Consider the following 55,057-nt stretch of genomic DNA (forward strand, 5'->3'; position numbering starts at 1 on the left):
CGGCCACAATTTCATCTAAATGATTGATGGCTTGGGGTTTTTCAATTTTGGCAATGACCGGCAGGTCAGGATAGTTGCGTTCTGCCAGAAAGCGTTTTAAGGCCAGAATGTCATCGGCCTTGCGAACAAAACTGAGGGAAACCCAGTCAATGCCCTGGCCTAGGCCAAACTCCAGATCCTGTTGATCCTTGGGAGTCATCGACGGCAATTTCAGATCCAGGCCGGGAATATTCACCCCTTTGCGACTTTTGAGCAGGCCACCGGTGACCACTTCGCAGACGACGGCGGGGTCTTGTAGGGCCACCACGCGCAATTCCATTAACCCATCATCGAGCAGAATGCGTTCCCCCAGGCTGGCCTCCTCCGCCAAATAGGGATAGTCCAGGCCAACGGCATCGGGAAAGTCGGCCCAGCGGGCTAAGGGAACCAGGGTCAGGGAGTCACCCTCCTTGAGGGCCAGTCCTTCTCCTGGCAGTTGCCCGACCCGGATTTTAGGCCCCTGCAAGTCCTGGAGCAGGGTGATGGGACTATCTAATTCCGCTTCTACCGAGCGGAGGAGTTGCACAATCCGGGCGTGGTCGTCGTAACTCCCGTGGGAAAAATTGAGACGGGCCACGTTCATGCCGGCATTGACCATCTCCCGCAGGGTTTCGACGGAACTACTGGCAGGGCCAATGGTGGCCACAATTTTTGTCCGATGGGTCAGGGGTTTCATGGGTCAGACTCTTCTAACGCGACGTGGCCCCTTTAGTCTAGGGCCAGTTTGGCGAGATAGAGGTCAAGAAGATATCAAGAAGTGACTAACAAATGAGACAGACTCACCCCCAACGCTTTAGGCTTTGGTAAATCCCAGGCCGTTTTCTTCACCGTAGCGTTCCATAAACCGCACAAACCGATCCCACTCAGTTTGGGAGTTCAAAATCAGGGTTGCTTCAATGGAAGTCGGGCGGCCGTTGACAAATTTTCCTTTAACTTCTCGGGTGACAATTTCTCCTTCCTCATCCACCAGGTACATCCCAGTAATCTCATCACTGCTTTCCTTATTCAGGATGGTGGGCGCATCGAAGTAGAATCGCGCCGTTCCGCTGACTCCCGTTTTGGAACGGGTGACCCGCACATCGGGAATCACCGTTTCCTTGACACCCCGAGAGAATTGAATTTCGGCCATGCTTGTTATCCTTAAAAGTTATAAACCGTAGTTTTTTATCATCTCACAAATTCTCAAGACCCGAAAAGCACACTCTCCATGGCACTGCTAGAGGCTCAAATCCACGACGTCATCAAACAATGGCTCAGGCAAGCCACGTCCCCTCCCTGGCCCCATGCCCTGACCCTCGGTCGTTTGATTTCTCGGGCCCTCCGCCTTAAACGCTCAGCGCTACTCCAAACCGGCAGTTTACCCCACCGTTATAGTTGCAGTTATCTCCTACCTTGTTTGCTCAATCCTGAAGCCATTCATCTCGTCGTTACGCCGGCCCGTCGAGAGCTGCTACAAACCAAAGAACTGCCGCAACTCCAGGCCTGGTTAGCGGAGCACACCTCTTTTTCTTCCCCCTATCATTTGCCCACCCTGCTCACGCCTGCTGAATGGTTCGCCCAGGCGGCCCAGTGGACGGGCCAGAATAATCAATTAACCTTGATTGAACAGGCCGATGACCTTGAAGATTGGGCCAGAGACTATTTCACTGTCGAGATACGACCGGAGGATTGGCAGAAATGGCAAGGCCAATTCCCCCACCTGGAGAGTGCGCTAATAACCTGCTATGAAGCTCTTAAACAATCCCTGCTGGCGCGGCCCGACAATCCCCATAACTGTTATTTTCTAACCCCAGAAGATCTAGCCTGCCTCCGTCAGAGTCTAGCACTCCTTTTGTCCCAACCTGTCTCCCTACCAAAAGTCCAGGCCTTAGCCCCGTTTTGGCAGGAAAATCCAGAGCAATCTTTGTTGTGGGCCAGCCTCGACCGTTCCCAGGGCCAGGTCACTTTGCACCTCAGCCCCCTGGAATTGGCGTCCTATCTCCGCCCCTACTGGCCGCCCCGCCAGGCCCCCTTGATTCTACTGGGGAGTTTCCTGGATCCTGAGCGTTCCGCCACAACCTACCGTCAGACCCTCGGCCTCCCCGACCTCCTCTGCCTGAAATTTTCACCCCAGCGTCAAACCGAATCGATCCGCGTTTATCTGCCCGACGCTTTGCCTCTGCCCAATACACCAGAATTTCAACCCAGGGTGTTTGGCCAAATCCAGGACCTACTCCACCAGGCTGCACCCTCCCAACCAACGGTAATTTTGTTAGATGATGTCCCCCTTAAGGCCCAACTAGCCAGTCAGTTAGCAGCGGAGTTTGGCTCTCGGGTGAAGGTTGAGAACTTCCCCTTCCCAGCCAACGGTATTTTGATCAGTAGTTGGTCGGCTTGGCTAGTCGCCCAAGACCAACGTCAGCCCCAGCTATTGATTTTGGCGACCCTCCCCCTGCCGTCCCCCGAGCATCCTCTCGTGGCCCATCGCATTAGCTACTGTAAGCGTCATCACCAAGATTGGTTTCGGGGCTATCTTCTCCCGACGGCCCTGCGGGCTTTACAACAAGCGGTCTTACCCTTGCGAGAGGGGCAGGGAACCCTGGCAATTTTGGATCATCGGGTTAATTCCCGGAGCTATGGCCGGGAAATTCTGAGGGCCTTAGAACCCTATGGCCGCTGTAGTTATCTCGATCCAACGGATTTAGGAGAATTCCCCTCGTTGGGTTAGGCTCTAAAGTCGAAGTCGGAACCTTGGTCAGAGGCATTGATTGGGCCGTCATACGGGCGTTTTCCCACTGCGGCCCTAGGATCGAGAGGGCCAGACTGAGGAGTATGAGTTCTAGGCGTGTTGACCAATGGCTCATTGGTGTAGCCTCCAAAATACTGGCAAGGATGTCTCCCAGTAAATCAGAGGCATTTAGTAATTAGGGGGCAGAACGGGCCAGTTTTGAGATTGCCCCGCTAACCCCCATGGCCACGAGGATCGGCCACCGGACTGGGACGAAAGCCCGCTTCTAGGGCCGAGACTTGACCCGTTGCCCGGGCGTAGGGCAATGCCAGGCCCTGTAATAGGGCCGCTAGATTAGCCTCTAGGATCGTGCGGGGTTGCTCACCAATCGCCTGAGCAATGGCCTCCCCGGCTTCATTTAAAAACACAAAATGGGGAATACCATCGACCCGATAGCGCAAAACTTCGGGCAACCATTTGCTGTTGTCTACATTCAGCATGGCGAAGTTCACCTGGTCAGCATATTTTCGTTTAATTACGGCTAAGTCCTTGGCCATGGTCTGACAGCTAGTACACCAGTCTGCATAAAATTCCGTCAGCGTCGGTTTACCATTACTTAACGCAACCTCTAGGGGAATGGCCTGCTGGGACTGTGCCTCTAGGGAGGTGGCACTGCCCTGGGTTTGAAAACCGAAATAGATAGCGCCACTCAAGATAACTGCCATCAGGGCCAGCACTAGGTTTCTAACTCGATTCATAAACACTCCTTAGACTTTGGTTCTATCCGTCAAAATTTCATAGCCCGTCGCCGTTACCAAAACCGTATGTTCAAACTGAGCCGACAGGGCATTATCTACAGTTACCACCGTCCAACGGTCTCGCAGGGTACGGGTGTAGCGGGAACCTGCATTAATAATCGGTTCAATGGCCAGGGTCATGCCCGCCTTAAGTTGTACATTGGGTAAATCCCGAGTGCGGACATTGAAAACGTGGGGGTCTTCATGGAGATTACGCCCGACCCCATGGCCGGTAAATTCCTCTACCACGCTATAGCCGTGCTTTTTCACATAGTCTTCGATGGCTCCGGCCAGGGCCATCAAATCTTTACCTGCTTTCACCTGTTGAATTCCTTCAAACAGGGCTTCCTCTGCCACTCGGATTAAGCGTTCGGCCTTGGCGGAGACCTTACCCACGGGAATGGTAATACAGGAGTCGCCATGATAACCCTGGAAACAGGCCCCAGTATCTACTTTTAGAACATCCCCCGCCCGGATTTTTTTGCGGTGACTGGGAATGCCATGAACCACCTCTGCGTTAATACAGGTGCAGATGGAACCAGGAAAACCATGATACCCCTTAAAACTTGGCGTTGCTCCCATTTCCCGGATCCGCCTCTCGGCGTAAACATCCAAGTCTCCCGTGCTCATGCCCGGCTCGACCATGGCCTCAATTTCCTTCAGGACGGTGGCAACAATGGCCGCAGATCGACGCATAATCGCAATCTCCTCCGCTGACTTGATCACCACTCCCCGACGGCTTTTGTTCCGTTGGGAGGGTTTAGGACTGGGGGCTGTCCTTGGAGAAACCGGGGGGGCAAACAACTGAGAGAGAATATTCATGGAGCAAAGGTACTGGTTCTGGGCAACACCCTTTGAGATCAAGCAGACAGTAGTGTTGATTGTACCAAACTCATCCTTAAAACGGGCTTTAGGCCCCCAAGGCTATCGTCAAGGGGAAAACCATTACGGCATGTAACGATTCGTCCCACAGCCTAACGGCTTGAGTTTTTTATTGTTACATTTTAAATAATCTTTTCTTAACTTCTAGTTAATCTTGCAGGGGCCGGGATGAACCGCCGTAGTTTGGCCTTGCTGGTCATTAGCGTTGTGCTAATGGTTGATACATCCAGTGCGTCAGCAACCCGTTGGGGGGTGGGAGAAAGTCCGTCCGACGGTGCCGGTGCAACGGAACATCGTTGCGTTGCGGTTTTAGAGGTTCAGGCAGGAGAGGCCCAGGAGCGTCGTTTTAGTCCTCCTAACCTTGATCTGAAATTGGCGGCCTTGGCCCTGGGAGAGTCGGAAGAGGGCCTGAACGGAGTACCGTTATACGTTGAAACGCTGATTTATAACGAAGGCCGGGTGGAGGTGATTCGTTCCTGGCTTCATCATCACGTTTGTCAGTAGGACTGGAAAATAATCCAGCCCTGAGCTGAGTGCGAGAGAAAATTCGGTATTTAAACCCCGCCTAAGTTGAAGCCCGGAGTTTTTCTTCTTTGGGGTCGAGGTGGGATTTGACCCACAAGCAATCAGCGAGGGCAATTGAGTTGGCGTTAATACGGGACTTGAAACGTTCGGCCTGAGCGATTAAGTCGGCCTTGTGGTTATAGCAAAAGCAAAACCTTTGCAATAAATTAAACACATCTTGGTATTAGTCCCCTGGAGTTATAAGGTTCGGAGATCGCCCCCTAGGCCAAGGGGAAGCAGTCTGGAAAAAGGTGCCAAAATTAAAGAATACGTTTTCTATTCAAACGCCTAGCGTATTGGAGACTGTTTTTATGAGTAATACCAGTAACTTCCGGCAGGCCATGCGGGAAGCCCAAACCCAGTCCCTGGTGGGCCCTAATGTGATTTCCAATGCCCTCCCCTTCCTGGGCGGTGGCCTGGTTTTGACCGCTGTTGGCACTTACGGTGGCCTGGGAATGCTGGCCAGTAACCCCGGTCTGTTCATGATGACCTTTTGGGGGGCTCTAATCGGGAATTTCATCCTTTTCTTTGTTGCCCGCAACGTTGCGGAGAACGGCAATAATAGCGTGGCTTTACCGCTCCTCGCCGTTTACAGCCTACTATCTGGCTATACCTTGAGCGGAATTGTTGCCGTAGCCCTGGGGACTTCTGGGGTCGGCATTCAAGGTATTGGCATTGCGGCCCTTGCCTGTGGGGTTACTTTTGTGGTGGCCCGGAGTGTCGGCTCTAATTTAGGCGATAAAGATGGCCTGGCCCTGGCCCAAACGGTTCAGTTGGGGATTATTGCCCTACTGGTGGTTTTGGTTCTGCAAATTGTCTTGCAATTCTTTGGGGTCTATACGCCTAGCTGGCTAGAAATCGGTATTTCTGGTGTGGGCGTATTCCTGTTTGCGGGGGCTTCGGTGGTGGATTTTTATATTCTGCCCCGTACCTACAATGACCGCCAATATTTACCGGCGGCCCTGTCCATGTACCTGACCTATATCAACCTCTTCATTTTCATTCTGCGCCTACTGATTGCTCTTAACGGCCGCGACTAGGGCCTTTGAGGAGATTACTTACCTAGCATTGGCCCGGAGGTTGGGACGTTCATCAGTCCCTCTTCTGGGCCAATCATTTGGGCTCTTTTTGATGTGACAATCCTAAAAAACAACCGCCCCGAAGGACGGCACAAGCGATTTTTCGTGTGTGAGGAAAAAATTTCGCTAAGTTCTGCTTATTTCTCACCTCACTATGGATAAGATTTTAAACGAAAAGCTCGGGCCATTGATTCCCCCAAGGGAGTGATGCCATACTGAACAGGTGTCATTGCGGGTTTGTGTTATAAGGAGAAGCTATGACCAGAGTCATGATTGTAGGAGCTGGGGGTGTCGGCAATGTTGTGGCCCACAAATGCGCCGCCCAGAACGACTTTAGCGAAATTTTGTTGGCGAGTCGTACCCAGGCCAAGTGCGACCAAATCGCCGCTCGTATCGGTTCTCCTAAACTTAAAACAGCGGCCCTTGACGCAGACCAAGTCAGTAATACCGTCAAATTACTGCGGGACTTTCAGCCAGAACTCTTAATTAATGTGGCCCTGCCTTACCAGGACTTGGCCTTGATGGATGCCTGTCTAGAAGCTGGGGTCCACTACCTCGACACCGCCAACTACGAACCCCCCGATGTGGCCAAGTTTGAATACCATTGGCAATGGGCCTACCAAGATAAATTTCAGCAAGCGGGCCTGACGGCTATACTGGGTTGTGGCTTTGACCCAGGCGTTACCGGCGTCTTTACGGCCCATGCCCTGAAGCACCATTTTGACGAAATTCACTACCTCGACATCGTGGATTGCAACGCGGGTAGCCATGGCCAGTCCTTTGCTACCAACTTCAACCCCGAAATCAATATCCGCGAAATTACCCAAAAGGGCCGCTACTACGAAAATGGCCAATGGGTTGAGATTGATCCCCTTTCCATTCATCGTCCCATTCCCTACCCTGAAATTGGGAACCGGGAATCCTACCTGCTTTACCACGAAGAACTGGAATCCCTAGCGAAAAATATCCCTGGTCTAAAACGGGCTCGTTTTTGGATGACCTTCTCCGAGGCCTACATTACCCATCTGCGCGTTCTTGAGGCCGTGGGCATGACCCGCATTGACGAAGTCGAATTCCAGGGCCAAAAAATCGTTCCCCTGCAATTCCTCAAAGCTGTTTTACCGGAACCGGCTTCTTTAGCTGAAAATTATTCTGGCCAGACTTCCATCGGTTGCCATATCCAAGGCCTCAAAGATGGCCAACCCAAGACCTACTACGTCTACAATAACTGCGACCATGCAGAATGTTACCGAGAAGTGGGTTCCCAGGCCATTTCCTACACCACTGGCGTACCGGCAGTGATTGGGGCCTTGATGGTAGTGCGGGGCCTGTGGAAAAAACCGGGAGTCTTTAATGTAGAAGAATGCGACCCGGATCCCTTCATGGCGTTGCTAGGCCCTCTAGGGTTGCCCTGGCATGAGGTGATCAATCAGCCGTCTCCCTTTGAGTACCCTTAAGTTTTTCAAAATTGGCTTCCCCTCTGATGGCTTATTTATCGTCAGAGGGACTTTTATTTGTGCTAGACAAGGAGCGACACAAACGATAGGATGATAGCGCTTTGAGTTTCTCTGCTCCCCGCTGGCCATGACCTCTGACCGTATTATTGTTCCCCTAGATGTCCCCAATCTGGAAGCGGCCATTACTCTGCTCAATGCCTTGCCGGAGGTCAGCTTTTGGAAAGTTGGACTAGAGCTTTTTGTCAGTACCGGGCCACAGATTTTAGAAATTTTAAAAGAGCGAGACAAGCGGATTTTTTTAGACCTCAAATTCCACGATATTCCCAACACTGTGATGCGGGCCTGCCGGGCGGCCAGTCGTTACCAAGTGGATTTACTAACCATCCATGCCACGGTGGGCCGCAGTGCCCTCAAGTTAGCGGCAGAGGCCCTGGCTCAAAGCCAATCCTCCACCCAATTAATTGCCATCACCCTGCTCACTAGCCTAATTTCTCGGGATCTGGCCTTTGACTTAAAGATCCCCCTAGAACTTCCAGACTATATTCTCCAAATGGCCCTGATGGCCCAGGAATCCGGCCTGCAAGGCGCGGTGTGTTCTCCCCAGGAAGTGGGACAACTACGCCAGGCCTGTCGTCCCGACTTTCTTTTGGTTTGTCCTGGTGTACGGCCACTGGGTAGCCAAACGGGCGACCAAGCCCGGGTGATGACCCCTAGAAAGGCCCTGGCGGCCGGGGCCGATTACCTGGTGATTGGTCGTCCTATTACTGCGGCCCCTTCGCCCCAACAAGCATGGGAAATGATTTGCCAGGAACTCGGTTAAGCTGGTCTGGTCTTCTCGTTGGCCTTACCCTCCTAGGGGCAATGGAATCTGACGCTTTACGGGCTCAACCTGTGGCACAGGCCTGCTCCCAACCGTTGCCGATTCTCGTTAACCGATTATTGGCCGACCTGCCAAGTTATGCGAATCGAGTGGCGCAACGTGACCGTTCTGAGGCATCTCCCCTGCGCAGTTATCTGCTCTTAGCCGGCCGGCCCATTTTTGAGCCGCTACCCCTGAATCAACAGCAGTTGCAGCCCCAAGGCCCTGATACAACCCAGCAAGTTTTTTTTACGACTCTAGAGCGTCAGTACAATAATCGCCAGATTAATACCCAGCAGAACTTTTACTGGGCCTTTTTTGTCCCGACCCAACAGGGATGGCAATTGGCCCTGCTCTACGCTCAACTCGCAGCCCGGCCACCTCAAAATCGGCCCTTACCGCCCCAATCTGCGGAAAATAGCGCCGTTGGTCGGGCCATTCAACTCTGGCTCCGGGATTGTCAGGCCGGGGTGTTAAAAGAGTCGATAGATCAAGGAATTGATAAAGCCCAGCAGTAGGGCTCCCATCAAGGCACTCCAAAATCCCCAGCGAAGGGAGAAGCCATCCACCAGAAAGGCTGCCAGGCCAAAAATAGCGGCATTAATGACCACAGAAAAGAGGCCAAAGGTTAAAAAAGTGAGGGGAAAGGCAAAAAAGGCGAGAACGGGCCGTACAAAGGCATTGAGTAGACCAAAAACTAGCGCGGAGATCAGCGCTTTCTTGAAGCTACTAATTTCTACCCCCGTCGGTAGCTTGGAAATGATGAAAAGGCTAACGGAGGTCACAAGCCAGGCCACTAAAAGTCCTAAAGGATTCATAATTTTAAATGGTTTATCATGAACAAGTCTGCCTCAACTATGGCAAAGGACTCACGTTTTGCCAAGCGTTGGCGAGGAAGCTCGATAGGGATCTGGGGTAATCCGATAGCGGGTGAGCCAATGATCGATGCGGCGCAGGGTTTGCAGGTCTTCTTCTGGTAGGGGCCAAGGGTCTTGAACAAGGCGCTGTTTATCAACGGATAATTGCTGTTCGAGAAACGCAAAGGCCTGACGGATATCCGTCGGGGTTACTGCCAAAGGGGCCGCAAAATGACAGGGAATTAGACGCTCTACCGGCCATTGACTGATTTGTTCAACCCAGGCCAAGGTGGTTTGGGGATAGCGATTTAGAATTAACTCCCGTAAAATGGGGGCTACCCGTAACTGGCCCTCTCCCCGCAGGCGCTGAAAGGTTTCTGGCCAATGGGTTTTCCACTGAAAAGGATACAGGCCAAAATAATTTTTGGCTCGGCGTTCCGGGGCCTGTCCTGCTTCTTGGAACACCTGTCCCCAATGGGGTATCTGGAGCGTACTAGCTTGGAAATATAGAGCAAAGAGACAGATCCGTTGCCATCCCTTTTGGCGCTGACTCGGTGTATCTGTGATAGTAGCTGGCCCAGTATCCTTGGCATGGAACAACAGGGGATAGGGATCGAGCTGAAGTATAGCTGGGGGATCTTCAGGAATCGAAATCAGGCTATCGGTGACCAACAGCGTCTGAGTTGGCCGGTGAAAAAATGCCACTTCCCCAAATTGGCCAAGGCGTAAATCCAGCGGGCCGAGAATACGGTAGTCAAATTCCGCAAAAAAGGGGGCCTGGCTGGGATCGGCGGGCAGTGTTTGGGTGCGACGGGAGGGAAAGCCGAGCCAGGCCAGGGGTAAATTCAGGGGAAAGCTCCACTGGCCCGGTGCCGTGTAGACTAGAGCCTGGGGAAAATGCCGGGCAAAAGGGCCAACAAAAACCTTATGTTCTAGGCCCGAAATGGTCGGCAAGATAATGTACTTGATCTTACCGTAGCGGTCAATCAATTCCTGGAGTAAGCGTCGGCATTCGAGGGTCGGAGCCACGGGGGCATACACCAACAGGCCCCCATCTTCCAGACGTACCACTGTCATCCGAATCGGCACCACCACATAAAAAATGCCCTGGAGTTGCTCAAAGGTCCAGATCCAATCCGGCACTACTTCCTGCCGTAGGGTTCGCTTCTGACCGTAGGGATAAATGGGAACCAGATACCAAAAAGGCCATGACCAATCCTGTTGGGGTTGGGAGGAGGACGCTGGAGATAACGCAGAATTTCCCGCCATGTTGAGCAACAAGCACCACAGAACACTAGGATCTAATCTACGTTGTTTCGGGGCCACCAGAGAGCTTAGCGTGGTCGGTGGGTTTTTCGTTTTCGTCGGAATTGGCGGCGGTAACGACTGACTAAAACATCACTGAGAGTATGGCCCATGGCTCCAATTTCTAGCCCCAGCACCAGCGCAATGAGTTCTTCGGGGTGTTGCTGGAGGGCCACAAAAATTTTTGCCAAACCCTGCTGGAGTAACATTCCTAGAGAAGGCCAAGCCAAGGCAACAACGGCAAGGAGTGGGCCTAATCCCAGGCCTATAAACAAGCCCAGGTAAAGCAGACGGAGTCCCGTGCCCACCATCAGGCCATGGGACCACAAGGAGCGGTGGCGGAACAGTCGACGGTAGGGAAGCCAAAGCCAGCGGAGATAACCCCAACGTCTATACTGCACCGAATGAATATCCAGATCTGGCCCAAACATCAGTCCGGCAAATAAGGTACTAATACCAGCAAGGCCCCCTAGGTGCCAACGCTGAGTCAGGACGTAACCACCAGTAACAACGGCAGGAAATAAGGCCCAGGTAATTCGGTCATGGGTTTTTCCCGACGGCATAAAATACTTGGCCTTTCTAAATTAAGGATGCTATTATAGCTAAGCACCGATGGGGGCGGTTAGCTCAGTTGGTAGAGCGCCTGCCTTACAAGCAGGATGTCACTGGTTCGAGTCCAGTACCGCCCATCTACAAGTTCTGGAACTAGCGGTGGTTAACCCCGGCCCACTCAATAGCGTAGTCTCGATAGAGATGATTGGCTTGCCCTACGTTAAGTTCCTGAATTCCCAGGGAAGAAAAAATCAAGCTGGCTCCCATCAGGGCCATGATGGCATTTTCAGAAAAGCTGACTAAGCCTAGGGGAGCCTTGGAATTACCACCAACGCAGGCACAATTTAAAGCCAGTTTATCCATATAGACCGCCTTAAACACTGATACGGTACCGCTGAGGCCCACGAGTAAGGAAGCAATCCCTGTGGCCAAGGGAACAATTCCCGATAGATAGCCTAAACCCAATAGCAATTCAAGGAAAGGATAGGCCTTGCCGTAGGGCTTGCATTGCTGGGTAATCAGATCATATTTCTCAAAGCTCTTGGCAAAGGCCTCAATATCCATCAACTTTAAGGATGCCAGCATCGAAAGGGAAATCCCCATGAAACCCGTCACCCCCAAAGATGTGGACAGGGCCATGAGCCCCGCCGTTGAAAAGAGGGCAATAACTGGCGTATAGGAATACTCTGCTTTTTCGGGATTGACCTGTAATAGTTGGGCCAGGTCGGCATAGCCTCCAATTCTGGTCTCGCCGAAGAAGATTTGCGGCGTGGTGACTACCTGATATTGGGCCTTAAATTGCACAACTTCTTCCTGGGAGGTTAGCTTAATATCCTCAAAGGGAATTCCCTGTTCTTGTAATAAATTAACTGCTTTCAGGCCCCAAGGACAGTCGTGGCCGGGCAGGGCCATGCGGTATACCTTGGCCGAGACAGCACTATCGGTTAAATGTTGACGAATTGCTTCCATTACCGTCACCTCTCTAGTAGAAGCTGAATGAATCTACTCTAGACTCTCTAGCTGACTGTAGAGTCAAGCAGCATCAGAACTAATTTTCAGAAAAATTTCTCCGATCCAAAGACTTGACTCTCTAGCAGACTGTATGGTTTACAGTAGGCTTATCTATCTATCTGGCTTGGGAAGAGAAAGACATGGTTACGCTCTTAAAAATTGGAGAGATCGCTAAAAAAACCGGTGTTTCCGTCGGCACCCTGCGCTACTACGAATCGTTGCAACTGTTGTCCCCCCTGGAGCGTGGGGAGAATAACTACCGCTACTATGGCCCTGAAACAATCCAACAAGTGGAATTTATTAAAAAAGCGCAATCCCTCGGCTTTTCTCTAGAGGAGGCCCGACAAATCCTAGCAGTGAAACAAAGTGGAGAACCGCCCTGTGAATTGGTTAAACAGTTATTGGCTCAGAAGATTACAGAGCTTGATCTCAAAATCCATCAGATGACTGTCTTTAAAGCTGAGTTGGAAAACTACGCAACTGAATGGCTGGCTATTGCAAGTCAGAACTCAGACGTCCAAAATGCCGTCTGTCCTTTAATCGCCTCCGTACTTGGATAGGTTTATTGAGTCGGAGAGGATAGCTTACGGATTTCCGAATAAAACGCACTATAGCTAAATTGGCCCCCTTGTTGAATCAAACAGGTGCGGAGCCGGAGATTCGGGCTCGCAAACCACAACCGTTCTTCAATACGAGTCTCTTGATCCTGGAGCCAGAGGGATAAACTTTCATCGGGGGCCAAAACATATTTTCCCTGCAGGGCCTGGCCCTTAACTGGCCCAAGGGCCAGGCGTAGGAGCGTTCCTTGGCCCGATTGTTCTGTAGGCACAAAAACATAGACGAGGCCTCCCGTTTGCTTTGGTTTTCCCCAATCGACTGAGGTATCCCAGTTCACTTTAACGGCCAATGGGGCTTCTGTCACCGGGATCTGATGTTGTTCTAGGGCCGCTTGGAAGTCAGGTTCAAGCTCAGTTAGAACCTCAATGGCCAATTCGGATTTATGATTTTCTGCCTGCTGTTGCTGAAAATTGTAGTGGGTGCGTTGGGAGAACCATTTGCCTTGCCAGGATGCTAGGTATGCTTGGAGTTCCATGAAAAATAGAGACCGAATTGACCAGATTCGACCTATTTTAGGGCATTTCGAGGCGTTCCAGGGAAAGGGTCGCCGCTTGGCTAACTTGGGGATGTTCATCCTTGGCGAGAAAGCGGAGGGCGGAGCGGCTTTGGTCAGTGGGGAGGTTACCCAGGGCCTCCGCCAGACGTTGACGAATCAACCAATCGTCAGAACTAGCAAATTTTAAAATGGCTTCTACGGTATCAACAGCCCGAATTTCCCCTAGGGCAGCAATGGCCGCTTGCTGGAGAACGGTTTCTTCGCTTTCCAGGGCCGCTAGGAGTACCTCTTTAGCTCGGATATCCTGGAGATTGCCTAGGGAAACGGCGGCACTAAAGCGTACCAGCCATTCCGTATCTTCATAGAAAGCTCGGCTGAGGGGTTCGAGGGCCCGATTGTCAGCGAGGTAACCCAAGGCCCCAGCCGCATCGGCCCGGATGCCGTAGTCAGGATCGGTTTCGAGTAGTTGAACCAAGATGGGATAGCACTCTTCCGTTTGCTTAATCCCTAGGGCAAAAACCGCCATGGAACGGACTTGTAGAATTTCATCGTTGAGGACTTTTTTAATTAGGGGCACAGCTTCTTCGCCAGAATAGGGCCGGAGCGAGGCCAGGGCAATCATCCGGTCTTTGGAATTGGGACTATCTAGCTGAGTGGCAATTTGCTCTAGGGTCAGGGGATTCATGAGAATGCTCAACATTTCTTTACATAAATCCTATTCTAACGATTTTCTTTCCTGGACTGGGTCGCTTTCCCTTCTCGAGGATAGGGGTCGGCTAAGATACGAATAAGGCTCCTGGTAGCGAGCTATTCTGTCCTGACCTGGCCATTCCTATGAGTAAATCCACCCACGCCCACCTGACCTTTTCCCTCTCCAAGGGTTTATCCTTTTCTGAAAAGGAACAAACGAAACGCCAGAAAGAATACTACATGGGCGCAAAACTCTTGGAAATTGGGGTTCAACCCCAGGCGGCTGTCTATCGCTGGTCTTTAGAAACCAATCCCCAGGAAGAAATTTGGACCTACAGTGCCTTTTGGGGAGAGTCGAAGGAACGCTTGCTATCAGGTCAGTATCCCCTAGAGGGCTCTGAACTGCTCGACTGTGCTCGAGCCAATGCCAACCAAGGCCTGGCTGTAACTGCTCAACTCTGTGGTTATGGTGAACACATTACACAGTTTGAAACTGCTTTACAGGAAGCGGCCCAACGGGCCGGCCTATCCCTTCAGTCTTTGACGGATTTACTACCTAAATCTGGCCAAGGACTGACCCTGGCCCCGGAAACGGATGCCTCGTTGTAGGGTTAGCCAATCACCCACAGGCCTTGGCGTCGCCATTGCTGTTCTCGGAGTGCTTCCTCGAGTTGGGTCGGGGCAATATAGCCGCAGCGTACCAATAGTTCCCCCAGTTTGAGGCGATAGGAATGCTGGAGTTCCACAGCTTCCAGAAGCTGGTATTCAGAAATTAACTTTTTTCTAATCAGGATTTGGCCAAGGCTATGGCAGGAGAGGGCTTGAGGATTTTGGGCTAAGGGAGAGCGGGTACAAAGAGCGCTAGTCATAGTGCTAAATCTCCTCAGTCGTTAACCAAGGTTATTAAGTCAATGGTCTAGAGAATTCAAAAAGTATCCGCTATCGTAAGGGCTGACTCTAATCTTTGAGAAGAGGCCAAGCCACTATTTACAAAAATTTATATTTCCTGCGTCGGGCGCAACGTCGTTCCCAGCGTATCAAGAGTAGTTCACTGTCGATATGCTTCCACGCTAAGCTAACCATTGGTTCACCGTATTTTGAAACAAGTGCATGGCTGGTCATAGTAAATGGGCAAATATCAAACGACAAAAGGCCCGGGTCGATGCTAAAAAGGGCAAGACCTTTACTCAACTCTCACGGGCCATCATTGTCGCGGCTCGTAACGGGCTACCGGATCCCGCTGGCAATTTTCAATTGAGAACGGCCATTGAAAAGGCCAAGGCTGCGGGGATTCCCAACGAGAATATCGAACGGGCCATCGCCAAGGGGGCCGGCACCTACGACAGTGGCGAAGCCAATTTTGAGGCTATTCGTTACGAAGGTTATGGCCCGGGGGGCATCGCCATCCTGGTCGAGGCTCTGACGGATAATCGCAACCGTACCGCTGCCGATCTCCGAGCCGCTTTTAGTAAAAAGGGCGGCAACCTCGGGGAAACGGGCTGTGTCAGCTGGATGTTTACTCAGAAAGGTGTGGTGCGTTTGAGTGGGACAGTCAGTGAAGAATCCCTGTTGGAGGCGGCCCTGGCCGGAGAAGCCGAAACCTACGAATGGCTAGATGAAGCGGAAGGGGGCGGCGTAGAATTATTTACCAATGTGGCGAATACGGAAAACCTAGTTCAGAGTCTCAAAAATGCTGGCTTGACGGTGGCCGAGAGTGAACTGCGCTGGATTCCCGAAAATATAGTAGAAGTGACAGATGAAGAGCAGGCCCAGGCCCTCTTAAAATTGGTTGATGTGTTAGAAAACCTGGATGATGTACAGTCTGTGACTACGAATTTTGAACTGGTGGAGGCCCTGCTCGGATTGGCTGAATAGCCATCAATGATTGCCAGTAAGCTTCGGTCCATGGTCGATAATAGAAAAATGTTGACCGAGGTAGTCACCCTGGACAACACCGATATCGTCATAGGAATTAAGTGTGCATGGGACTGCTAACCAAGGGCCTCGAAATTGAAATCTATACCGGCACCCCCCAAGGCCAGATCATCGGTTTATCCGACCGAATTGTGCAAGACCTAACGGGCTTTGTACGAGAACCCGATAGTCGCAACGTGGAATACACGACGGCCCCGTTTCAGAGCTATGACCGCTTACTCTGTGCTATTTTGCGTCCACGCCGTCAATTGCGTCAGTACCTAGCAAGCCTGGGTGACTATACTCTTATTCCCGGCAGTTGCCTTTCCCTCGGCGGTGGGCAAGTATTTTACCGCTCCGATCCACAAAATCCCTACCATAGCTACATTGAGCAGACCTACGGCCCGACGGTGGTGACGGCCAGTGTCCATATCAACATCGGTATTGCCGACCCAGAACACCTACTCCAGGCCTGTCGTCTAGTTCGTCTAGAAGCGCCGCTGTATCTGGCCCTGAGTGCCTCCTCTCCCTTCTTTGATGGCCGGGTGACGGGGGCCCATTCCAGTCGTTGGCAAGTCTTTCCCAAAACGCCGCCCCAAGTTCCCCTTTTTACCAGTCATGGCCACTTTATTGAGTGGACGGAACAACAATTGCAGTTGGGTACCATGCAGAATGTCCGTCATCTCTGGGCCTCGGTGCGGCCCAATGGCGATAACCGCCCCTATAATCTCAATCGGTTAGAACTCCGCATCTGTGATTTAGTTACTAATCCCCTCCATCTGCTGGCCATTGTGGCCCTCCTGGAAGCGCGTTTAATGCAACTGGCCCTTGACCCGAGCCTCGATCCTCTCCAGGCTAGTTCCTTAGCCCCGGACAGGTTGCTGGAATTAACGGATAAGAATGAGACCCTTGCCGCCCAATCCAGTTTGGACGCGACCTTATTCCATTGGCAGGATGGGCGTCCGATCCAGGCCCGAGACTGGATAGAAGAGCTGTATACATCGGTGTATCCTCTTGCCAAGGCCCAGGGCTTTAGTTGTTTTCTCTCTCCAGTACAGACTATCCTGCGTCAGGGCAACATGGCCCAGCAGTGGCTCCAGCAGTACCAGAAGGGGATTTCATTATCGGTTATTCTGCAACAGGCCATTTTCGATACAGAACAAGAAGAACAGCGCCTCGCCGAAGACCTCTGTCTCCCCGCCCTGGTGGCCTAAAATTGGCGGTCTATTTCAATAAAAATTCATAAATCCTGTCAGCTTGGAAAGCTGAATAAGTATTTTTTATAAGTTAGGGGGTAAAGATAAGTATTTTTCGGTAGGATAATTAGCTGAATTAATCACTCTGCTTCGATTGTCGCCATGGTACAGGTCGTTTTGGTTCATCCTCAAATTCCCCCCAATACAGGCAATATTGCCCGTACATGCGCTGCCACAGCCACCTCGTTACATTTAGTTGGCCCGCTAGGATTTGAGTTAAGTGACCGTTATCTGAAGCGAGCTGGCCTAGACTACTGGCCCCATGTCGATCTTCACTACTATCCTGACGTGGCAGCTTTTCTGGCTCATTGGCAAACGGTCGGAGGCAACCTGGTTGGCTTCAGTGTGAGGGGAACAGATAGTTATCTAGACTACGAATTCCAGGCAACGGATTGGCTGCTCTTTGGCAGTGAAAGTGATGGCCTGCCAGCAGAACTCCGGGCCCAATGCACTCATCTCCTCTACATTCCCATGCCTGCTGGTGCAGTGCGGAGTTTGAACTTGTCGGCGAGTGCCGCTATTGCTCTCTTTGAGGCCTATCGCCAGTTAAAGTACTTTGATTCATGAGTACAAAATCGGCTCATTGATAAGAAATTTCTATATTTCTGGTGCTTAATTTCGGTAGAGGCCTGATTATTATCTCTAATAGGCTTGAACTGGCTCTTGGCAGACGCCTTGCTTTCCTGGGAAATCGGTCAAATCTTTGGAGGCGGGGAAATTAGCCTGTTTCATAGAAACATTATTCTGTCAACTCCGTCTATTGCACAAGTTTGATTGGACACTGTCTAGATTGAGGTGACTCAGGGAGGCAAGGCCTAGACCCAGACTTGTCTAAATTGGGAAAGCAAGTTAATCTTTGCAGAGCAATTAATCCTGAGTATACCGACCAAATTAGTGCTCTTGTTCATTGGTTGCTTCCCTTTACTCTAGAACTGACCGTCGTGATCAACATCGGTCATTAGCGTGTTCAACGCTCGTTCACACACCAGGAGGTTCTTCTTGAAAGACATATTCAAACAGAAGGTCACACTGACTCCCTCATGCTTATCCGGATCAGCCGACAATTTATTGATGCCATTCGTGAAGGCCTCGGAAAGCTTGTTGACTGAAAGTGAGGGATATCGTCGAGTCCGCCGCTCCGCGGCTCTCCTCGGACTAGCTATCTCCATGAGTGCCTCTAGTCTCGTTCTTTCTCATCGAGCCAACGCAACGACAAGTACTGAAACCGAGACTGCAACTACTACCCTGGCCAAGCTATCGCTTTCCTCAACCCCTGAAGTCCCGAGTCTAGAACCGAAGCCCCCAGAAACCATAGCTGCTTCCAACTTGGCGCCACCTAGCCTCAAGTACCAAGTCCGAGCAGGAGAGACCATCTGGCAAATTAGCCAAGACTTCCATCTGAGCCCCGAACTCATTGCCGCCACGAATCAAATCACGACCGATACTCCACTAGTAGAAGGGCAGACGCTCAAAATTCCCTCCACAACCTCCCGCGTCCCTCTGCTTCCCCTTGCTTCAATCCCCCCTCTCCGTCCGACGCTGGTTAGTGCTTCGCCTCAATCACTTCCTGAGCCCCAACGATCCGAACCACAACCCCGCCAAGTTTCCAGTCATTCCCCCGTAGCTTTAGCTAGCCCGGCACCCGAAATTCAAGCCGAGGTAGCTGATGTCAGTCAGCCCATCCAAGTCATTCCGGCAGAAGCCCCCGTTTTGTCGGAAAAACTCCAGGCAGCAGCCCAGGAAGCCGGTATTTCTGTTCCTCCGGCCCCGGCCCCCATCTCGGAATTGAATCGGCCCGTGCCCATTTTTGTCCCTACTCCCGACGCTGCTATTCTACCGCCGAAGCAACCTAGGGCGGAGGTGACTCGTCTACCGGCACAATCTACTCCGCTACCTCCAGTGCTAGCCACTCCTCCTATACCTCGTAAGCCGGAATCCGAGTTGATCCCACGAACCCAAGAGCCCCCAGTAGCCTCCATTCCTCAACGACCCACTGTAACAGCCTTTAATCAGCCGATTAATATTCCCGTTATTCCCCCAGAAACCTCAACTGTCCGCTCCCAAGCAATGGCATCTCCTCAACTGGTGCCCCAGGGGAGTTCGGCCCCCGCAGCGACCTTAACCTATCAGGTCAAACCGGGAGATACGATTAATTACATTGCCCGTCAGCACGGACTCAAACCAGAGGCAATCCTACGGGCTAACAGCATTGATAACCCTAATTTAATTCAAGTTAACCAGACTCTGGTGATCCCTCAGCACCAAGTCGCAGTCGCTCCAGCTCCTGCCCTGCCTCGTCTGGTCACACCTACAGCGACGTCCCAGTCCAGGACTCCCCGCACCACGGTGGGTTTACTGCCGGATGTTGCTGTCCAACCGACAGTGACGACAACCGAGAATCCTTTAGCCCAGGAAACCCAACGGCTGAAAGCTGAGGTGGCCCAACTCCCATCCTCCAGCCAACACCAGGCAGCTACTCCAGGGGCGATTCCATTGACGGTGGAGCCAGCTAGTCAAGAATCTTTAGATGCCTATGATATCAATCCCCAGTGGAATGCTCAGCGTCAACCGTCCCAGAGCAACCGCTCCCTGCCCAGGGGCTTTACGGCACCCCGCACAGCCCTAGAGCAAATTCAACGCAACTATGGCGCCCGTTCCAATGCTCGAAATCTTGAGGACTCCCAAATTGTTGGCGCTGCACCGGTTTCACCAGAAGAATACAATGATGAACTCCAATTGCCTGTCGGCATTGAAGTTAGCCCTGAATTTCCAGAGTCACCAAAGGAATTTACGGGTTATATCTGGCCCGCTAAGGGAGTGTTGACCTCTGGTTTTGGCCGTCGTTGGGGCCGTCCCCACCGAGGTATTGATATCGCAGCCCCCATTGGCACACCAATTATGGCCGCCGCCCCCGGCGAAGTTATTTTTGCTGGCTGGAATTCTGGTGGGTTTGGAAACTTAGTTAAAATTCGCCATGCTGATGGTAGTGTGACCTACTACGGTCATACCAATCGCGTTTTGGTTCGCACCGGCGAGCTTGTTCAACAGGGCCAACAAGTCGCAGAGATGGGAAGTACGGGACGAAGCACCGGCCCCCACCTCCACTTCGAGATTCGTCCCGATGGAAAAACAGCGGTCAATCCAATAGCCATGCTTCCCCAGAGACGCTGATTAATTTCTAATTTCTGGGGGGCGATGACCCTGTCAAAGATGGGCTGCACGTCCCTCTCTGTAGCAAGAAGACGCTTGTGGCCTTGTCAATCCCTCGTCCATGATCCCTAGCTATTTGAGCTGAATGAGCTGGATAGGATAGGGGGCTAGGGATTTTAGCCCAACGGAGGTTAATAATTCCTGCCATTCCTGGGGTTGGGTGGACTGCAAAGGAGCTAGGGCCTGCAGAGTATCCTGCCAGATTTGCTGGTTAGCATAGAATTGGGCCTGATCTAGGGGGGTTTTTGCCTGGGCCAATTGGCTTTTGAGGGTTGGTGCTATTTCTACCCGTCTTAGATTAGCTTCAACATAATCAGTTTTGCCCTGACAGCTAATGGAAAACTGCCAAGTATAGGATTGATTAAAATCTAGGGAGACAGACGTTGGCAGAGCAAGGTTCAAAATACTCGCTTGACTAGGGAGCTTGACCGTACTTTCATAGACTTCCCGACCTTGGGCATCAACGAGGAGCACTTGTCCTTCCTCTAAAGTGGTTGTGGGGACATAGACAAAGAGATGGGGATTACTGGTCGTTGTTAACGATTCCACTTCTGGGGCTATGACCTGGAGTTGCGTTGGCCCCAAACAACTACTGCCTCGGGTTCCGGCTCCACTAGTTGCGGTGGGGGCGCCCCGTTCTGCGGAAGTAGGAAATTTCAGACTCAGCCATACTTCATTTGTACCCGGGGAAGCCAGAAGCATTGGCGTCCAAATTCCCCAGGCGGCCAGGGCCAAGCCGATAGATTTTGTCAACATACAAACTTTGACCTATGGTTGAGAGAATGTCTGCTCTGCTTCAATCTTAGCGACTTCATTCCGCAATTGTGACTCCGGGGGGGGCGACTCTAAAATTGGCATAACTAGAGGCCGAAACTGTTCCAGCAGAGCTGGTTGGCTAGCGGTCAGACAGGGAACCGGATAATGGCCGTAGTCCCGGCCGACCTGAAGGGGAAAGATAGAACCTGAACCGAGGAAGAGAAAACTGCCCCCGGCGGCCCGTAAAATGGGCCAGGCCCCGGCAATATCCCAAATTTTAGGCGTTTTTTCTGCTCCCCCCAGGGCCGTTCCTGCCGCCACCAGCAAGATATTGTAGCTAGCAACGCCCATCAAGCGAAATTTACAGGGAAAGGGCTTGACCATGATGGCCATACTCCGGGCACAGAGATTAAAGAGATGGTTGGAGCTGGGTTGATCAGTACTCACGTGGATCGGCTCTCCATTGAGATAGGCCCCCGTCGGCCCTGTCAGGCCACTGCCTTGGAACCAGTAGCCCCAAAACGATTGCTGAAGCAGGGGAAAATGAACAAAACCAAAGACGGGAGTACCACGGTAGAGCAGGCCCAGGGAAATGCCCCAAATGGGAATTCCCCTCGTAAAATTGGTGGTTCCATCAATGGGATCGATGACCCAACACCAATCGTTAGCCGGGAAAATATGACTGGTTTCTTCCGTCAATAGGCCATGGGTAGGGAAGCGTTGGCTCAAGCGGAGTCGGAGTTCCTGGTCTGTCCATTGGTCGGCCTCAGTGACCAAGCTTCCATCTTGCTTTCGGTCGGCGACGACCTTGGCAAATTTAGTGGCAAGAAAAAGGGCAAGCTCCGCCGTTGTGTGTTGACAAAACTCGAGAACCTCCGGCCAGTGCATCTCCATAGCGAATTCATTGGTATAGTAAAGGACAGCCCATCCCCCAGGATACCGCTATCGTCCCCCTTTAGGAATTTCCCGTGACCCAGGTTCGGTTCCCTCGGCTAGTACTTTCACCTCGTTTTATTGCTCAAGTCTTGGGGCAACTCGCCCGGGAAGGTAGTCTACTGGTGCAGCAGCCTAGCCTAAAAAAATGGGGACGCTGGAGTCTGGCATCCTTAGCCGCAACGTTAATGTGGGATGTGGATTGGCCGGTTACCCTTGCCACAGCCAGCGGTATGGTCAGTGTAGCGGTGATTTATCTTATCCTTAATTCCTCTTGGCGGTCTGACTGGCGACGCTGGTTAAATCTAGCTCACACCCATCAGGGGCAATTGGCCCTCGCGGCCGCTGGCGGTGGTCTGGTTGCCCTTGGTAGTTACGGGGCTGCGATGGTCTGGAGCCATAGCAGTGACCGTTGGTTGGCCACAGCCATTCTGCTGGAGGGAATGGCCACCTTAACAACCTTGGGTTTATTGGCCTGGCAGATCACGCAACAACGCTCCCAAAGGCATCACCAGCAATGGGAACAGTTACTTCTCCAATTGGCCCAGGGCGACCGTCTCCAACGTTTGATTATTATTCGCCAATTGGGCAAGCGGCTCCAGCAAGGGCAACTGAGTGAAACCGAACAAGCCGAACTGCAAGATTATTTTCAACTGCTATGGAGCCAGGAAACCGATCCCCGGATTCGTCAGGCCCTGTTGGATTATTTTCCTGTTTCTCCTGTTCCTGTCCCGATTCCCCGGATCTTAAACCGTCAACTAGCCGATAAAGTTATCCTAGGGGAGTAGTTGCAGGCCATTGAGAAAGGCCCGGCTGGCTCGTTCCTGTTGATCAGAACCGGTGAAGCGAATTCCTATCACGTAGGCCCGGTCTTGCACCAAATAGGCCCGGAAAATAATGGTTTCTTCAGCACTGCGAAAGGTTAACTCCCGGCCTGGATACTGATCGAGGTTAACCCGGCGATTGTTGGTAAGTTTAAATTGGTCGGAGGGCGCTACCTTTTGCTGGAGGGCATCCAGTAAAATTAGGGGATTTTTGACCTGTTGGGGAGTAAGGTTGGGCGCATAACCCGCTACATAGCGACGATCGGCTTGACTAGAATCTAAGGTTTGAAAATTCAGATCACCAAGGCTAGTCGTTAGGGCCACATCTTCCCGGCTAAGGACGCCAGGGGGCATCCAGAAGGATACTCCCCCTTGACGAAACACAACCAATTGCCAAGCATTGGAGCGTTCTCTTGTAGGAATAATCCCATCGGGAGGTGAACGGAACCACAGGGTATCGTCAGACCGCAAGCGGCCCGTTTCAAAGAAACTTTGTCTATTTTGGTTAACCGATTGGGCCTGGGAAGGGGAGGTCAGGCCCAAGATTCCAGACAGAAGAGCGAGAACCAGCAAAAATGTTTTCATTCCAGATTTTATATTGGCAATTGAGGCTACCCCAGCCGGGGATCAGAGGTTGTGGGGGCTAACAGACAGCAACAGGGGCCTGGCGACGGAAAAAAGTTTTCAGGACATCATCAGCCATTTGTGGTGGAGTCAGGCCCAGATCTGCCATGGATTCTGCCGGTGTCGCATGATCCACCAGGATGTCGGGAACCCCTAGGCGTTTGACTGGCACTAATACCTGATGATCCAGTAGGGCTTCGGCGACGGCCGAGCCAAACCCGCCCATCAGACAACCTTCTTCTAGGGTGACAACCTTGCCGATCCGCTCAGCGAGGGGAACAATCAAGTCCGTATCTAGGGGTTTGACAAAACGAGCATTGACAACAGTGGCCTGGATGCCGTGTTCACCGAGAATTTCCGCCACCTGCAGGGCCGGATAGACCATTGAGCCGTAGCCCAACAGGAGCACATCATCGCCGTGACGAAGAATTTCTCCCTTGCCAATCTCCAGACCTTCCCAACCCTCTTCCATCAAGGGCACTCCGATGCCATTGCCCCGAGGGTAGCGCATGGCAATGGGGCCAGCGGTATAGTTCACCCCCGTCACCAGCATTCGCTGGAGTTCGGCTTCATCTTTGGGGGCCATGATCGTTAGGTTGGGAATACAGCGTAGGTAGGCAATATCGTACATGCCCTGGTGGGTCGGCCCGTCGGCGCCGACAATGCCAGCCCGATCCATACAGATAAAGACCGGCAGGTTTTGAATACAGACATCGTGGATGACTTGGTCGTAGGCCCGTTGCAGAAAGGTCGAATAGATAGCGACGACTGGCCGAATCCCTTCACAGGCCAGGCCCGCCGCTAGGGTGACGGCGTGCTGTTCTGCAATGCCGACATCAATATATTGCTGAGGTAATTTGGCTTGAAGTTTATCCAGGCCCGTTCCGGTGGCCATGGCGGCGGTAATGCCCATAATGCGGGGATTTTCTTCCGCTAATTTCGTTAGGGTGTGGGCAAAAACCTTGGAATAACTGGGGGGCTTAGGCTTGCTGGAAGGGTAGGCCTTACCGGTAGACAGATTGAAAGGACTCTGGGCGTGATACCCCACTTGGTCTTTTTCCGCTAGGTCGTAACCCTTGCCCTTCACTGTTGCCACATGAACAAGAACCGGGCCATGGACTTTTTGGGCCTGCTTAAAGGTATCGATGAGCTCTTGGAGGTTATGGCCATCAATGGGGCCAAAGTAGGTAAAGCCCAATTCTTCAATCACGGCGCCCACCTTGGACACTGCCAGACGCTTCATGCCTTCCCGCAGGCGTTCCATTTCCGGGCTGAGGGAATCGCCGAAGAAAGGCAAATGTTTGAATTGCTCCTCCAGATTGTCGGCTAAATTTTGAACAGCGGGGTTGAGGCGGACTTTGTTCAAGTAGCGAGAAATGGCCCCCACGTTGGGAGAAATGGACATTTCGTTATCGTTCAATACCACCATTAGGTTGGTGTGGGGCAGATGGCCAGCATGGTTAATGGCTTCCAGGGCCATGCCCCCCGTCAGGGCACCATCACCAATAATCGAGACCACTTTAAAATCTTCCCCCTTGGCATCCCGCGCCAGGGCCATTCCCAGTCCAGCAGAAATACTGGTGGAGGCGTGGCCGGCTCCAAAATGGTCGAACTGACTTTCACATCGCTTGAGGTAGCCTGCAATGCCATCCTTTTGTCGGAGGGTATGGAAGCGATCATAGCGTCCCGTTAATAGCTTGTGGGGATAGGCCTGGTGGCCCACATCCCAGATGACCTTATCTTGATCGAGGTCTAGGGTGTAGTAGAGGGCAATGGTTAACTCCACCACGCCCAGACCAGGGCCTAAATGCCCCCCACTGGTAGCGACGGTTTGCAGATGTTTCTCGCGGATTTGACGAGCAATCTCCTCCAGTTGCCGGATTGACAGCCCATGTAACTGGTTAGGATGGGTCAGTTCGCTTATGTGCATAGGGAAATTACTATAGATGGATTTTGTGTGGGTTATTTCTCACTGTAGTCTATTTTTTCGCCCGGTTTCGACCCTGGAGGAATCGTTTAGGCTAGCAGTTTTCGGACATCGGTCACTCGCCCCGTCACTGCCGCCGCCACTACCATAGCGGGACTCATCAGTAGGGTGCGCCCTGTCGCAGAACCTTGACGACCCTTGAAGTTGCGGTTAGAAGACGAAGCGCTGATCTGATTCCCCTGGAGTTTATCGGGGTTCATGGCCAAGCACATAGAACAACCCGCCTCGCGCCATTCAAAGCCGGCTTGCTTAAAAATCTGGTCAAGGCCCTCGGCTTCAGCGGCCTGTTTAACCCGTTCTGAACCGGGCACAATAAATGCCTTGACGCCTGGTGCGACCTGACGGCCCTGGGCCAACTTGGCGGCTTCCTGGAGGTCACTCAGACGGCCGTTGGTACAACTACCCACAAAACAAACATCAATGGGGATTCCCTTCAGGGACTGGCCCGGTTGGAGTTGCATATACTGATAGGCCTCCTGAGCAATGGCCCGTTGCTCGGGGTCGAGACTCTCCGGGCTAGGAATGGGTTCACTAATACCAATGCCCTGGCCAGGGGTAATGCCCCAAGTGACCGTGGGTTCAATCTCGCTGGCTTCAAAGCGCACCACGTCGTCGTAAACCGCATCGACGTCACTGGCTAGGCCCTGCCACCAGGCCACCGCTTTATCCCAGTCCTGGCCACGAGGGGCAAAGTCTCGATCCTTGAGGTAGGCAAAGGTGATGGCGTCGGGATTGACGTAGCCACAACGGGCGCCCCCTTCAATGGACATATTACAAACCGTCATCCGTTCTTCCATGGTCATGGCCGCAAAAGTAGAGCCAGCGTATTCATAGGCGTACCCCACCCCGCCGTTTACCCCTAGTTTACGGATAATGTGCAAAATCACATCTTTGGCATAAACGCCGGGGGCCAGCGGGCCATTCACTTCAATTTTGCGTACCTTGAGCTTAGCCAAGGCCAGGGTCTGGGAAGCTAGCACATCCCGCACTTGAGACGTCCCAATGCCCAAAGCAATCGCTCCAAAGGCCCCGTGGGTGGAGGTATGGGAATCACCACAGGCAATGGTCATGCCGGGTTGGGTTAGGCCCTGTTCTGGGGCAATGACGTGGACAATGCCTTGGCTACCGGAACCGATGTTATAGAAGCGAATCCCCTGTTCTTGAACATTGCGCTCCAGGGCCTGGATCATTTCTTCCGCTAAACCGTCTTGGAAGGGCCGGGCCTGGTTCTCGGTGGGAACAATGTGGTCTACCGTGGCCACAGTCCGTTCTGGGTACAAAACTTTTAGGCCCCGCTCCCGGAGCATGGCAAAGGCCTGGGGACTGGTCACTTCATGGATCAGGTGTAGGCCAATGAACAGTTGGGTCTGGCCCGAGGGGAGGGTCTGGACGGTATGCAAATCCCAAACTTTATCAAACAAGGTTCTTTCACTCATCATCCCTCTCCCTAACACGGTGTGGCGATACTCGGCTTCTTATTTTAGCGGTTTCCGGGAACCTCCGGGCACGGTGACTGCCAAGCCCGGGCTTGGTTGAGGGAAAGGGGCTTAGCAAACAGATAACCCTGGCCATAGGCACAGCCCATCTCCGCCAAAAGACTGGCCTGAGCCAGGGTCTCGACCCCTTCCGCTACCACGGTCATACCCAGGGCCGCCGCTAAATTGATCACCGCTTGACAAATACTGCGGCTATTGCTGTGGTGTTCCAGACCTTGAACAAAGGATTTATCGATCTTGACTGTATCCAGTTTGTATTCATTGAGATATTGCAGGCTGGAGTAACCCGTGCCAAAGTCATCTAACGCCAACAAAAAGCCCTCCTGACGACAAGCTTGTACCCAATGCATGGCCATATCTCGATTGAAGAGGGCCCGTTCTAGAATTTCCAATTTGATCTGCTGGGGTTTAACACCTAATGTTTTTGCCGTCTCCAATAGGCCGGGGACAAAATCTCCTCCTTCAATTTGACGACTGGCAATATTGAAACTCATGAACAAGGGATGAGCATGCTGGGTCTGGAGTTGCTTTAGGTCGGTTAGGCCCTGTTGAATCACCCATTGCCCCAGGGGAATAATCAGCGAAGTGGCCTCGGCCAGGGGAATAAAAATATCGGGACGAATCAAGCCTCGCCGAGGACTCTGCCAACGGATCAGGGCCTCGAAGCCTTCCAGGCGGTTTGTCCGTAAATTAACAATGGGTTGGTAGGCCAAGCTAAATTGCCCTTGGTGGAGGGCCTCCCGTAACTCTCCTTCCATGCGAATCAGATCCACGGCTTCACCAATGCGGGCCGATAAACTCTGTTCTGCTTCAGCCGCGGGATAGAGGGTTAGAGATTGTTCCGGCTTGGCCCCGCGGAAATGGGTGGTTTCTGACCGAAAATAGCGTAAAACGACCAGAAGTAATAGACGGAGAATTGGATCTGCTTCCTGGATGCGTTGTTTAACTTGCTCGTTGGTGACCACCATGAGCAAACAATCCGTCTGGGCCGTTGCCGAGGCGGAACGCGGCTTTTGATCCACCAGGGCCAATTCCCCAAAGAGACTGCCCTTGCTCAGCACATTGAGCACTAGCCTTTGGCCCTGTACTGTTGTCCAGATCTCGACTTCTCCTTCTTCGATGATGTAGGCAAAGTCCCCCACTTCCCCTTCTCGGAAGATAGTATCCCCCGCTTTGAAAGGGCGGACGGGAAGGGACTGGAGTAATGAGTAGGGCATGGCAAACGGTTTTGAGCAGGATTCTAGAAAAGTGAGGTAAAAACGAGCGAGTCGGGCAGCTTCGATGAGTTTACGATAGCCTATCGACTGGAGGGATCAGTTAAGGTGAAAGATGTAGATCTCTAACGTTAGATCAAGTTTAGTGAGTGAATTTTTTAGCGAGACTGCAACCCCTCAAAATTATCTGGTAGTCGGGGCCTCTGGGGGAATTGGCCTGGGCTTTGTACGTTATCTGTTAGCCCAACCTCATTTCCTTCAAAGCTCGAACCAGTTGGTGGCCACCTATCGACGTTGGAGTCCGGCCCTGGCCGAACTCCAGGCCCAGTTTCCCCAGCATCTCCAATGTTGGCCCTTGGATATTACGCAGGAAACCCAGATCGCGGATTTAGCGGCAAACCTACATTCTCTACCGGCCTTGCATGGCGTTATTAATTGTGTGGGTCTGCTCCATGACGAGCACCTACAACCCGAAAAAAGCCTGCGTCACCTCAATGGGGAAAATTTGCAACGTTACTTTTCGGTCAATAGCATTGGCCCTGTCCTGCTAGCCAAGTACCTCCTGCCCCTTCTACGCCATGGGGAACCGAGCCTCTTTGCTACCCTTTCCGCCAAGGTCGGCAGTATTGGTGATAATGCCTTGGGGGGATGGTACGGCTACCGGGCCTCGAAGGCCGCCCTGAATATGTTTTTACGCACGACGGCCATTGAATACCAGCGGGTGGCCCCCCAGGTGGTAATCGTTCTGCTCCATCCCGGAACAACGGCAACGGCATTGTCCCGGCCCTTTCAAAAAAATGTGCCTCCTGAAAAGCTGTTTGCTGTGGAGCGCACCGTTGCTCAACTGATTCAGGTTCTGGCTCCGCTGACTCCGGCCGATAGTGGCTCGTTTCTGTCCTGGGATGGTTCCCGTCTGCCTTGGTAGCCTTTTCGGTTGAGACGAAGAGAGCTAGCGAACTGGCCCTGGGCGCGGGCAGAATAGATGTTATATCCAATCTCTCATACCTGACGACACCACTGACCCCACCCGTTCTCCCCTTCACAAGGGGAGGTGCCAGAGGCGGAGAGGGAAAGAGCGGGAAATCTAACTTGGAGGATTGGTATTATCGGCCCTCAATCCTTAACCCCCCTATGGAATTTCAAGAAAGTCTCAAAATGGCCGTCTCCATGCTGATGGCCAACAAACTACGGAGCACCCTGACCATGCTGGGGATTATCATCGGCAATGCCTCCGTCGTCGCCATGATCGGTATTGGTCAAGGGGCCCAACAGTTAGCGACGGATAAACTCTCCGACCTCGGCCCGAACGTCATGTTTGTGCTGCCTGGTTCTCGCCGGGCCCGAAATGCCACCTTTGACTTGCCCCGGACGCTAGTGTTGAGCGATGCCGAGGCCATTGCGGCCCAAGTGCCAACCGTCGATGGGGTGGCCCCGGAAATTAACCGCCGTTTGCTAGTGTCCTACCGCAACATCAATACCAATGCCATGGTGATCGGCACCACACCGGAGTATCAACGCATTCGGAGTTTTTATGTCGATCAGGGCCGGTTTATTAATCCTTTGGACCTAGAGCGGGCTAAGCGGGTGGCGGTGATTGGCACAGAAATTGCTGACCGCTTCTTTAAGACTCAACATCCCATTGGCCAACAAATTCGCATTAAAAACATCAGCTTTGAAATTATTGGCGTGATGGAAAGCAAGGGCTCGTTTCTGGGCAGTAATCAGGATGAATCGATCTTTATTCCCCTCGATACCATGGTCAGCCAGGTGATCGGCAAAACCTCGCCCTACGGCATCGAATTGAGTTGGATCAACGTTAAGGCAAAGGAACCAGAGAGTATTCAAGCGGCCCAATTCCAGATAGAAAATCTGCTCCGTCTGCGCCATAACATCCAAAATGGCGAAGATGATTTTGGGGTTTCAACAGCTAAGCAAATGCTGGAAATCGTCGGCACGATCACCGGGGGACTGACGGTCATGCTGGCTTTTATTGCCGGTATTTCCTTGATCGTTGGTGGGATTGGGGTGATGAATATCATGCTGGTGTCGGTGACGGAACGCACCCAAGAAATTGGCCTGCGCAAAGCCATCGGGGCCGGTAAAAATGATATTCTCAGTCAATTTTTAATTGAAGCGGTGATTGTCTCCGCCGCGGGTGGCATTATTGGTGTGGTGATTGGTTCCGGTATTGTCTGGATTGTTGGCCTGGTATCTCCCTTGACTGCTGTGGTGGCCCCCGGGGCCATTTTCATTTCCCTGGGGATTTCCGGGGGCATTGGTCTCTTTTTTGGTGTTTTTCCTGCCCACCGGGCCGCGACCCTCGACCCGATTGTAGCCCTGCGTACCGCCTAGACGGGGGTCTTTTCTAGGATCAACTTGGCCCGTTTCAGATGGTCGGGAACGGCAATTGGATAATGGCCATTGAAGCAGGCCGAGCAGAAATGTTCGATATCTTCTCCGGTGGCCTTTAACATGCCGAGTTGGCTCAGGTAAGCCAAGGAATCCACTTCAATCTGAGCTGCAATTTCCTCCACAGTCATTTTGGCCGCGATCAACTGGCTCTGGTTATCGGTATCAATGCCGTAGAAGCAGGGATGGGTCACGGGCGGTGACGAAATGCGCATATGCACTTCTGTGGCCCCCGCCGTCCTCAGGGCCCGCACAATTTTACGGCTGGTGGTGCCCCGCACAATGGAATCATCGACAATAATCACCCGTTTGCCCTGGAGGACATCCCGGAGGGGATTGAGTTTCATGCGAATGCCCGATTCCCGCATGTGTTGGGTGGGTTGAATAAAGGTCCGGCCCACGTAGCGATTTTTAATTAGGCCCTCGGCGTAGGGAATACCCGACACCTGAGAGAAGCCGATGGCCGCCGGAATGCCCGAATCCGGAACCCCCATGACAATATCAGCATCTACCTTCGACTCTCGGGCCAATTGTTGCCCAATGCGCATCCGGTAACTATAAAGACTTTCACCGTGCATCACGCTATCGGGGCGGGCGAAGTAGATCATCTCAAAAACGCAGAGCTTTTTCGCCGGCTCCTCCGCCCAGCGTTGAGATTCCAGGCCACTTTCTGTAATCCACACCAGTTCCCCGGGAGCCACATCCCGCAGATAATTGGCCCCAATGATATCCAAAGCACAGGTTTCTGAGGCCAAAACGTAGCGCGTTGGTTCTCCGTCTTCTTCAAGTTCACCGATGACTAGCGGTCGGATGCCGTGGGGATCGCGCACGCCCATTAATCCGTCAGGGGTTCCAATCACTAAACTATAGGCCCCGGAACACAGTTGAAACGCACTGATGGCCGCCGCCCGCCAATCTTTTCCTTGATCAACTTCATTGGCAATGGCTACGGCAATCATTTCTGAATCCGTCGTGGTAACAAAATCATCACAGCCTCGACGCACCAGCTCTTCCCGTAACTGGACGGTGTTGACCAAGTTGCCATTGTGGGCCAGGGCCAGGGGCCCGAGGCGGGTGGAGAGTACCGCTGGCTGAGCATTGACGCGATGGCTAGAGCCGGTGGTGGAATAACGGGTATGGCCTACCGCCAGTTGGCCGACCAGATCCTGGAGAATTGATTCCTTAAATACCTGGGAAACCAGGCCCATATCCTTATGGCAGTGGATCTGTCCCTGATTAAAGGTGGCGATCCCGGCCGACTCTTGGCCCCGGTGTTGGAGGGCGTAGAGGCCGAAATAGGTTAACTTAGCGACCTCTTCCGCTGGGGCGTAAATCCCAAAGACCCCGCAGGCCTCCTCGGGTTTATCCAGGCTGGCAGACTCCAGCGATGGGTTTGTCAGGGACAGGGGCAGAGGGACAAACATTCCGGGGTAACTCCTTCAAGGAATAAATGCGCTAGAGGCAGAACGACAGCAGCCACGACCAGGATAAAATCGAGGGCGGGAGGAAAGCTAGGGAAATTTTTCTTAACATTTCTTTAACCAATCTTAGCAACAAACGCGAACGGCGCTGGAGAATTTTAGGGGGGAGCTTGCCAGGGGAAAGGGGACTCGGTAGATTAGTTAGGTAGGATATATTTTTTTAGGAAATTTATAAGTTATGGAAAGCGTTGCCTATATCTTGGTCGTTACCATGGCCCTGGCGGTACTCTTTTTTGCCATTGCCTTCCGGGAACCACCCCGCATTCAAAAGTAATTCTCCCCTTACTCATCAAACTCATTTTTGAGACCTGAGCTGGCTCCGATTCTAACTTGTTTGTTGCAAACCGGTTAAGATGGCGAGGATAGCTCTTTTTCGCTATCCGAGTGGTTCCGTTTCGCCATGCAATGCCCCTACTGCCAACATCACAACAGCCGCGTGCTAGAATCCCGCTCGAGTGAAGCGGGCCAGAGTATCCGCCGTCGTCGAGAATGCCTCATTTGCAAGCACCGGTTCACCACCTACGAACGAGTTGAATTTGTTCCCATCACCGTGATTAAACAGGATGGCAAGCGGGAGTCCTTCGACCGCTCTAAACTCCTGAGGGGGATTGTCCGGGCCTGTGAAAAAACTGGGGTATCATTGCAACGGATCGAAACCCTCGTTGAAGACATTGAAGCAGAAATTCAACAACAAACCAAACGAGAAGTCAGTAGTGAGGCCATTGGCCAACTAGTGCTTAAATATCTGCGCCAGGAAAATGAAGTGGCCTATATCCGTTTCGCTTCGGTCTATGGGCGTTTCCAGGGGATTACCGATTTTGTTGAAACGCTCCATGCCATGCAACGGGGCCTTGAACCCTCATCCCTACTGCCCCACGGCTAATTCTGGCCAAGGCCCTTGTCCGCAATGGGGACACTTGATTGCAGCCAGACCTGTTGCAGTATCAGGATTTTCTCGGGACAGCGGATGGCCGCAGGCCGGACACATTTGGTAATGGCCCTCGGCCAATCCCTCTTGTAGCGATACCCGCTGATCAAAGACAAAGCACTCGCCCTGCCAAAGACTCTCTTCTGGAGGAACTTCGGCGAGGTAATTGAGAATTCCGCCCTGGAGATGATAAACCTCGGAAAAACCTTGACTCAACAGCAACGCAGTGGCCTTCTCACAGCGAATGCCGCCCGTACAAAACATCGCGACCTTACGGTGTTGTTGAGGGTCTAGCTGGCCCTGAACATAGGCCGGAAATTCTCGAAAGGAACGGGTCTGGGGATTAATGGCCCCTTGAAAGGTGCCAATGGCCACTTCGTAGAAATTGCGGGTATCAATGACGGTCACATCGGGATCTTGCAGCAATTGATTCCAGTCCTGAGGAGGGACATATGTACCCACCTGATGAATCGGACTAATCTCGGGGTGACCCAGGGTAACAATTTCTTGTTTGAGTTTGATCTTAAAACGACCAAAGGGCCAGTCCTGACTCCAGGATTCCTTCACCACCAGGGAGCCGATTTCAACGTCTTGCTGAATCTCATCGATCAGGCCTCGCACCGCCTCGACCGAGCCGCTTAGGGTGGCATTGATTCCTTCTTTGGCTAGAAGAATGGTGCCACGCAACTGATGTTGATTTCCCAGGGAAAGCCAACGTGCTTGCCGTTCCTCTAGATGGGTGAGCGGTACAAATTTATAAAAGGTAGACACTAGGTAGGTCATCGTTGTCAAAAAACTTGCTCATTGTTTAGGCCTGTGGTTATAATACCTAAGGTCTGAATTCACTTGATAATTCCGACTACCTAAATAAGGGGGTATAGCTCAGTTGGTAGAGCGCCTGCTTTGCAAGCAGGATGTCAGCGGTTCGAGTCCGCTTACCTCCATCAAGTAAATACAAGTTTTCTAAAGCTTGATAGTCAGAAGCTCTGTACAGACATAGACTGTATCTCAGCCTTTCTGTCTGTGCCGTTGCCAGCTTGTGTCCTATATCAATTATCAATCTGTTGCTCGTTTCGCCGAGTCATGGCCAACCCGCAATGGTCTGATGTTTTTTATCAAGAGAGGCTAGCGCCCAGCGTCCATCTATAAAGTTGATAGAGTTCAAGCTATACAAAGTTTTTATGTATCTCCGTATTTTTAACTAAAATTCTTATCTCACAGGGGTTTCAAAGAATGTTGCCTATCGCCTCTAAAGTCTAAGTTAGGTGCTTTGTATGTCCCCCGCTACCTAGAAATAGGTACTAAGGAACCCAGAATTTGATCAAAGTTAAGAGATCTTCAACAAAGATAGATGCGGTTGCTCAATACGAATGCAAACTACATTCCTGATTGAGCAGATGAACATTCTAGCCGTTAAGATGAAAAATGGGCCTGAATAGTAAAGATGGTGGTAACAAAATAAGGCTAATTCAATGAAGCTTGACGAGGGTTGGTTTAGAGCGTCTCTCTAAGCGAGGCAAGAAAAGCTCTTGTCTATCGGCCGTATCAAAAATTTCTGTGGATATCCAGGCCTTATAGGAGTTTGCTTTATCCCTGTTCCCCCATCCTCTCTGGTGATCGAAGCATGTCACTAATAAAAAATAACTTATTGATAAAAAATAACTCATAGAATATAGTTAACTCTTGTTGAGACGACCCCTTGAAACTATCGTAAAACTTCAGTAATATTACGGACAGTACGTCCCCCCATAAATACCAATGGCACCTAATATCTCAGACAGTTCCTCAACTTCCCCCCGAGCAGCCGGCAAAAAAGCGGAGAAGCTCGTAAGCATCAACATCAAAATTCCCCAGAGCCAAAAGGAATGGCTGGGGAATACGGCCTACGAAGTTCGGAGTAATAACACAACCCCTGTTCCTCCGAGTGAGCGTGTTTTCCCCCAGCACCTCATCTCTGTGGCCATTGCGCTCCTCCAAGCAACCGACATTGATTGGAGTCAGATTAAGTCAGAGCAGGAGTTAAGACAGTATCTTGACCTGTAGAAAGCATATTCTCTTGATTCCTAACTCCGGCGATTTCTAAAAAAGTACCGTTTTCAAGCCCCCTAAATCCCTCAATCCTGGGGGACTGGCCGGTATAAACTTTGTGAGCAATCGCCTCAGAACCGAGCCGTAATCAATTACCTGAGTTCTAACTTAGATGCTTGATTACGGACAGTGCTGCATAAACTGGCTCTATACGCTCAGAGGGAGCTGATTGGTATTCCAATGACGGCTCAACACCTGCGAGTTACCGTCCAAGGCAAAGTGCAGGGCGTTGGATTCCGCCCTTTTGCCTATCGTCTGGCCAAGGGACTTGGCGTCAACGGTTGGGTTCAAAATTCATCGCGAGGAGCCGTCCTCAGCCTGGAAGCAGATGCTCTGATTTTGGCAGAATTTTTAGAGCGTTTGCGAACTCAATTGCCGCCCCCTGGCCAGATTGAAGACTGGGAAATTGAAACCTATCCTCTGGTTCACTTTACTCAATTCGAGATTCGGGCCAGTGTCCCTGGCCCTAAAACCGCGACGATCCTGCCGGACTTGGCAACTTGTCCAGCCTGTCTCGTCGATATTTTTGATCCCCAGAATCGCCGCTATCGCTATCCCTTCACCAATTGCACCCACTGTGGGCCCCGTTACAGCATCATTGAGGGCCTACCCTACGACCGGGGGGCCACCAGTATGCGAGCTTTTCCTCTCTGCCCGGCCTGTGAGCAAGAATACCGTGATCCGGGTAATCGTCGTTTCCATGCCCAACCCAATGCCTGTCCGGCCTGTGGCCCCCAGATTGAGCTTTGGGACACAACGGGCCAAGTCATCGCTCAGAAGCAGGAAGCTTTGACTAAAACCCTCGAGGCTCTCCAAGCAGGCAAAATTGTTGCCATTAAAGGCTTGGGTGGTTTTCAACTCTGGGTTGATGCCCATCAAGAAGGAGCCGTACAGCGTCTGCGACAACGGAAACATCGGCCCGCTAAACCTTTGGCGGTCATGTATCCTCAACTCAACCAAATTGCTGAGGACTGTGATGTCGGCCAAGAAGAAGCGGATTTATTAACCTCCCCCGCCGCCCCCATTGTCCTGCTCCGCAAAAAATCGAACTTTTCTCTGGCCCCTTCCCTGGCCCCGAATAATCCGGAGTTGGGGGCCATGCTGCCCTGTACGCCCCTCCATCACCTGTTGTTAAAGGATTACGGTGGGCCAGTGGTAGCCACCAGTGGCAACGTGGCCGGTGAGCCGATCTGTATTGAGAATGCTGAGGCCCTCCAGCGCCTCTCGGCCATTGCGGATCTTTTCCTGGTTCATAATCGGCCTATTGTCCGCCCCGTTGATGATTCGGTTGTGCGGGTAATTCAGGGCCAGCCCTTGATGATTCGTCGGTCTCGGGGTTATGCGCCCCTGCCCCTGACCTTACCCCAGGCCTTGCCCTCCCCCACCCTTGCCGTCGGGGGCCAGTTAAAAAATACGCTGGCCATTGCCATGGGCAATCAGGCCTACCTCAGCCAGCACATTGGCGATTTAGACACGCCAGCTAGCTACCAAACCTTTGAAAATACCCTGACCAGTCTGGCCCAACTCTACGACTTTCAGCCCCAAGTGATTGTCCATGACGGCCATCCCGACTACCTCTCGACCCAGTATGCGGCGCGTTGTCCCCAGCCGAAATTAGCCGTCCAGCATCACTACGCTCACGCCTTGGCAGTGATGGCCGAACATCACCTGGCCCCTCCCGTCCTGGCAGTCACCTGGGATGGTACGGGCTATGGCCTCGATGGCACGATCTGGGGCGGCGAATTCCTACGTCTTAAGAATTCTAGTTGGCAACGGGTCGCCCATCTGGCTCCCTTCCCGCTCCTCGGTGGTGAGCAGGCCATTAAAGATCCCCGCCGCATTGCTTTGGCCCTATGTTCTGGTCAAGACTTCCCCACGAGTCTGGCCCAGGCCTTTTCGACCCAAGACCTCAAAAACTTGGATGCTTTACAGATCCAACCGTATCTTTGCCCCCTCACGTCCAGCGTCGGTCGTCTGTTTGACGGCGTTTCGGCCCTGTTGGGATTGTGTCAGACCGTTACGTTTGAGGGCCAAGCGGCCATGGCCCTGGCGGCCGCCGTGGAGGAAGACCTCCCTAGCGAAGCCTATCCCTTTGACCTAGAAGGGACAGACTCCCAGTTAATCCACTGGCGGCCCATGCTACGGGCGATCCTTCAGGATTTACAGAGCGGTGTATCGGCAACAGAGATAGCAACTCGCTTCCACCACACCCTTGTTGCCATGCTGGTGGCCGTGGCCCAGAGCCAGAGAACTCCCCAGATTGTACTGGGAGGTGGTTGTTTTCAGAATCGTTTCCTCCTAGAACAGAGTATTATTGGACTACGCCAGGCCGGTTTTGAGGTCTATTGGCCCCGTCTCGTTCCCCCTAATGATGGCGGTTTGGCCCTGGGGCAACTTTGGGCCCTGCATTACCGTCAAGGGCCTGCGTTAGCAAAACACTCACCGGAGGGTCAATAACCAAGATTGTAAAGTTTTGTTATTGTAGGAAATATCAAACCGAACTTGTAATCGGGATGGAATTATGGCAGTATCTTTAATTTCCCAATTTCAGGGACAAGACACTCAACACCTGAAGGCCGTTTGGCAACAGCTAGGCCCTCATAGCTGCCCCTACCACTACAATTTCCATCTCCATACCCGTTGTTCCGATGGCCAAATGGAGCCAGAGCAACTCATTGAACAAGCTGTCGGCCTAGGGTTATCGGGCCTGGCCATTACCGATCACCACTCTGTTCTCGGCTACCAACGGGCCCAGCGCTGGCTCGATTCCTTTTTTAGCTATAGTTCTGAGTCCTCTAGCCTAACCCTCTGGACGGGGGTAGAAATTACCAGTGATCTAGCCGGTACTGAAGTCCACATTCTGGGTTACGGCTTTGATCCTACCCACTCGGCCCTGGCCCCCTACCTCACAGGAGAACGGCCCCAGCCGGGAGATGAAATGGCCAGTAAAGTGATTCAGGCCTTGCATCAGGCGGGCGGGTTAGTAGTATTAGCCCACCCGGCCCGCTATCGACAGCCCGCCAGTCGTTTAATTCCCCTAGCCGTCCAACTCGGCATTGATGGGGTCGAGGCCTACTACGCCTATGGCAATCCCAAGCCCTGGCAGAGTAGTCCTCCGCAGATGGAGGAAATTTGTCATTTTAGTGACCTCTATGGTCTGTTCCGTACCTGCGGCACCGATAGCCACGGCGAAAGTATTCTCTACCGTCTCTAGGGGCTGGTAAGCTACTCCCAGATTCCTGTGAACCCGTCTCGACGCCTGTCATGATTGCTTCCTCCCCTGAACCTACCTGGCGAACGATCCTGCGACTACTCCGCTGGCATAAACCTGCCGGTCGTCTGATCCTAATGATTCCGGCCCTCTGGGCTGTGGTGCTGGCGGCCCAGGGCCATCCTCCTCTTCCCCTGGTGGGGGTGATTATTCTGGGAACCTTGGCCACCAGTGCGCTGGGCTGTGTCGTTAACGATCTCTGGGACAGGGATATTGATCCCCAGGTAGAGCGCACCAAAACCCGCCCCTTGGCCGACCGTAGCCTTTCCCTGCAAGTGGGAATAGGAGTGGCCCTCGTTTCTCTCCTTTGTGCTGGGGGCCTGGCCCTGTACCTCAATGCCCTTAGTTTTTGGCTCTGCGTCGCGGCGGTACCGGTGATTATTGGTTATCCGCTGGCTAAGCGCGTTTTTCCTGTTCCCCAGTTGGTGCTATCCCTCGCCTGGGGCTTTGCGGTTTTGATCAGTTGGACAGCGGTGACGGGCCGTTTAGAAACCCCGACTTGGCTCCTCTGGTTGGCAACGGTGCTTTGGACGCTTGGGTTTGATACGGTCTATGCCATGGCGGATCGAGAAGATGACCGCCGCATTGGGGTAAACTCCAGTGCTCTCTTCTTTGGCGATGGCGTGATCTGGGCTATTGGTTTGTTCTACCTGGGTACTCTCGCTGCCCTGACAGAATTAGGCATTTTATTGGCTTTGAATCCTATCTATTGGGTTAGCCTTGCCCTGGCGGGGGCGGGTTGGTTTTGGCAATGCTGGCGGCTGCGTTCCCCTGGGTTGGAAATTCCGGTCTATGGGCAAATTTTTGGCGAAAATGTCTGGTTAGGTTTTGGCTTACTCCTCGGCATGACCCTGGGTTGGGTTTAAAGGATAAAAATTATGGTATCGACAACAAAATTATTAATTGGACTCCGGGCCGATGACTTTCGTCACCCCCTAGACCAACGGGCCACCCAAAATCTGAAGCAACTACCGGGCATGGATGTATTGGTGAGAGGCCTACTGGGCAATGTGGCCGAACAATTTTTTGCCCTCAATAATTTGGCTGCTAGTGTCCGGGTCAGTAAGAAACAACTCCCCCATCTCCACGAACTTCTACTGGAGGCCTGTCGCATTCTGGATTTAGAACCGCCCCAACTCTACGTCCAGCAAAATCCTGTTCCCAATGCCTATACCTTTGCCATGCGGGGTAAACAGCCCTTTATGGTTCTACATACCGCGCTGATCGACCTCCTGACTCCCCAGGAAATTCAAGCGGTGATGGCCCATGAACTCGGCCACCTAAAATGCGAGCACGGGGTCTATCTCACCCTGGCGAATTTAATGGTGCTAGCAGCCGGCCTACTACCGACCTGGGGAACGGCCTTGGCCCAGTCTCTGCAATCCCAGATGTTGGAATGGGTCCGCTGTGCTGAATTTAGCAGTGACCGGGCGGCCCTGCTGGCGGTACAAGACCCCCGGATAGTGATGTCAGTCTTGATGAAGTTGGCGGGAGGCTCTCCCACCCTGGCACCATTGCTCAACCTGGATGCCTTTATTGAGCAGGCCCGAGATTACGAGGCCTTAGGGGAAGATGAATTAGGCGCCATGCTTAAGGCCCTGCAAACGGAACAACTCACCCATCCCGTGCCGGTTCTGCGGGCCCGAGAAATTGATCGCTGGGCTAGTTCTCCGGCCTACCATCAACTCTTGCAAGGAGACGCTAAACAATATAAGCTAGAGACTGAAATAAAGGGCGGCTGGCGAAATTGGTAGACGCACCACACTCAAAATGTGGCGGGGTTCCCCCGTGAGAGTTCGAGTCTCTCGCTGCCCATAGAAATCTTTAGACCAAAGTATCTAGTTCTCACGGCAACCCTATCCTATTCGTAGAGGGGCGCTGGTTTGAGGTTTATCTTCTGAGCGATGGGCGCAACCCGCTCCACCACCTGAATCAAGTAACTGTAGCTAGGAACGGGGGCCTCGGGAAGATAGCCAGCAGAAGCGGCCACAGTGGGGCTATTGTCGGCAAGGGCTTGGGTTAATGCGGCCTGTTGTTTGGCTTCTAGATTAGGGCTAAGTAAAACGGCTCCACTGGGAACCGGGTGGTTATCGGTGTACAAGATACGAAATTTTTGTTGGGGAAACTCAGTGCGGTAGCGATTGAATTCCGCTTGGGATAGGGCCCCAGCGTCCACTCGTTGTTGGGCCACCCAGCCCATAATGGTTTTGGGGGTATCCGCCAGGGCCGCTTCGGCGAGCGTAAGCCCGTAAAGATTGAAGAGCGGTAGATAATAGCCCGTCGCGGAACCGGGCTGACCAAAGGCGACTTTTTTCCCATTGAGTTCCTTGAGAACTTGGATAGGACTATCCTGGCGGACAATGAGCACCGAGCGATTCTCTAATCTCCCTTCCATGGCAAAAATGGGGCGGTAGCGAGATTTGGCAATGGCCAGGGCCACGACCCCCGGCGGCGCAAAAACAAGATCCCAACGGTGAGCTTGAATTTGTGTTAAGGCCTGAATTTCATTGTAGGTCGGCTCCAACTCCACCAGGCTATTGAGTTTTTGACTGAGGTAATCTTTAAGTTTTGTGTACTGCTCTAGTTGACGGTCACTACTCTCTAAATTAACCACCCCAATACTCAGTTTATCCGGCGGGGAACTCGGCACCGAGCGACAGGCCCCGAGGGCGAAGGTGCACAGTAAAAGCAACAAAAAGCGTCGTGATAGGGAGATCATAAAAATTTAAGCTTGGCCCCTTGATTCGCTAGTCTACAATAACTTTTAATTAGAAGCCCCGGCTTTGCAGGAGCCAAGTAATGTTAAGAAATTTTAAGCTTGCCGCTAAATTAAATCTACTTTTAATTGCTATTTTTCTGACCACAATTATTGCCATTGGCCTGCTCTTATCCTTTCTGTTAGAGCGAAATGCAGAGCGAATCGTGACAGAAAAGGCTCTACTCTTGATTGAAACCATGGGTTCTGTTCGCCATTACACCAGTACCCAAGTTAATCCAGAGTTAGCCAGTCGCCTGGAAACCGAAAGCCAGTTTTTACCCCAAACGGTACCCGGTTATTCCGCTCGGGAAGTCTTTGAAGAATTGAGAAAGCGCCCGGAATACAGTGATTTCTTCTACAAAGAGGCAACCCTTAACCCCACTAACCTACGGGATAAAGCCGATACCTTTGAAACAGATGTCGTCACAACTTTCCAACAGGAAAGTAGCCTTAAGGAGAAGATAGGGTTCCGCTCATTACCGAGTGGCGATATTTTCTATATTGCTCGTCCCCTTGCCGTGACCAAGGAAAGTTGTCTGCGCTGTCATAGTACGCCCTCCGCAGCGCCGAAAAGTCAACTGGCGACCTACGGCGACCAGTATGGATTTGGTTGGAAGCTGAATGAAATTGTTGGTGCTCAGATGATTTCCGTCCCCGCAAGCAAGGTCTTTGAGGATGCCCGGAGTTTACAGTGGACGGCCATCGGTATTGTGACCTTTTTCCTCGTGGTGGCCCTCGTCGTGCTCAATCTTTTCCTCAAGTGGACGGTTACCAATCCCTTGCAGGCTATGGCCCAGTTAGCCCGTCAGATTAGTATGGGCGACATGAGTGGAGAATTTCCCCAGGCCAGTCATGATGAAATCGGGATTTTGGCCGCTTCCCTTAATCGCATGAAGGTCAGTCTCCAGATGGCCATGGAAATGCTCAATCCTGATGCTAGCCAGGATACGACCTCCTGAACTAGAGGGTTAGAGCAACCGTTGTTTAAAAGCCTGACGATGCTCAGGGTTGGGAATTTTTTGGGCCAATAGCTCCACTAAGGCAGGCCCTGACAGTTGGACATTTTGGCTCATAACCCGTTGACAAACAATGGCCGCCATCGGGCCAATAAATTCCGCTAGGGTCTCCTGGCAGCGAGCAATGAATTCCGCTGGGGGCAAACTGGGAAGCGTTGTCGGCGGCAAAATGGCTTCGGTATGAGCCGGAGTCGGGGGGATGTTGGCCAGAGAAGAGGGAGCGGGGGTCGGTAAGGGGGGTAGGGAAGGCAACGTGTTTGACGCAGGGACTGATGCTAGGGGCTGAGTGGGTTCCGCTCGGGGGGAAGGAGAGGATTCTACGGAAGAAGGCCTGGCTTCGGGGGATTCACTGCGGGTACTGGGATAGAAAGAGCGGTAGAGGGTTGTTAGGGTCTGTAGGACCTCCGTGGCATTTCTAGGCCGCTCATGGGGTAAGCGGGCCATGAGGCGATCAAGGAAATCCGCTAATGGGGGCGAAACTTCGGGGGCGGCTCCCCGCCAATGAAGGCAGTCCTGGACAGAATCATAGAATTCACTCGGTTCCTGGGCCGTTAATAAAAAGACAAAGGTACGACCTAGGGCAAAAAAATCCGATTGGGGAATGGCCTTGCCGTATACCTGCTCTGGTGGCGTATAGCCGGCAGATACCACTCCCGTCACTTTGCCCTCGGCCTGTTTAGAGACAAAAGTATCTGTTACCCGTCGGACGGCCCCAAAATCGATCAAGGCTAGTTGGCCATTGGCCCGGAGCATGACATTCGATGGCTTAATGTCTCGGTGGAAAAATTGATGTTTATGGACTTCTTGCAAAATTTTAGCCAACTGGATCAGCCACTGGAGGGCTCGCTTCTGTTCAATGGCTTTGCCGCGCCGACTGATATATTCCAACAAGTTCAGACCTTCAATTTTCTCCATCACCAAACAGTGCATCACCTCGCCAGAACCTTGCGGCCGATAGATAAAAAAATCCTCCAAGTCCACCCGAGGAATCCCCGGATGATTGAGTTGGGCCAACACCTGGGCCTCGCGCTCAAAGAGTTCAACATACTTGGGCACATTCTGAGTTAAGACCTTGAGGACTTTGACCCGATTTTCCAGCCCACTGGTTTCTGGCCCACAGCTCACCACTTCGTAGGTGCGACTAAATCCCCCGCCTCCCAGTTGACGAGTGGTACGATAGCGCCCATCAATTAATAATTCAGAGCCACAACCTTGGCAAAATAAAAGCGTATTACTGTTATTTGGACTAGTACAACCGGGGTTGATGCAAAGACTCATGGCAGGGGGAGGGAACGATTATTTTAATGATAGTGAGGATTACTCAAACGGCTTGACCTCCAAGGCTCTGCCAAGGAACACGATACAGTTGCAGGGGATCGGCTTTGCCCTTGACCAGCGTGGGGGGGAGGGCTTCTAGGGGCAAAAGAACTGGTGGCAGTTTACGCGCCGTACTCTCCGAGATCAGAATTTCATGGGCCTGGGCCGCACTACAGATCCGACTACTAACATTGGTGGTATCACCAATGACAGCATACTGGATCAGTTGTCGAGAGCCAATATTGCCGGCTGCTACGGTTCCGGTATTGAGACCAATGTGGATAGCAATTTCGAGGTCGTAGTCAATGCGCCAGCGTTGGTTGAGTTTTTGCACCGCCTGTTGCATGGCAATGGCCGCTCGCAGGGCCCGCTCCGCATCATCTGCCTGGGGATAAGGCGCTCCCCAACAGGCCAGTAGAGCATCACCAACATACTTTTCTAGAGTACCTTCGTGGGGAAAAATAATTTCTTCTACCATCACCGCAAAGTACTCATTCAATAGTCGGATAATTTCCTGGGGAGACCGCTGGGAAGAGAGTACCGTATAATTACTAATATCTGCAAAAAGAATAGTTACTTCTGTACTGGCTATTTCCCATAAATTTTCTTCCCGTTCCTGTAATTTCTGACGGACAGAGGGGGGGAAAAAGCGCTCTAATTTACTACGGAGGACGGCCTCGGACTGGATTTGCTCGTAGAGTCGAGTATTGTCAATGGCAATGGCTGCTTGATTCGCCAAACTAGTTAAAAAGGCCAAGTCCTCTTGGGTGTAGACATCCCGGAGGGAGAGGTTGTCAACGTACAGCACCCCCATCACCTCAGCCCGAGGCTTGAGGGGGACACACATCGAGGCCTGGATGGCCTGTTGCAAAATAGACTGGGAGGATTGAAAACGTCCATCATGAGGCACATCTGTGCTAATAACAGCATCTCCCTGAGCCTCCACTAGTTGCACAATGGTTTTGCTGTAGAAGTGGGCCTCTTCCTTTAGGCTAGGACGAAATTTCAGGGCCGCGGCCTCTAGGGTCTGATGCTGGGGATGACGGAGGAGGATTACAGCTCGATCCACCGCCATAATTTGAAACAGGAGGTCTAGAATTTTCTCTAGCAGTTGGCCCAGGGGTTGGGGAACCGAAAGTTCGTGGCTGACTTCCAAGAGGATTTGCAGTTTTTGGACAGCTCGTTGCTCCGCATTCTGGGTTGGTAACCGAAGAATGGTACTTGACGTGGTCTCGGGCGAGTCCTTCAGGAGGGACTGAAGTACTGGAGGAGCAGTACCAGGAGACAGACGACTGACAATCGACCAGTTTTGAGTCGTGGGAGTTGAAGCAGCTAGTGCTTCCGGTAAATTTAGCCAAAATTGGCACGGAACCCGGCCGAAGCGGATACGATCACCGTCAGCTAGCACCTGAGCCTGAATCTGCTGGTCATTAACGAAGGTGTGATTCAGACTATGGAGGTCTTTTAAGATAGCCTGGGAGCCATCAAAATGGAGTTCCGCATGGTGACGCGAGAGGCTGATATCCGCGATGACAATGCTATTGTCAATTTCGCGTCCAATGGTATTGCAACCCAAGGGAAGGGAGTGGAGAGTCGGGACAGGCTGGTCGGGATCTTGGACTAAAAATGGCATCATAGTGACTCCTGGGGCCCGAATGGCCCTGTTGTCCAAGGGCTAATCTACTTAAGGCTAACCCTCTCTCGGCTGCAAGGCAAGAACGTCTTTTTATGCTCTCAGGTTAACATCCTAGTTTCGCCAAAACTGGTGCAACGCTGACAATATGGCGGTCTAGACCCAGAGCCTCGGGCTCAATGCCCAGGGCCAAGGCCACTAATTGAGGTAGATGTAAAACGGGTAACTGGAGGTTTTGACCCAACACTTGGCTAATTTCCGGCTGGCGGGAGTCTAACTGTAGATGACAGAGGGGACAGGGGGTGACCAGACAATCCGCCCCGGCGGCCATCGCATCAATGAGATGACGGCCGGCTAGCTGGAAGGATTGGGGCGTGGCATAGCTGGAAATGGGCCAACCACAACACTGGGTTCGGCCAGCATAATAGATAGGATTAGCGCCCAAAATCTGAAAAAGGTTTTCCAAGCTCTGAGGATTCAAGGGATTGTCCTCCGGCAGGTGATCCTGGGCCCGCAGGAGGTAGCAGCCATAGAACGCGGCACAGTTGAGGCCGGTTAGCCGTTTGGTCACTTTTTCCGCCAGGGCCGCCAAACCATAATCCTCGATCAAGGCCCAGAGCAGATGGGTCACTCGGGTGGTTCCCTGGTAAGGAGTGCATTTTTCCTGCTCTAGATAGTGATTGACTTCCGCTAGGTAACTCGGCTCCTGGTGCTGGGCCTGTTTCAGGCGTTCATCCACATGGCCAATTACTCCTTGACAGGTACTGCAATGGGTTAACAGGGGAAGCTGGAGGGCCTCCGCCAGGGCAATATTGCGAGCATTGACGGTATCTTCGAGCAGTTGGGAGCTTTCCTTAAATGTCCCGGAGCCACAACAGACCGCTTGTTTCAGTTCAATTAATTCGATTCCCAGGGCCTCACTCAAGGCGGCGGTGGATTGATAGAGTTCGCGGCAGGCTCCTTGGGCCACACAGCCCGGGAAGTAAGCATACTGGAGGGTTTTGGCCATGGCATTGAGGAGAGAGGGACAGGCAAGCAACATAGGCGGCCCCGATTAACGCCGGTCGGGTTCAGTCTTAGCCTACATATTACTGATTACTGAGGAAAATTTTAGCCAGCTTTCTCTCCGGCCAGGGATTTTCCTCCAATTTAATCTAGATTTGTGGCTAGTGGTCGCTTCCAGGCCAAGAGCAAACCATCGCCTAGGGGGACTAGACTCATGGCCACCCGTGCATCCGTTGCAATCTTTTGATTTAACTGGCGCAGGGCCACGGTGGTTGGGTCTTGAATTGCCGAGTCGGCAACTTTCCCGTACCACAGAACATTGTCGATCACCACCAGGCCCCCCGGCCGGGCCAACCGTAAAGCATATTCATAGTAGTCATCGTAATGGCGCTTATCCGCATCAATAAAAATCAAGTCAAAGGGCTGGACATCGGGATCTTGCTCTAAACGCGCCAGGGTTTCTAGGGCTGGGGCCAAGTGCAGCGTAATTTTGTCGGCCACTCCGGCCTGGTGCCAATAGTGGCGGGCAAGGGTCGCATCCGCTTCGCTGATGTCACAGGTCACGATCTGGCCCTGGGGCGGCAGGGCCAACGCCATGGCCAGACTACTGTAGCCACGAAAGGTGCCAATCTCCAGGATGCGTTCCACCGATAGCAATGAGATCAACAGGGTCAAAAACTGGGCCTGTTCCGGGGCAATCTGCATTGGGGCCCCAGGGAGGGCGGCGGTTTCTGTCCGCAATTGCTGGAGCCAGGGGGATTCGCGCCCCCCAAGGGACTGGAGATAATGCTGTAGGCTGGGATCAAAGCCTGTACTTAATTTCGTCATGACACTCTACCTCGGCTGTGCGGTCTGGGCCTACGATGGCTGGATTGGCAATTTTTATCCCCCCCAGGCCCCTAAATCGACCCTTCTCCAACTCTACAGCCAGCGGCTAACGGCCCTCGAGGGCAATACGACCTTTTACGCGGTGCCCTCCCCGGCCACTGTCCAGCGTTGGCAGAGGGAAACCCCCCCAGATTTTAGGTTTTGTTTGAAGTTTCCCCAGACCATTAGTCATCAAGGTTTACTCTGCCCCCACATCACTGAAGCCCAACAGTTTCTCGAACGCCTTCACCCCCTCGGCCAAAAGCTCGGCATGGTTTTTCTCCAACTGCCCCCGACCTATGGCCCTGGCAACCTAGAGGATCTACATCAATTTTTAGCGGTCTTGGCGGATTTCCCTGTTCCTCTAGCTGTTGAAGTGCGCCATCGTGATTGGTGGTCTGCCCCGTTATGGGAGCAATGGCACACTCAGCGACAAAACTTAGGGGTGAGTCAAGTTATTTTGGATACCCGGCCGATCTACAACTGTCCTGATGATCCCCAACAGCACAGTCAACGGCGTAAGCCTAATGTACCGGTCGTCTTACCTGCCGTTACGCCAGAGCGTCCCCTCCTTGTTCGTTTTATTAGTCATCCCCAACCGCAATGGAATCAGCCTTACCTCCAGCAATGGCAGACCTATTTGGAACGGGCCCTGGCCCTGGGACAAACTGTTTACTTTTTTGTCCACTGTCCCCAAGAGCAGTATTCCCCCTTTACGGCCCGGGCTTTTTATCACCAACTGCAACAAAAGGGCCTGGCCCTGCCGTCTTTACCCTGGGATCAACTTCCCCAAGAACCCCAACAATTGAGCCTATTTTAGGGATAAGATGCCCTTGGCAATTGTGAACGGACTCTGTTAGGATGCGAAAATCTTTATAGGCTAGCCAGAGTAGGCTATTCTGTAAAACCGATCCCTGGGATAGAGAATGTCCCAAAAAATGACCAGTTCCCTTCAAGAATTGCCGTCAAAATTTGTGAGGAAAACCGATGGTAGACCCGAGCCGTCAAGCGATTGCCTTTATTTCGGACCATGCTGATCCCGCCGCAGAAATCGGCATGGAAGAAGCGGGGGGGCAGAACGTCTACGTCCGCCAAATGGGAGAGAACTTAGCGGCCCTGGGTTGGCATGTCGATATTTTTACTCGCAAAAGTAATGCAAATGATCTTTCTATTGTTCAACATTCCCCCCACTGTCGTACCATTCGCCTAACCGCAGGGCCAGAAACCTTCATTCCTCGGGATCAGTTGTTTGAACACATGCCGGAATTTCTAGATAATTTACAGAAATTTCAGACCAAACAGGCTATTCACTATCCCTTGCTCCATACTAATTATTGGCTGTCTGCCTGGGTCGGGATGCAACTCCAGCAAAAAAACAATGTTCAGTTAATTCATACTTATCACTCCCTGGGACGAGTGAAGTACGAAACCATGCAAACCCGGCCGGCTGTTGCGGAAACACGTTTGGCAGTGGAGCAACAAATTCTGGAACAGGCCAATTGTGTGGTGGCCACCAGTCCCCAGGAAAAAGAGGCCCTGCGTAGTTTAATTTCCCAACAGGGACAAGTGGAAGTCATTCCCTGCGGTACAACTCCCAATTTTCACTGCATCCCCAAAGCAACGGCTCGGGAAAAACTGGGCTGGCATCCCCAGGAACGAGTAGTGCTCTACGTGGGCCGTTTTGATCCGCGCAAGGGGATTGAGACCCTCGTCCGGGCCTGTGCCCACCTTAAGGAAATGGGAACTCCCCATCTCAAACTGGTGATTGTGGGGGGCAGTAGTGTGGAGCGTTTGGATGGCCCAGAGCGCAAGCGCATTGAAACCCTAGTCGATCACCTAGATTTGGTAAAACAAACGCATTTTGCGGGGCGCATTGACCACAATTGGCTCCCCTGGTATTACAGTGCCGCCGATGTTTGCGTCATCCCCAGCTATTATGAACCCTTTGGTCTGGTGGCCATCGAGGCCATTGCCTGCGGCACTCCCGTTATCGCCTCTAAGGTCGGGGGCCTACGATTTACCGTGATTCCCGAAGAAACGGGCCTGTTAGTCCCCCCGCGGGATGTGGATGAGTTGGCCGTAGCCATCGAGCGGGTGTTGCAGGATGAACTCTGGGCCAAAAAACTGAAAAAACAAACCAGCCATCCCCATAATTCCCGCTTTAGCTGGAAAAATTCAGCCATGCAGTTGAGCGACCTCTACCGCTACATTCTGGCTCGCTCGATCATGCACGACCAGCCCTGGAATCCCAAAATTTCCCGGCTACCCGGCGCGACCGATCCGCTCCGTATTGCCGCTGTTTAGTGGGTCAGGCCATGCTGAAGGGCAAAGCGGACTAATTCCGTCCGGCTATTGGTGCCGGTTTTTCCGAAAAGACGACTGACATACTTTTCCACGTTGCGGACACTGGTCTTGAGTTGGGACGCAATTTCTTTATTCATCAGGCCCTGGGCCACCAGGTCTAGCACACTCTGCTCTCGGGGGGTCAGATCGATTTTCATGGGGGCCGGGGTGGTGGTCAGACCGGCCGGGTGACTAATCTGTTCCTTGAGGGTGCGGATTTCCTGGTAAATTTCCTGCAGTTTATTGGATTCACTACTAGCCTCAAGATTGACCTGACGTCGGGCCAATAAATTGTGAATCATCGCCTCCAATTCCTCCGGATCAAAGGGTTTAGAGAGGTAAGCATCACACCCCGACTGATAGCCCTGAATGCGGTCACAGGTCATCCCCCGTGCCGTTAAAAAGATAACGGGTAAGCTTTTAAAGCGTGGATCGGCCCGCAACTGGGCCAACAGTTGATAGCCATCCACCTGAGGCATCATGATATCGGAGATAATCAATTCCGGCAGATGGTATTGCAGATAATCCCAGGCTTCAATCGCGTTACTAGCCGCATGGACTTGAAACTCGCCCCCATCTTCTAAATAGGCCTGCACCGACTCCCGCACACCGGGTTCATCATCAACCAGTAACAGGGGGGTAGGACTGGACATAGGGCGTTAGGGAGAGGAAAGCTTAGATATTAGTAGACCCTTATTGTGGCACTATCGGGAGAGTCTCGTCTAGGAGCAATCCCTCTATCCAAGAATTAAACTTGGGACACAAAAAGGTTAGGCCGAGACCGGGAAAATGAGTTCTAGGGGAAGAGACAAATCCGGCAGGGAGGGCAGGGGAACTGCTTGGTCGGGAAGGTAAATCAGACATTGACGGTAGCCAAAGCCTTGATGACTACGGGCATAGGGCTGGGAATAGACCTCTAGCTGACGATCTAGCAAATTAACAATCCAATACTCGGGAATCTGGGCCTCGGCATAGAGGGCCAATTTAACGTCACGATCGTAGTTGAGGGACGAATCCGCAATTTCAATCAACCAGAGAATATCCGCTGGCGTGGGATGGCTGGATAGGTAATGGTCTTTCCGTTCTCGTACAATGGCAAAGTCCGGCTCCGGCTCACTACTAGCGGATAAACCAATGGGGTCTTGACAGCGCAGGTAGAGCGACTCTGGCAAGCTAGCGGAGAGCAACCGCAGAAGTTGCATGGTACAGAAAGTGTAGGCTGTGCCCTTGGCAATCATTTCAATGATTTCTCCTTTAATCAGTTCTACCCGCGGCTGTTCTCGAAAAAAGCCCTGTTCCGTCAACCAGTAATATTCTTTGAGGGAAATTTTCCGTCGGGTCATGGTGCTGGTCATCGTTTACTCACCTCTACGCGCTATCAATCCTTGGAAAGATGGCTGACTGGGTTAGGCCAGGGCCAATCCCCTCTGCTATGCTAACTTAGCCGGCTAACTAGACTGAATGGCCCTCCCACCGTCATTTCTGAAACGTTTTGTTAAAAACTATTACAGAATAAGTCTGAAGGGGATCGCTATACCAGAGAATAATTGGGACAGGTTGCCTAGAGAGCTACGGAGGTTCCGTCCTGACTGGCGACTGTCTTGGTTAATAAAGCCAGCTTAAAACCACCTTAACTTCTATTTTTTGGAGGAATCCATCCATGAGTATCGTCACGAAATCAATCGTGAATGCTGATGCCGAAGCCCGCTACCTGAGCCCCGGTGAGCTAGATAGAATCAAAGCCTTCGTGACCGGCGGTGCCGCTCGTCTTCGCATCGCTGAAACCCTGACCGGTGCCCGCGAAACCATCGTTAAACAAGCCGGTGACCGCTTATTCCAAAAGCGCCCCGACATCGTTTCTCCCGGTGGTAACGCCTACGGTGAAGAAATGACCGCTACCTGTCTGCGGGACATGGATTACTACCTCCGCTTGATCACCTACGGAGTTGTTTCTGGTGATGTCACCCCCATCGAAGAAATCGGCTTGGTGGGTGTTCGTGAAATGTACAAATCCTTAGGAACTGACGTGGGTGCAGTTGCTCAAAGTGTACGCGAAATGAAAGAAGTTGCCTCTGGCCTTATGTCTGCTGACGATGCCGCTGAAGCCTCTTCCTACTTCGACTACGTTATTGGTGCGATGAGCTAGGGATTGCCGTTAAGACCATCGTCTTCGACAAACGCCATCTACTTTTAGCAATTTTTCACACAAAGTAAGATTCAAGGAAATAAACAACTATGCAAGACGCAATTACGGCTGTAATCAACTCTGCTGACGTCCAAGGCAAGTACCTCGATAGCTCCGCCATGGACAAACTGAAAAACTACTTCGCTAGCGGTGAACTCCGTGTGCGTGCCGCCAGCGTTATCAGCGCCAACGCCGCCACCATCGTTAAAGAAGCCGTTGCCAAATCCCTGCTGTACTCTGATGTCACCCGTCCCGGTGGCAACATGTACACCACCCGTCGTTATGCGGCTTGTATCCGTGACCTAGACTACTACCTCCGCTATGCCACCTACGCCATGCTGGCTGGCAACCCCTCCATCTTGGATGAGCGGGTTCTCAACGGTCTGAAAGAAACCTACAACTCTCTGGGCGTTCCCATCTCCTCCACCGTTCAAGCGATCCAAGCGATCAAAGAAGTCACCGCTAGCCTGGTTGGCGCTGATGCTGGTAAAGAAATGGGTGTTTACCTCGATTACATCTGCTCTGGCTTAAGCTAGATCATTCCCTACAACAACTGGCATTTCACATTGTCAGAATTGAGGTTCGGGACGTCTAGAGTGAGTGCTAGAGAGTTTAAGGCGGGTAATTAGCTTGCTTTAATAGTCTAGTATTGACTCCGGACTCCCGATCCTTGTTGTATTCAAGGCAATTGTTTTGATTGAAAACGTTTTAGGAGACCTTAGCCCCATGCGGATGTTTAAAATTACGGCCTGTGTACCGAGTCAAACCCGAATTCGGACTCAGCGGGAATTGCAAAATACCTATTTCACCAAATTAGTCCCCTACGATAACTGGTTTCGTGAGCAACAACGCATCATGAAAATGGGCGGCAAAATTATGAAGGTTGAGCTAGCCACGGGCAAGCCCGGAACCAATGCTGGCTTAATGTAGTTTTTATGATTTTGGACTAACCAAATACAGAGAAGAGGTCAATCAACTGACCTCTTTTTGATTCAGGGGGGATGCCACCCGTTGAGTGACGCCCTGAACCACTATTCAGCTTGGATAGCTTCAACCGCTCGCTCTAGCATGGTTTCGTCGAGGTGTTTTTCCGATTGACGCTCGTCGGTCAGCAGTTCCCGGGCCTTTTCTGCGACGGTTTCAGGGATGGTCGTGTCGATTTCAGTGGCTCGTTCCAGCATGGTTTCCTGGAGATGTTCTTCCTGCTGGCGTTCCTTGGCCATTAATTCGCGGGCTTTGTCTTGAGTACTCATGGTGATTGCTTAACGGTTACAGGGGCTACCATTCCACTGTATCGGGGGACTGATCTTCTCAGGAGGCCTGAGTCAAAAAAGTTTATGCTTTTGCGTTTTCAGCAAGCTTCGATGTCATAACAGCATAAAAGGGGTCAGGGCCAGCCATACCTAGCAACTGTAGAAGGCCCGGCAGGGGAGTCGCCGTTTTGATCACGACTTCTGGGGCCGAAAAGCCCGCTACACTTTGGCAATAGGCTTTAACCAACTGAAGATGATGGGCATCAGTTCCCTCGCGCCAGGCCGCAATCGCTTTTTGATAGAACATACGGTTAGAAAAGCTGACAATCAGTTGACCGCCGGGTTTCAGGACTCGATAAACTTCGCTAAAAATGGCCTCGGGATATTGTAGATACTGCACTGACACCGTGATCAACACCGCATCAAAATCCTGATCCGGTAGGGGTAATTGCAGATTTTGGTTCAAATTTTGGACAAAGTAGTGATTTAAACGGGGATTCTTGGCAAGTTCTTCGGCATTGAGGCCATGGCCCTCGACCCATGCAAAATCCATGTCCGTTGGTAAGTGGGAGACCCAACTGCTCATCAAATCCAAAACACGACTATGGGGCCTGAGTCGTTCCCGGTAGAGTTGGGTTAACTGATCAATAAAATGGGCATCCACATGGGTCACAAAACGAGGATAGGCATAGAAGGCCGTATCATCACTGTTATCTAGCTTGGTACGGTCTTCGGCCCGGAGACAGAAAGAAGAGCGAGGGGAAATGGACATGCTTACTCTGTAGTTTTAAGAGGGAGCGTTTAGCCGAGGAGAATACTTGGCTATGGTTAAAAATTGTAAAGTTTCTCCCTGATTTCTGCCGTAGCCATCATGAGGTCTGCTCAAATAAGGCTTTAATCAACAAGTAGTAAATTTTAAGGGCAGAGAGGCTTTATGCTCGCGGCGGATTGCTACCGGCCAGCATTTGTGAAAGTAGATGATGAACTAACTGCAAGACAAACAAAATTACGAAAATAGGATTATTGAATAAGTATCTTCTCCACAAACGTCGCGGTTCCCGAATGAGTCGATAGGCCCACTCCAGTCCTAGCGGCATTAGCCAGCGCGGTGCTTGAGCGACCTCTCCACTGTGAAAATTAAAGGCCGCTCCAACCCCAATCATCACGGCCGTTAGTTGTCGATAATGCCTGGCCATCCAGATTTCCTGTTTCGGACATCCTAGGCCCACAAAAATCAGTTTTGCTCCTGCTTGTCTGATGCGTTCGATATCTTTTGCTTCTTCGGCAAAAGTCAGAGGACGAAAAGGGGGTGAATAGGCACCGGTAATGTCTAGACCAGGCAATAACTGTCGTAAATAATCCTGTAACTTCTCTAAAGTTTTATCTGTTCCGCCGTAAAGATAGATGGGAATGTTCTGTTGAGCGGCCTGACGGCAGAGGGCCAGCATCAGATCAGGGCCATAGACACGGTCTTGTTGATGAAGGCCAAGTAGACGTAGGCCCCAAACCAAAGGCATTCCATCCGGTGTTACAAGATTTGCTTCGTTGATAACTTGTTGGTAAGTCGGTTGCCAATAAGCCGTCATAACTACATGAACGTTAGCAGCAACGACATAGCTAGCCTGGCTGGTGCAAATCCAATCCAGGATCTGTTGGCAGGCCATTTCGTAGCTTGTCCCATCAATACGGGTTTTGAGGATTACACGACTGGTTGGCATAGTGGTGGCAATAATAATGCACTTCGTAAAATTGGCAACGAAAGGACTGACCCCAACAACGCTATGATACCTTTCGCCCAATCCTGAGCCTGCTGTCGTGATGCGTGCGATCCGAGAATACTTTCAATGTCTCATTAACCCAGTAATGATGCCCATGGCCCTACGGGTAGCCCTGGTAGTGGGCTCGTTGCTGTTACTGATCAATCATGGTTCTGCCATTATGGGCCACCGCATGAGTCGTGAACGTTGGTTGGCAGCTATCTTAACTTACCTCGTTCCCTATGCCGTTAATATTCACGGCCAGTATATCAGTCGTCCAAAAACGCTTCCCACGATGCATTCCCGACAACAGCCTACCCGCGTATAGGGCCAGGGCCTTTTGCTCAAGCCAACCTCTGCGTTGATTTTGAGACCAGGAGAAGGAAATCCAGTCAATTTACCGGCCTGATCGGACTAGACTTTGAAGCAGTCAGGTTTGTTATCTACAAGAAGGCCAATTGGCCAACAAACCGAACACGCTTCCATGTTTTGATAAAGCTAAACCTCTGGCTATCCACTGATTGCCGTTATTTTCATGTCTAATTTTACTACCCCTTGGCTTGACCCCCTGACCTACCGATTGAGTAATCGTTTTTTTAACTGGCTGGGCCGTTGCTTG

General features: G+C 52.0%; 59 protein-coding genes and 3 tRNA genes (2 of these 62 only partly in view). 33 read left to right on the plus strand and 29 right to left on the minus strand.

The features are described 5' to 3' along the window. Both pyk and psb28 read right to left on the minus strand, forming a co-directional pair. Positions 1 to 715 carry the 5' portion of a pyruvate kinase gene (gene pyk / locus ABXS88_RS03310; protein ID WP_353673771.1) on the minus strand. It extends 707 nt beyond the left edge of the window, so the window shows 715 of its 1,422 coding nt (coding positions 1-715); its start codon is at positions 713 to 715; the stop codon falls past the left edge of the window. 117 nt (positions 716 to 832) lie between these two features. Next, positions 833 to 1,168, minus strand: a complete 336-nt coding sequence (psb28, locus tag ABXS88_RS03315; protein WP_353673772.1) for a photosystem II reaction center protein Psb28 — start codon at positions 1,166 to 1,168, stop codon at positions 833 to 835. Positions 1,169 to 1,246: 78 nt separating this feature from the next. Between psb28 and ABXS88_RS03320 the strand changes: the two genes are divergently transcribed. Next, the gene (locus ABXS88_RS03320) at positions 1,247 to 2,746 is read left to right on the plus strand and encodes a helicase C-terminal domain-containing protein (RefSeq protein WP_353673773.1); all 1,500 of its coding nucleotides are present in this window, start codon (positions 1,247 to 1,249) and stop codon (positions 2,744 to 2,746) included. A 233-nt stretch (positions 2,747 to 2,979) separates the two neighbouring features. Here ABXS88_RS03320 and ABXS88_RS03325 read toward each other — a convergent pair whose 3' ends face one another. Further along, complete coding sequence (locus tag ABXS88_RS03325; protein ID WP_353673774.1) at positions 2,980 to 3,510, minus strand: thioredoxin family protein; 531 nt, start codon at positions 3,508 to 3,510, stop codon at positions 2,980 to 2,982. Positions 3,511 to 3,513: 3 nt separating this feature from the next. Beyond that, complete coding sequence (gene map, locus ABXS88_RS03330) at positions 3,514 to 4,365, minus strand: type I methionyl aminopeptidase (protein WP_353673775.1); 852 nt, start codon at positions 4,363 to 4,365, stop codon at positions 3,514 to 3,516. 228 nt (positions 4,366 to 4,593) lie between these two features. On the opposite strand from map, the gene ABXS88_RS03335 reads away from it, so the two are divergent. The 5 genes from ABXS88_RS03335 to ABXS88_RS03355 all read left to right on the plus strand — a co-directional run bounded on the left by ABXS88_RS03335 (position 4,594) and on the right by ABXS88_RS03355 (position 8,902). After that, positions 4,594 to 4,929, plus strand: a complete 336-nt coding sequence (locus ABXS88_RS03335) for a hypothetical protein (RefSeq protein ID WP_353673776.1) — start codon at positions 4,594 to 4,596, stop codon at positions 4,927 to 4,929. Between the two features lie 371 nt (positions 4,930 to 5,300). Further along, the gene (locus tag ABXS88_RS03340) at positions 5,301 to 6,029 is read left to right on the plus strand and encodes a Bax inhibitor-1 family protein (protein WP_353673777.1); all 729 of its coding nucleotides are present in this window, start codon (positions 5,301 to 5,303) and stop codon (positions 6,027 to 6,029) included. Between the two features lie 296 nt (positions 6,030 to 6,325). Further along, a complete protein-coding gene (locus tag ABXS88_RS03345; RefSeq protein WP_353673778.1) occupies positions 6,326 to 7,525 on the plus strand; it encodes a saccharopine dehydrogenase family protein in 1,200 nt (399 codons plus the stop codon). A 127-nt stretch (positions 7,526 to 7,652) separates the two neighbouring features. Beyond that, a complete protein-coding gene (gene pyrF, locus ABXS88_RS03350; protein WP_353673779.1) occupies positions 7,653 to 8,345 on the plus strand; it encodes an orotidine-5'-phosphate decarboxylase in 693 nt (230 codons plus the stop codon). Positions 8,346 to 8,386: 41 nt separating this feature from the next. Beyond that, positions 8,387 to 8,902, plus strand: coding sequence for a hypothetical protein (locus ABXS88_RS03355; protein ID WP_353673780.1), 516 nt, complete (start codon positions 8,387 to 8,389; stop codon positions 8,900 to 8,902). Here ABXS88_RS03355 and ABXS88_RS03360 read toward each other — a convergent pair. From ABXS88_RS03360 to ABXS88_RS03370, 3 genes are all read right to left on the minus strand, one after another. Continuing rightward, positions 8,858 to 9,202, minus strand: a complete 345-nt coding sequence (locus ABXS88_RS03360) for a phage holin family protein (RefSeq protein WP_353673781.1) — start codon at positions 9,200 to 9,202, stop codon at positions 8,858 to 8,860. The two genes, ABXS88_RS03355 and ABXS88_RS03360, sit on opposite strands and share 45 nt — an antisense overlap. Before the next feature lie 51 nt (positions 9,203 to 9,253). Continuing rightward, positions 9,254 to 10,510, minus strand: a complete 1,257-nt coding sequence (locus tag ABXS88_RS03365; RefSeq protein ID WP_353673782.1) for a DUF4336 domain-containing protein — start codon at positions 10,508 to 10,510, stop codon at positions 9,254 to 9,256. 65 nt (positions 10,511 to 10,575) lie between these two features. Next, positions 10,576 to 11,109, minus strand: coding sequence for a metal-binding protein (locus ABXS88_RS03370; protein ID WP_353673783.1), 534 nt, complete (start codon positions 11,107 to 11,109; stop codon positions 10,576 to 10,578). Positions 11,110 to 11,162: 53 nt separating this feature from the next. Between ABXS88_RS03370 and ABXS88_RS03375 the strand changes: the two genes are divergently transcribed. Further along, positions 11,163 to 11,235: transfer RNA gene (locus tag ABXS88_RS03375), tRNA-Val, on the plus strand. 16 nt (positions 11,236 to 11,251) lie between these two features. Here the strand turns inward: ABXS88_RS03375 and ABXS88_RS03380 are convergent. Continuing rightward, positions 11,252 to 12,067 (minus strand): glutaredoxin, encoded by an 816-nt coding sequence (locus ABXS88_RS03380; RefSeq protein WP_353673784.1) that lies wholly within the window; start codon positions 12,065 to 12,067, stop codon positions 11,252 to 11,254. Between the two features lie 182 nt (positions 12,068 to 12,249). Between ABXS88_RS03380 and ABXS88_RS03385 the strand changes: the two genes are divergently transcribed. Further along, on the plus strand, positions 12,250 to 12,669 hold the full coding sequence (locus ABXS88_RS03385) for a heavy metal-responsive transcriptional regulator (RefSeq protein ID WP_353673785.1): 420 nt from the start codon (positions 12,250 to 12,252) through the stop codon (positions 12,667 to 12,669). Between the two features lie 2 nt (positions 12,670 to 12,671). Here ABXS88_RS03385 and ABXS88_RS03390 read toward each other — a convergent pair whose 3' ends face one another. Then, positions 12,672 to 13,202: a phycobiliprotein lyase gene (locus tag ABXS88_RS03390; protein ID WP_353673786.1), complete on the minus strand. Its 531-nt coding sequence runs from the start codon at positions 13,200 to 13,202 to the stop codon at positions 12,672 to 12,674. Positions 13,203 to 13,239: 37 nt separating this feature from the next. Next, complete coding sequence (locus ABXS88_RS03395; RefSeq protein ID WP_353674770.1) at positions 13,240 to 13,908, minus strand: HEAT repeat domain-containing protein; 669 nt, start codon at positions 13,906 to 13,908, stop codon at positions 13,240 to 13,242. A 149-nt stretch (positions 13,909 to 14,057) separates the two neighbouring features. Here ABXS88_RS03395 and ABXS88_RS03400 point away from each other — a divergent pair, with 149 nt between their 5' ends. Then, the gene (locus ABXS88_RS03400; RefSeq protein WP_353673787.1) at positions 14,058 to 14,522 is read left to right on the plus strand and encodes a hypothetical protein; all 465 of its coding nucleotides are present in this window, start codon (positions 14,058 to 14,060) and stop codon (positions 14,520 to 14,522) included. Positions 14,523 to 14,524: 2 nt separating this feature from the next. On the opposite strand, the gene ABXS88_RS03405 is transcribed toward ABXS88_RS03400, so the two are convergent. Continuing rightward, positions 14,525 to 14,782, minus strand: coding sequence for a hypothetical protein (locus ABXS88_RS03405; protein WP_353673788.1), 258 nt, complete (start codon positions 14,780 to 14,782; stop codon positions 14,525 to 14,527). 241 nt (positions 14,783 to 15,023) lie between these two features. Here ABXS88_RS03405 and ABXS88_RS03410 point away from each other — a divergent pair, with 241 nt between their 5' ends. The 4 genes from ABXS88_RS03410 (at position 15,024) to ABXS88_RS03425 (ending at position 20,254) form a co-directional block, all read left to right on the plus strand. After that, complete coding sequence (locus tag ABXS88_RS03410; protein WP_353673789.1) at positions 15,024 to 15,788, plus strand: YebC/PmpR family DNA-binding transcriptional regulator; 765 nt, start codon at positions 15,024 to 15,026, stop codon at positions 15,786 to 15,788. A 107-nt stretch (positions 15,789 to 15,895) separates the two neighbouring features. Then, on the plus strand, positions 15,896 to 17,041 hold the full coding sequence (gene gshA / locus ABXS88_RS03415; RefSeq protein ID WP_353673790.1) for a glutamate--cysteine ligase: 1,146 nt from the start codon (positions 15,896 to 15,898) through the stop codon (positions 17,039 to 17,041). A 144-nt stretch (positions 17,042 to 17,185) separates the two neighbouring features. Next, a complete protein-coding gene (locus tag ABXS88_RS03420; RefSeq protein ID WP_353673791.1) occupies positions 17,186 to 17,650 on the plus strand; it encodes a tRNA (cytidine(34)-2'-O)-methyltransferase in 465 nt (154 codons plus the stop codon). 504 nt (positions 17,651 to 18,154) lie between these two features. Continuing rightward, the gene (locus ABXS88_RS03425) at positions 18,155 to 20,254 is read left to right on the plus strand and encodes a peptidoglycan DD-metalloendopeptidase family protein (protein ID WP_353673792.1); all 2,100 of its coding nucleotides are present in this window, start codon (positions 18,155 to 18,157) and stop codon (positions 20,252 to 20,254) included. A 111-nt stretch (positions 20,255 to 20,365) separates the two neighbouring features. Here the strand turns inward: ABXS88_RS03425 and ABXS88_RS03430 are convergent, their stop codons facing one another. Then, positions 20,366 to 21,049 (minus strand): DUF928 domain-containing protein, encoded by a 684-nt coding sequence (locus tag ABXS88_RS03430; RefSeq protein ID WP_353673793.1) that lies wholly within the window; start codon positions 21,047 to 21,049, stop codon positions 20,366 to 20,368. Positions 21,050 to 21,061: 12 nt separating this feature from the next. Beyond that, on the minus strand, positions 21,062 to 21,943 hold the full coding sequence (locus ABXS88_RS03435) for an inositol monophosphatase family protein (RefSeq protein ID WP_353673794.1): 882 nt from the start codon (positions 21,941 to 21,943) through the stop codon (positions 21,062 to 21,064). Positions 21,944 to 22,017: 74 nt separating this feature from the next. Here ABXS88_RS03435 and ABXS88_RS03440 point away from each other — a divergent pair, with 74 nt between their 5' ends. Then, positions 22,018 to 22,770: a hypothetical protein gene (locus tag ABXS88_RS03440; RefSeq protein WP_353673795.1), complete on the plus strand. Its 753-nt coding sequence runs from the start codon at positions 22,018 to 22,020 to the stop codon at positions 22,768 to 22,770. Here the strand turns inward: ABXS88_RS03440 and ABXS88_RS03445 are convergent. From ABXS88_RS03445 to ABXS88_RS03460, 4 genes are all read right to left on the minus strand, one after another. After that, complete coding sequence (locus ABXS88_RS03445) at positions 22,759 to 23,391, minus strand: hypothetical protein (protein WP_353673796.1); 633 nt, start codon at positions 23,389 to 23,391, stop codon at positions 22,759 to 22,761. The genes ABXS88_RS03440 and ABXS88_RS03445 overlap by 12 nt on opposite strands. A 58-nt stretch (positions 23,392 to 23,449) precedes the next feature. Further along, entirely contained in the window at positions 23,450 to 25,360 is a 1,911-nt protein-coding gene (dxs, locus tag ABXS88_RS03450) for a 1-deoxy-D-xylulose-5-phosphate synthase (RefSeq protein ID WP_353673797.1), read from the minus strand. Positions 25,361 to 25,446: 86 nt separating this feature from the next. Further along, a complete protein-coding gene (gene leuC / locus ABXS88_RS03455; RefSeq protein WP_353674771.1) occupies positions 25,447 to 26,853 on the minus strand; it encodes a 3-isopropylmalate dehydratase large subunit in 1,407 nt (468 codons plus the stop codon). Positions 26,854 to 26,897: 44 nt separating this feature from the next. Continuing rightward, positions 26,898 to 28,130 carry an EAL domain-containing protein gene (locus tag ABXS88_RS03460; RefSeq protein ID WP_353673798.1) on the minus strand — a complete coding sequence of 411 codons (1,233 nt, stop codon included), beginning with the start codon at positions 28,128 to 28,130 and terminating at the stop codon, positions 26,898 to 26,900. A gap of 142 nt (positions 28,131 to 28,272) precedes the next feature. Here ABXS88_RS03460 and ABXS88_RS03465 point away from each other — a divergent pair, with 142 nt between their 5' ends. Beyond that, positions 28,273 to 29,052, plus strand: coding sequence for an SDR family NAD(P)-dependent oxidoreductase (locus tag ABXS88_RS03465; RefSeq protein ID WP_353673799.1), 780 nt, complete (start codon positions 28,273 to 28,275; stop codon positions 29,050 to 29,052). Between the two features lie 206 nt (positions 29,053 to 29,258). Next, positions 29,259 to 30,479 (plus strand): ABC transporter permease, encoded by a 1,221-nt coding sequence (locus tag ABXS88_RS03470; protein WP_353673800.1) that lies wholly within the window; start codon positions 29,259 to 29,261, stop codon positions 30,477 to 30,479. Here the strand turns inward: ABXS88_RS03470 and purF are convergent. After that, positions 30,476 to 31,960 (minus strand): amidophosphoribosyltransferase, encoded by a 1,485-nt coding sequence (gene purF, locus ABXS88_RS03475; protein ID WP_353673801.1) that lies wholly within the window; start codon positions 31,958 to 31,960, stop codon positions 30,476 to 30,478. The genes ABXS88_RS03470 and purF overlap by 4 nt on opposite strands. 235 nt (positions 31,961 to 32,195) lie before the next feature. Between purF and ABXS88_RS03480 the strand changes: the two genes are divergently transcribed. Further along, positions 32,196 to 32,291 (plus strand): photosystem II reaction center protein T, encoded by a 96-nt coding sequence (locus tag ABXS88_RS03480; protein ID WP_353673802.1) that lies wholly within the window; start codon positions 32,196 to 32,198, stop codon positions 32,289 to 32,291. Positions 32,292 to 32,417: 126 nt separating this feature from the next. Then, a complete protein-coding gene (gene nrdR / locus ABXS88_RS03485; RefSeq protein WP_353673803.1) occupies positions 32,418 to 32,900 on the plus strand; it encodes a transcriptional regulator NrdR in 483 nt (160 codons plus the stop codon). Here the strand turns inward: nrdR and ABXS88_RS03490 are convergent. Then, complete coding sequence (locus tag ABXS88_RS03490; RefSeq protein ID WP_353673804.1) at positions 32,883 to 33,728, minus strand: rhodanese-related sulfurtransferase; 846 nt, start codon at positions 33,726 to 33,728, stop codon at positions 32,883 to 32,885. The genes nrdR and ABXS88_RS03490 overlap by 18 nt on opposite strands. Before the next feature lie 88 nt (positions 33,729 to 33,816). Between ABXS88_RS03490 and ABXS88_RS03495 the strand changes: the two genes are divergently transcribed. The 7 genes from ABXS88_RS03495 (at position 33,817) to ABXS88_RS03525 (ending at position 40,119) form a co-directional block, all read left to right on the plus strand. Then, positions 33,817 to 33,889: transfer RNA gene (locus ABXS88_RS03495), tRNA-Ala, on the plus strand. 814 nt (positions 33,890 to 34,703) lie between these two features. Next, positions 34,704 to 34,988 carry a hypothetical protein gene (locus ABXS88_RS03500; protein WP_353673805.1) on the plus strand — a complete coding sequence of 95 codons (285 nt, stop codon included), beginning with the start codon at positions 34,704 to 34,706 and terminating at the stop codon, positions 34,986 to 34,988. Between the two features lie 225 nt (positions 34,989 to 35,213). After that, positions 35,214 to 37,490, plus strand: coding sequence for a carbamoyltransferase HypF (hypF, locus tag ABXS88_RS03505; protein ID WP_353673806.1), 2,277 nt, complete (start codon positions 35,214 to 35,216; stop codon positions 37,488 to 37,490). A 64-nt stretch (positions 37,491 to 37,554) separates the two neighbouring features. Continuing rightward, positions 37,555 to 38,247: a PHP domain-containing protein gene (locus ABXS88_RS03510; RefSeq protein WP_353673807.1), complete on the plus strand. Its 693-nt coding sequence runs from the start codon at positions 37,555 to 37,557 to the stop codon at positions 38,245 to 38,247. Positions 38,248 to 38,297: 50 nt separating this feature from the next. After that, positions 38,298 to 39,170, plus strand: a complete 873-nt coding sequence (locus tag ABXS88_RS03515) for a 4-hydroxybenzoate solanesyltransferase (RefSeq protein WP_353673808.1) — start codon at positions 38,298 to 38,300, stop codon at positions 39,168 to 39,170. Positions 39,171 to 39,182: 12 nt separating this feature from the next. After that, a complete protein-coding gene (locus tag ABXS88_RS03520; protein WP_353673809.1) occupies positions 39,183 to 40,058 on the plus strand; it encodes a M48 family metallopeptidase in 876 nt (291 codons plus the stop codon). Next, positions 40,037 to 40,119: transfer RNA gene (locus tag ABXS88_RS03525), tRNA-Leu, on the plus strand. Before ABXS88_RS03520 ends, ABXS88_RS03525 begins: the two co-directional genes overlap by 22 nt. Before the next feature lie 46 nt (positions 40,120 to 40,165). On the opposite strand, the gene ABXS88_RS03530 is transcribed toward ABXS88_RS03525, so the two are convergent. Next, on the minus strand, positions 40,166 to 40,999 hold the full coding sequence (locus ABXS88_RS03530) for a PhnD/SsuA/transferrin family substrate-binding protein (RefSeq protein ID WP_353673810.1): 834 nt from the start codon (positions 40,997 to 40,999) through the stop codon (positions 40,166 to 40,168). A gap of 104 nt (positions 41,000 to 41,103) precedes the next feature. Between ABXS88_RS03530 and ABXS88_RS03535 the strand changes: the two genes are divergently transcribed. Then, entirely contained in the window at positions 41,104 to 42,021 is a 918-nt protein-coding gene (locus ABXS88_RS03535) for a DUF3365 domain-containing protein (RefSeq protein WP_353673811.1), read from the plus strand. A 9-nt stretch (positions 42,022 to 42,030) separates the two neighbouring features. Here the strand turns inward: ABXS88_RS03535 and ABXS88_RS03540 are convergent, their stop codons facing one another. The 4 genes from ABXS88_RS03540 to ABXS88_RS03555 all read right to left on the minus strand — a co-directional run bounded on the left by ABXS88_RS03540 (position 42,031) and on the right by ABXS88_RS03555 (position 46,861). Then, positions 42,031 to 43,356 carry a serine/threonine-protein kinase gene (locus ABXS88_RS03540; protein WP_353673812.1) on the minus strand — a complete coding sequence of 442 codons (1,326 nt, stop codon included), beginning with the start codon at positions 43,354 to 43,356 and terminating at the stop codon, positions 42,031 to 42,033. Positions 43,357 to 43,399: 43 nt separating this feature from the next. Next, on the minus strand, positions 43,400 to 45,031 hold the full coding sequence (locus tag ABXS88_RS03545; protein WP_353673813.1) for an adenylate/guanylate cyclase domain-containing protein: 1,632 nt from the start codon (positions 45,029 to 45,031) through the stop codon (positions 43,400 to 43,402). A gap of 103 nt (positions 45,032 to 45,134) precedes the next feature. After that, positions 45,135 to 46,037: a CoB--CoM heterodisulfide reductase iron-sulfur subunit B family protein gene (locus tag ABXS88_RS03550; RefSeq protein WP_353674772.1), complete on the minus strand. Its 903-nt coding sequence runs from the start codon at positions 46,035 to 46,037 to the stop codon at positions 45,135 to 45,137. 140 nt (positions 46,038 to 46,177) lie between these two features. Next, positions 46,178 to 46,861 (minus strand): class I SAM-dependent methyltransferase, encoded by a 684-nt coding sequence (locus tag ABXS88_RS03555; RefSeq protein ID WP_353673814.1) that lies wholly within the window; start codon positions 46,859 to 46,861, stop codon positions 46,178 to 46,180. On the opposite strand from ABXS88_RS03555, the gene ABXS88_RS03560 reads away from it, so the two are divergent. Together ABXS88_RS03560 and ABXS88_RS03565 are read left to right on the plus strand one after the other, a co-directional pair. Next, the gene (locus ABXS88_RS03560) at positions 46,860 to 47,720 is read left to right on the plus strand and encodes a DUF72 domain-containing protein (RefSeq protein ID WP_353673815.1); all 861 of its coding nucleotides are present in this window, start codon (positions 46,860 to 46,862) and stop codon (positions 47,718 to 47,720) included. The genes ABXS88_RS03555 and ABXS88_RS03560 overlap by 2 nt on opposite strands. A 167-nt stretch (positions 47,721 to 47,887) precedes the next feature. Then, complete coding sequence (locus tag ABXS88_RS03565; protein ID WP_353673816.1) at positions 47,888 to 49,204, plus strand: glycosyltransferase; 1,317 nt, start codon at positions 47,888 to 47,890, stop codon at positions 49,202 to 49,204. Here the strand turns inward: ABXS88_RS03565 and ABXS88_RS03570 are convergent. Both ABXS88_RS03570 and ABXS88_RS03575 read right to left on the minus strand, forming a co-directional pair. Continuing rightward, the gene (locus ABXS88_RS03570) at positions 49,201 to 49,896 is read right to left on the minus strand and encodes a response regulator transcription factor (protein ID WP_353673817.1); all 696 of its coding nucleotides are present in this window, start codon (positions 49,894 to 49,896) and stop codon (positions 49,201 to 49,203) included. The two genes, ABXS88_RS03565 and ABXS88_RS03570, sit on opposite strands and share 4 nt — an antisense overlap. Before the next feature lie 117 nt (positions 49,897 to 50,013). Continuing rightward, entirely contained in the window at positions 50,014 to 50,598 is a 585-nt protein-coding gene (locus tag ABXS88_RS03575) for a Uma2 family endonuclease (RefSeq protein ID WP_353673818.1), read from the minus strand. A gap of 305 nt (positions 50,599 to 50,903) precedes the next feature. On the opposite strand from ABXS88_RS03575, the gene ABXS88_RS03580 reads away from it, so the two are divergent. From ABXS88_RS03580 to ABXS88_RS03590, 3 genes are all read left to right on the plus strand, one after another. Further along, a complete protein-coding gene (locus ABXS88_RS03580) occupies positions 50,904 to 51,389 on the plus strand; it encodes an allophycocyanin (protein WP_353673819.1) in 486 nt (161 codons plus the stop codon). An 89-nt stretch (positions 51,390 to 51,478) separates the two neighbouring features. After that, entirely contained in the window at positions 51,479 to 51,964 is a 486-nt protein-coding gene (gene apcB, locus ABXS88_RS03585; RefSeq protein WP_353673820.1) for an allophycocyanin subunit beta, read from the plus strand. A gap of 190 nt (positions 51,965 to 52,154) precedes the next feature. Beyond that, a complete protein-coding gene (locus ABXS88_RS03590; RefSeq protein WP_353673821.1) occupies positions 52,155 to 52,358 on the plus strand; it encodes a phycobilisome linker polypeptide in 204 nt (67 codons plus the stop codon). A gap of 101 nt (positions 52,359 to 52,459) precedes the next feature. Here ABXS88_RS03590 and ABXS88_RS03595 read toward each other — a convergent pair whose 3' ends face one another. From ABXS88_RS03595 to ABXS88_RS03605, 3 genes are all read right to left on the minus strand, one after another. Next, the gene (locus ABXS88_RS03595) at positions 52,460 to 52,681 is read right to left on the minus strand and encodes a hypothetical protein (protein ID WP_353673822.1); all 222 of its coding nucleotides are present in this window, start codon (positions 52,679 to 52,681) and stop codon (positions 52,460 to 52,462) included. 82 nt (positions 52,682 to 52,763) lie between these two features. Next, a complete protein-coding gene (locus ABXS88_RS03600) occupies positions 52,764 to 53,453 on the minus strand; it encodes a class I SAM-dependent methyltransferase (protein WP_353673823.1) in 690 nt (229 codons plus the stop codon). A 160-nt stretch (positions 53,454 to 53,613) separates the two neighbouring features. Next, positions 53,614 to 54,399: a WecB/TagA/CpsF family glycosyltransferase gene (locus ABXS88_RS03605; protein ID WP_353673824.1), complete on the minus strand. Its 786-nt coding sequence runs from the start codon at positions 54,397 to 54,399 to the stop codon at positions 53,614 to 53,616. Between the two features lie 100 nt (positions 54,400 to 54,499). Between ABXS88_RS03605 and nrtS the strand changes: the two genes are divergently transcribed. Then, positions 54,500 to 54,766 (plus strand): nitrate/nitrite transporter NrtS, encoded by a 267-nt coding sequence (gene nrtS, locus ABXS88_RS03610; RefSeq protein WP_353673825.1) that lies wholly within the window; start codon positions 54,500 to 54,502, stop codon positions 54,764 to 54,766. 207 nt (positions 54,767 to 54,973) lie between these two features. Further along, positions 54,974 to 55,057: the 5' portion of an FkbM family methyltransferase gene (locus ABXS88_RS03615; protein WP_353673826.1), read on the plus strand. It continues 654 nt past the right edge of the window; 84 of the gene's 738 nt are visible here — the first part of the coding sequence; it begins with the start codon at positions 54,974 to 54,976; its stop codon lies beyond the right edge, outside the window.

Source organism: Synechocystis sp. LKSZ1 (assembly GCF_040436315.1).
GTDB lineage: Bacteria > Cyanobacteriota > Cyanobacteriia > Cyanobacteriales > Microcystaceae > Synechocystis.

Bases quoted from the DNA above. Each gene is read 5' to 3' on its own strand.
- ABXS88_RS03540 (WP_353673812.1), bottom strand. From the start codon at position 43,356: ATGAGTCTTTGCATCAACCCCGGTTGTACTAGTCCAAATAACAGTAAT.
- ABXS88_RS03595 (WP_353673822.1), bottom strand. From the start codon at position 52,681: ATGAGTACTCAAGACAAAGCCCGCGAATTAATGGCCAAGGAACGCCAG.
- ABXS88_RS03445 (WP_353673796.1), bottom strand. From the start codon at position 23,391: ATGAAAACATTTTTGCTGGTTCTCGCTCTTCTGTCTGGAATCTTGGGC.
- ABXS88_RS03335 (WP_353673776.1), top strand. From the start codon at position 4,594: ATGAACCGCCGTAGTTTGGCCTTGCTGGTCATTAGCGTTGTGCTAATG.
- ABXS88_RS03390 (WP_353673786.1), bottom strand. From the start codon at position 13,202: ATGGAACTCCAAGCATACCTAGCATCCTGGCAAGGCAAATGGTTCTCC.
- ABXS88_RS03570 (WP_353673817.1), bottom strand. From the start codon at position 49,896: ATGTCCAGTCCTACCCCCCTGTTACTGGTTGATGATGAACCCGGTGTG.
- ABXS88_RS03550 (WP_353674772.1), bottom strand. From the start codon at position 46,037: ATGGCCAAAACCCTCCAGTATGCTTACTTCCCGGGCTGTGTGGCCCAA.
- ABXS88_RS03600 (WP_353673823.1), bottom strand. From the start codon at position 53,453: ATGTCCATTTCCCCTCGCTCTTCTTTCTGTCTCCGGGCCGAAGACCGT.
- nrdR (WP_353673803.1), top strand. From the start codon at position 32,418: ATGCAATGCCCCTACTGCCAACATCACAACAGCCGCGTGCTAGAATCC.
- pyrF (WP_353673779.1), top strand. From the start codon at position 7,653: ATGACCTCTGACCGTATTATTGTTCCCCTAGATGTCCCCAATCTGGAA.
- ABXS88_RS03560 (WP_353673815.1), top strand. From the start codon at position 46,860: ATGACACTCTACCTCGGCTGTGCGGTCTGGGCCTACGATGGCTGGATT.
- ABXS88_RS03385 (WP_353673785.1), top strand. From the start codon at position 12,250: ATGGTTACGCTCTTAAAAATTGGAGAGATCGCTAAAAAAACCGGTGTT.
- ABXS88_RS03575 (WP_353673818.1), bottom strand. From the start codon at position 50,598: ATGACCAGCACCATGACCCGACGGAAAATTTCCCTCAAAGAATATTAC.
- ABXS88_RS03425 (WP_353673792.1), top strand. From the start codon at position 18,155: ATGCCATTCGTGAAGGCCTCGGAAAGCTTGTTGACTGAAAGTGAGGGA.
- leuC (WP_353674771.1), bottom strand. From the start codon at position 26,853: ATGAGTGAAAGAACCTTGTTTGATAAAGTTTGGGATTTGCATACCGTC.
- purF (WP_353673801.1), bottom strand. From the start codon at position 31,960: ATGTTTGTCCCTCTGCCCCTGTCCCTGACAAACCCATCGCTGGAGTCT.
- ABXS88_RS03545 (WP_353673813.1), bottom strand. From the start codon at position 45,031: ATGATGCCATTTTTAGTCCAAGATCCCGACCAGCCTGTCCCGACTCTC.
- ABXS88_RS03555 (WP_353673814.1), bottom strand. From the start codon at position 46,861: ATGACGAAATTAAGTACAGGCTTTGATCCCAGCCTACAGCATTATCTC.
- ABXS88_RS03535 (WP_353673811.1), top strand. From the start codon at position 41,104: ATGTTAAGAAATTTTAAGCTTGCCGCTAAATTAAATCTACTTTTAATT.
- ABXS88_RS03420 (WP_353673791.1), top strand. From the start codon at position 17,186: ATGGTACAGGTCGTTTTGGTTCATCCTCAAATTCCCCCCAATACAGGC.
- ABXS88_RS03355 (WP_353673780.1), top strand. From the start codon at position 8,387: ATGGAATCTGACGCTTTACGGGCTCAACCTGTGGCACAGGCCTGCTCC.
- ABXS88_RS03340 (WP_353673777.1), top strand. From the start codon at position 5,301: ATGAGTAATACCAGTAACTTCCGGCAGGCCATGCGGGAAGCCCAAACC.
- ABXS88_RS03360 (WP_353673781.1), bottom strand. From the start codon at position 9,202: ATGAATCCTTTAGGACTTTTAGTGGCCTGGCTTGTGACCTCCGTTAGC.
- ABXS88_RS03520 (WP_353673809.1), top strand. From the start codon at position 39,183: ATGGTATCGACAACAAAATTATTAATTGGACTCCGGGCCGATGACTTT.
- ABXS88_RS03580 (WP_353673819.1), top strand. From the start codon at position 50,904: ATGAGTATCGTCACGAAATCAATCGTGAATGCTGATGCCGAAGCCCGC.
- psb28 (WP_353673772.1), bottom strand. From the start codon at position 1,168: ATGGCCGAAATTCAATTCTCTCGGGGTGTCAAGGAAACGGTGATTCCC.
- ABXS88_RS03510 (WP_353673807.1), top strand. From the start codon at position 37,555: ATGGCAGTATCTTTAATTTCCCAATTTCAGGGACAAGACACTCAACAC.
- gshA (WP_353673790.1), top strand. From the start codon at position 15,896: ATGGGACTGCTAACCAAGGGCCTCGAAATTGAAATCTATACCGGCACC.
- dxs (WP_353673797.1), bottom strand. From the start codon at position 25,360: ATGCACATAAGCGAACTGACCCATCCTAACCAGTTACATGGGCTGTCA.
- ABXS88_RS03460 (WP_353673798.1), bottom strand. From the start codon at position 28,130: ATGCCCTACTCATTACTCCAGTCCCTTCCCGTCCGCCCTTTCAAAGCG.
- ABXS88_RS03345 (WP_353673778.1), top strand. From the start codon at position 6,326: ATGACCAGAGTCATGATTGTAGGAGCTGGGGGTGTCGGCAATGTTGTG.
- ABXS88_RS03590 (WP_353673821.1), top strand. From the start codon at position 52,155: ATGCGGATGTTTAAAATTACGGCCTGTGTACCGAGTCAAACCCGAATT.
- ABXS88_RS03480 (WP_353673802.1), top strand. From the start codon at position 32,196: ATGGAAAGCGTTGCCTATATCTTGGTCGTTACCATGGCCCTGGCGGTA.
- map (WP_353673775.1), bottom strand. From the start codon at position 4,365: ATGAATATTCTCTCTCAGTTGTTTGCCCCCCCGGTTTCTCCAAGGACA.
- ABXS88_RS03365 (WP_353673782.1), bottom strand. From the start codon at position 10,510: ATGGCGGGAAATTCTGCGTTATCTCCAGCGTCCTCCTCCCAACCCCAA.
- ABXS88_RS03395 (WP_353674770.1), bottom strand. From the start codon at position 13,908: ATGAATCCCCTGACCCTAGAGCAAATTGCCACTCAGCTAGATAGTCCC.
- ABXS88_RS03380 (WP_353673784.1), bottom strand. From the start codon at position 12,067: ATGGAAGCAATTCGTCAACATTTAACCGATAGTGCTGTCTCGGCCAAG.
- ABXS88_RS03405 (WP_353673788.1), bottom strand. From the start codon at position 14,782: ATGACTAGCGCTCTTTGTACCCGCTCTCCCTTAGCCCAAAATCCTCAA.
- ABXS88_RS03500 (WP_353673805.1), top strand. From the start codon at position 34,704: ATGGCACCTAATATCTCAGACAGTTCCTCAACTTCCCCCCGAGCAGCC.
- ABXS88_RS03565 (WP_353673816.1), top strand. From the start codon at position 47,888: ATGGTAGACCCGAGCCGTCAAGCGATTGCCTTTATTTCGGACCATGCT.
- apcB (WP_353673820.1), top strand. From the start codon at position 51,479: ATGCAAGACGCAATTACGGCTGTAATCAACTCTGCTGACGTCCAAGGC.
- ABXS88_RS03490 (WP_353673804.1), bottom strand. From the start codon at position 33,728: ATGACCTACCTAGTGTCTACCTTTTATAAATTTGTACCGCTCACCCAT.
- ABXS88_RS03435 (WP_353673794.1), bottom strand. From the start codon at position 21,943: ATGGAGATGCACTGGCCGGAGGTTCTCGAGTTTTGTCAACACACAACG.
- ABXS88_RS03370 (WP_353673783.1), bottom strand. From the start codon at position 11,109: ATGCCGTCGGGAAAAACCCATGACCGAATTACCTGGGCCTTATTTCCT.
- ABXS88_RS03400 (WP_353673787.1), top strand. From the start codon at position 14,058: ATGAGTAAATCCACCCACGCCCACCTGACCTTTTCCCTCTCCAAGGGT.
- ABXS88_RS03410 (WP_353673789.1), top strand. From the start codon at position 15,024: ATGGCTGGTCATAGTAAATGGGCAAATATCAAACGACAAAAGGCCCGG.
- ABXS88_RS03320 (WP_353673773.1), top strand. From the start codon at position 1,247: ATGGCACTGCTAGAGGCTCAAATCCACGACGTCATCAAACAATGGCTC.
- hypF (WP_353673806.1), top strand. From the start codon at position 35,214: ATGACGGCTCAACACCTGCGAGTTACCGTCCAAGGCAAAGTGCAGGGC.
- ABXS88_RS03605 (WP_353673824.1), bottom strand. From the start codon at position 54,399: ATGCCAACCAGTCGTGTAATCCTCAAAACCCGTATTGATGGGACAAGC.
- ABXS88_RS03430 (WP_353673793.1), bottom strand. From the start codon at position 21,049: ATGTTGACAAAATCTATCGGCTTGGCCCTGGCCGCCTGGGGAATTTGG.
- nrtS (WP_353673825.1), top strand. From the start codon at position 54,500: ATGCGTGCGATCCGAGAATACTTTCAATGTCTCATTAACCCAGTAATG.
- ABXS88_RS03515 (WP_353673808.1), top strand. From the start codon at position 38,298: ATGATTGCTTCCTCCCCTGAACCTACCTGGCGAACGATCCTGCGACTA.
- ABXS88_RS03470 (WP_353673800.1), top strand. From the start codon at position 29,259: ATGGAATTTCAAGAAAGTCTCAAAATGGCCGTCTCCATGCTGATGGCC.